This is a genomic window from Streptomyces sp. NPDC031210 (assembly GCF_055570395.1).
Genome location: NZ_JBVIHH010000004.1, coordinates 376,489 through 419,014 on the forward strand (window position 1 = coordinate 376,489; position 42,526 = coordinate 419,014).

Annotated in this window: 41 protein-coding genes, 1 pseudogene and 1 riboswitch (1 of these 43 cut by a window edge); of the genes and pseudogenes, 17 read left to right on the forward strand and 25 right to left on the reverse strand. The window is 72.6% G+C overall.

Features of this window, described 5'->3' with window-relative positions; translation table 11 throughout:
- A protein-coding gene (locus ACZ45Z_RS11195) for an acyltransferase family protein (protein WP_468359615.1) crosses the window boundary here: on the forward strand, positions 1–383 show its 3' portion. 781 nt of this gene lie to the left of the window's left edge; 383 of the gene's 1,164 nt are visible here — the last part of the coding sequence; the start codon falls outside the window, past its left edge; its stop codon occupies positions 381–383.
- On the opposite strand, the gene ACZ45Z_RS11200 is transcribed toward ACZ45Z_RS11195, so the two are convergent.
- Positions 346–1,065, reverse strand: a complete 720-nt coding sequence (locus ACZ45Z_RS11200) for a TetR/AcrR family transcriptional regulator C-terminal domain-containing protein (protein ID WP_468359618.1) — start codon at positions 1,063–1,065, stop codon at positions 346–348. The two genes, ACZ45Z_RS11195 and ACZ45Z_RS11200, sit on opposite strands and share 38 nt — an antisense overlap.
- A 62-nt stretch (positions 1,066–1,127) precedes the next feature.
- Here ACZ45Z_RS11200 and ACZ45Z_RS11205 point away from each other — a divergent pair, with 62 nt between their 5' ends.
- Entirely contained in the window at positions 1,128–2,675 is a 1,548-nt protein-coding gene (locus ACZ45Z_RS11205) for an FAD-dependent monooxygenase (protein ID WP_468359621.1), read from the forward strand.
- Between the two features lie 130 nt (positions 2,676–2,805).
- Here the strand turns inward: ACZ45Z_RS11205 and ACZ45Z_RS11210 are convergent, their stop codons facing one another.
- Entirely contained in the window at positions 2,806–4,242 is a 1,437-nt protein-coding gene (locus tag ACZ45Z_RS11210; RefSeq protein ID WP_468359624.1) for a GntT/GntP/DsdX family permease, read from the reverse strand.
- Between the two features lie 75 nt (positions 4,243–4,317).
- The gene (locus ACZ45Z_RS11215; RefSeq protein ID WP_468359627.1) at positions 4,318–4,860 is read right to left on the reverse strand and encodes a gluconokinase; all 543 of its coding nucleotides are present in this window, start codon (positions 4,858–4,860) and stop codon (positions 4,318–4,320) included.
- 131 nt (positions 4,861–4,991) lie between these two features.
- Between ACZ45Z_RS11215 and ACZ45Z_RS11220 the strand changes: the two genes are divergently transcribed.
- Positions 4,992–5,693, forward strand: a complete 702-nt coding sequence (locus ACZ45Z_RS11220) for a FadR/GntR family transcriptional regulator (protein ID WP_468359630.1) — start codon at positions 4,992–4,994, stop codon at positions 5,691–5,693.
- Between the two features lie 15 nt (positions 5,694–5,708).
- Here the strand turns inward: ACZ45Z_RS11220 and ACZ45Z_RS11225 are convergent, their stop codons facing one another.
- Both ACZ45Z_RS11225 and ACZ45Z_RS11230 read right to left on the reverse strand, forming a co-directional pair.
- A complete protein-coding gene (locus tag ACZ45Z_RS11225) occupies positions 5,709–5,921 on the reverse strand; it encodes a hypothetical protein (RefSeq protein WP_468359633.1) in 213 nt (70 codons plus the stop codon).
- 75 nt (positions 5,922–5,996) lie between these two features.
- Entirely contained in the window at positions 5,997–7,595 is a 1,599-nt protein-coding gene (locus ACZ45Z_RS11230) for an acyl-CoA mutase large subunit family protein (RefSeq protein ID WP_468359636.1), read from the reverse strand.
- 137 nt (positions 7,596–7,732) lie between these two features.
- Here ACZ45Z_RS11230 and ACZ45Z_RS11235 point away from each other — a divergent pair, with 137 nt between their 5' ends.
- A complete protein-coding gene (locus ACZ45Z_RS11235) occupies positions 7,733–8,590 on the forward strand; it encodes a L,D-transpeptidase family protein (RefSeq protein WP_468359639.1) in 858 nt (285 codons plus the stop codon).
- 174 nt (positions 8,591–8,764) lie between these two features.
- Here ACZ45Z_RS11235 and ACZ45Z_RS11240 read toward each other — a convergent pair whose 3' ends face one another.
- The 3 genes from ACZ45Z_RS11240 to ACZ45Z_RS11250 all read right to left on the reverse strand — a co-directional run bounded on the left by ACZ45Z_RS11240 (position 8,765) and on the right by ACZ45Z_RS11250 (position 12,831).
- Positions 8,765–9,781: a hypothetical protein gene (locus ACZ45Z_RS11240; protein ID WP_468359642.1), complete on the reverse strand. Its 1,017-nt coding sequence runs from the start codon at positions 9,779–9,781 to the stop codon at positions 8,765–8,767.
- Positions 9,781–10,638, reverse strand: a complete 858-nt coding sequence (locus tag ACZ45Z_RS11245; protein ID WP_468359645.1) for an RNA polymerase sigma factor — start codon at positions 10,636–10,638, stop codon at positions 9,781–9,783. The genes ACZ45Z_RS11240 and ACZ45Z_RS11245 overlap by 1 nt, the downstream gene beginning before the upstream one ends.
- A 489-nt stretch (positions 10,639–11,127) precedes the next feature.
- Complete coding sequence (locus ACZ45Z_RS11250) at positions 11,128–12,831, reverse strand: beta-N-acetylhexosaminidase (RefSeq protein WP_468359648.1); 1,704 nt, start codon at positions 12,829–12,831, stop codon at positions 11,128–11,130.
- 577 nt (positions 12,832–13,408) lie between these two features.
- Here ACZ45Z_RS11250 and sdhC point away from each other — a divergent pair.
- Genes sdhC through ACZ45Z_RS11270 form a run of 4 tightly spaced genes read left to right on the forward strand, consistent with a single transcriptional unit; the run spans position 13,409 to position 16,836 of the window.
- Positions 13,409–13,789, forward strand: a complete 381-nt coding sequence (sdhC, locus tag ACZ45Z_RS11255; protein WP_393894587.1) for a succinate dehydrogenase, cytochrome b556 subunit — start codon at positions 13,409–13,411, stop codon at positions 13,787–13,789.
- Between the two features lie 9 nt (positions 13,790–13,798).
- Positions 13,799–14,290 carry a succinate dehydrogenase hydrophobic membrane anchor subunit gene (locus ACZ45Z_RS11260; RefSeq protein WP_468359653.1) on the forward strand — a complete coding sequence of 164 codons (492 nt, stop codon included), beginning with the start codon at positions 13,799–13,801 and terminating at the stop codon, positions 14,288–14,290.
- A 24-nt stretch (positions 14,291–14,314) separates the two neighbouring features.
- Positions 14,315–16,069, forward strand: a complete 1,755-nt coding sequence (gene sdhA / locus ACZ45Z_RS11265) for a succinate dehydrogenase flavoprotein subunit (protein ID WP_468359656.1) — start codon at positions 14,315–14,317, stop codon at positions 16,067–16,069.
- Complete coding sequence (locus tag ACZ45Z_RS11270) at positions 16,069–16,836, forward strand: succinate dehydrogenase iron-sulfur subunit (RefSeq protein WP_468359659.1); 768 nt, start codon at positions 16,069–16,071, stop codon at positions 16,834–16,836. The genes sdhA and ACZ45Z_RS11270 overlap by 1 nt, the downstream gene beginning before the upstream one ends.
- Positions 16,837–16,853: 17 nt before the next feature.
- On the opposite strand, the gene ACZ45Z_RS11275 is transcribed toward ACZ45Z_RS11270, so the two are convergent.
- A complete protein-coding gene (locus ACZ45Z_RS11275; RefSeq protein ID WP_468359662.1) occupies positions 16,854–17,660 on the reverse strand; it encodes a hypothetical protein in 807 nt (268 codons plus the stop codon).
- A 237-nt stretch (positions 17,661–17,897) separates the two neighbouring features.
- On the opposite strand from ACZ45Z_RS11275, the gene ACZ45Z_RS11280 reads away from it, so the two are divergent.
- Genes ACZ45Z_RS11280 through ACZ45Z_RS11290 form a run of 3 tightly spaced genes read left to right on the forward strand, consistent with a single transcriptional unit; the run spans position 17,898 to position 19,324 of the window.
- A complete protein-coding gene (locus ACZ45Z_RS11280) occupies positions 17,898–18,311 on the forward strand; it encodes a hypothetical protein (RefSeq protein WP_468359664.1) in 414 nt (137 codons plus the stop codon).
- Positions 18,308–18,484 (forward strand): hypothetical protein, encoded by a 177-nt coding sequence (locus ACZ45Z_RS11285; protein WP_468359666.1) that lies wholly within the window; start codon positions 18,308–18,310, stop codon positions 18,482–18,484. The genes ACZ45Z_RS11280 and ACZ45Z_RS11285 overlap by 4 nt, the downstream gene beginning before the upstream one ends.
- A 9-nt stretch (positions 18,485–18,493) precedes the next feature.
- Complete coding sequence (locus ACZ45Z_RS11290) at positions 18,494–19,324, forward strand: TetR/AcrR family transcriptional regulator (RefSeq protein WP_468359669.1); 831 nt, start codon at positions 18,494–18,496, stop codon at positions 19,322–19,324.
- Between the two features lie 31 nt (positions 19,325–19,355).
- Here the strand turns inward: ACZ45Z_RS11290 and ACZ45Z_RS11295 are convergent, their stop codons facing one another.
- From ACZ45Z_RS11295 to ACZ45Z_RS11320, 6 genes are all read right to left on the reverse strand, one after another.
- Positions 19,356–19,865, reverse strand: coding sequence for an FBP domain-containing protein (locus tag ACZ45Z_RS11295; RefSeq protein ID WP_468359672.1), 510 nt, complete (start codon positions 19,863–19,865; stop codon positions 19,356–19,358).
- Positions 19,866–20,052: 187 nt separating this feature from the next.
- Positions 20,053–21,243: a S8 family peptidase gene (locus tag ACZ45Z_RS11300; RefSeq protein ID WP_468359674.1), complete on the reverse strand. Its 1,191-nt coding sequence runs from the start codon at positions 21,241–21,243 to the stop codon at positions 20,053–20,055.
- Between the two features lie 119 nt (positions 21,244–21,362).
- On the reverse strand, positions 21,363–22,826 hold the full coding sequence (locus ACZ45Z_RS11305) for a hypothetical protein (RefSeq protein WP_468359677.1): 1,464 nt from the start codon (positions 22,824–22,826) through the stop codon (positions 21,363–21,365).
- A 64-nt stretch (positions 22,827–22,890) separates the two neighbouring features.
- A complete protein-coding gene (locus tag ACZ45Z_RS11310; RefSeq protein WP_468359680.1) occupies positions 22,891–23,202 on the reverse strand; it encodes a hypothetical protein in 312 nt (103 codons plus the stop codon).
- Positions 23,203–23,416: 214 nt separating this feature from the next.
- Complete coding sequence (locus ACZ45Z_RS11315; RefSeq protein WP_468359682.1) at positions 23,417–24,685, reverse strand: metallophosphoesterase; 1,269 nt, start codon at positions 24,683–24,685, stop codon at positions 23,417–23,419.
- A gap of 25 nt (positions 24,686–24,710) precedes the next feature.
- The gene (locus ACZ45Z_RS11320) at positions 24,711–25,037 is read right to left on the reverse strand and encodes an SCO4848 family membrane protein (RefSeq protein WP_468359685.1); all 327 of its coding nucleotides are present in this window, start codon (positions 25,035–25,037) and stop codon (positions 24,711–24,713) included.
- On the opposite strand from ACZ45Z_RS11320, the gene ACZ45Z_RS11325 reads away from it, so the two are divergent.
- Complete coding sequence (locus ACZ45Z_RS11325; RefSeq protein WP_468359688.1) at positions 25,036–26,502, forward strand: D-alanyl-D-alanine carboxypeptidase family protein; 1,467 nt, start codon at positions 25,036–25,038, stop codon at positions 26,500–26,502. The genes ACZ45Z_RS11320 and ACZ45Z_RS11325 overlap by 2 nt on opposite strands.
- 24 nt (positions 26,503–26,526) lie before the next feature.
- Here ACZ45Z_RS11325 and ACZ45Z_RS11330 read toward each other — a convergent pair whose 3' ends face one another.
- The 4 genes from ACZ45Z_RS11330 to ACZ45Z_RS11345 form a co-directional block, all read right to left on the reverse strand.
- Positions 26,527–27,453: a YihY/virulence factor BrkB family protein gene (locus ACZ45Z_RS11330; protein WP_468359691.1), complete on the reverse strand. Its 927-nt coding sequence runs from the start codon at positions 27,451–27,453 to the stop codon at positions 26,527–26,529.
- A gap of 225 nt (positions 27,454–27,678) precedes the next feature.
- On the reverse strand, positions 27,679–28,263 hold the full coding sequence (locus ACZ45Z_RS11335) for a 2'-5' RNA ligase family protein (protein WP_468359694.1): 585 nt from the start codon (positions 28,261–28,263) through the stop codon (positions 27,679–27,681).
- 185 nt (positions 28,264–28,448) lie between these two features.
- Entirely contained in the window at positions 28,449–29,462 is a 1,014-nt protein-coding gene (gene trpS / locus ACZ45Z_RS11340; RefSeq protein ID WP_468359697.1) for a tryptophan--tRNA ligase, read from the reverse strand.
- A gap of 110 nt (positions 29,463–29,572) precedes the next feature.
- Positions 29,573–30,865, reverse strand: a complete 1,293-nt coding sequence (locus ACZ45Z_RS11345) for a serine hydroxymethyltransferase (protein ID WP_468359701.1) — start codon at positions 30,863–30,865, stop codon at positions 29,573–29,575.
- Between the two features lie 41 nt (positions 30,866–30,906).
- Positions 30,907–30,998: riboswitch (ZMP/ZTP riboswitch) on the reverse strand.
- Positions 30,999–31,139: 141 nt separating this feature from the next.
- Here ACZ45Z_RS11345 and rocD point away from each other — a divergent pair.
- Complete coding sequence (gene rocD / locus ACZ45Z_RS11350) at positions 31,140–32,345, forward strand: ornithine--oxo-acid transaminase (protein WP_468359703.1); 1,206 nt, start codon at positions 31,140–31,142, stop codon at positions 32,343–32,345.
- A 171-nt stretch (positions 32,346–32,516) separates the two neighbouring features.
- Here the strand turns inward: rocD and ACZ45Z_RS11355 are convergent, their stop codons facing one another.
- The 3 genes from ACZ45Z_RS11355 to ACZ45Z_RS11365 all read right to left on the reverse strand — a co-directional run bounded on the left by ACZ45Z_RS11355 (position 32,517) and on the right by ACZ45Z_RS11365 (position 35,839).
- Entirely contained in the window at positions 32,517–33,707 is a 1,191-nt protein-coding gene (locus tag ACZ45Z_RS11355; protein WP_468359706.1) for a glutathionylspermidine synthase family protein, read from the reverse strand.
- Positions 33,708–33,737: 30 nt separating this feature from the next.
- Entirely contained in the window at positions 33,738–34,139 is a 402-nt protein-coding gene (locus ACZ45Z_RS11360) for a hypothetical protein (RefSeq protein WP_468359708.1), read from the reverse strand.
- 194 nt (positions 34,140–34,333) lie between these two features.
- Positions 34,334–35,839 (reverse strand): aminotransferase-like domain-containing protein, encoded by a 1,506-nt coding sequence (locus ACZ45Z_RS11365; RefSeq protein WP_468359711.1) that lies wholly within the window; start codon positions 35,837–35,839, stop codon positions 34,334–34,336.
- 47 nt (positions 35,840–35,886) lie between these two features.
- On the opposite strand from ACZ45Z_RS11365, the gene ACZ45Z_RS11370 reads away from it, so the two are divergent.
- The 3 genes and pseudogenes from ACZ45Z_RS11370 to ACZ45Z_RS11380 all read left to right on the forward strand — a co-directional run bounded on the left by ACZ45Z_RS11370 (position 35,887) and on the right by ACZ45Z_RS11380 (position 37,399).
- Complete coding sequence (locus tag ACZ45Z_RS11370; protein ID WP_468359714.1) at positions 35,887–36,390, forward strand: carboxymuconolactone decarboxylase family protein; 504 nt, start codon at positions 35,887–35,889, stop codon at positions 36,388–36,390.
- A 5-nt stretch (positions 36,391–36,395) separates the two neighbouring features.
- A pseudogene (locus ACZ45Z_RS11375) lies at positions 36,396–36,617 on the forward strand (carboxymuconolactone decarboxylase family protein); the annotation flags it as partial.
- 44 nt (positions 36,618–36,661) lie between these two features.
- Entirely contained in the window at positions 36,662–37,399 is a 738-nt protein-coding gene (locus ACZ45Z_RS11380) for an isocitrate lyase/PEP mutase family protein (protein ID WP_468359717.1), read from the forward strand.
- A gap of 155 nt (positions 37,400–37,554) precedes the next feature.
- On the opposite strand, the gene ACZ45Z_RS11385 is transcribed toward ACZ45Z_RS11380, so the two are convergent.
- The gene (locus ACZ45Z_RS11385; protein ID WP_468359720.1) at positions 37,555–38,082 is read right to left on the reverse strand and encodes a carboxymuconolactone decarboxylase family protein; all 528 of its coding nucleotides are present in this window, start codon (positions 38,080–38,082) and stop codon (positions 37,555–37,557) included.
- 46 nt (positions 38,083–38,128) lie between these two features.
- Between ACZ45Z_RS11385 and pdxR the strand changes: the two genes are divergently transcribed.
- Complete coding sequence (gene pdxR, locus ACZ45Z_RS11390; protein ID WP_468359723.1) at positions 38,129–39,565, forward strand: MocR-like pyridoxine biosynthesis transcription factor PdxR; 1,437 nt, start codon at positions 38,129–38,131, stop codon at positions 39,563–39,565.
- Positions 39,566–39,697: 132 nt separating this feature from the next.
- Here pdxR and ACZ45Z_RS11395 read toward each other — a convergent pair whose 3' ends face one another.
- Both ACZ45Z_RS11395 and ACZ45Z_RS11400 read right to left on the reverse strand, forming a co-directional pair.
- Positions 39,698–40,885 carry a trypsin-like serine peptidase gene (locus ACZ45Z_RS11395; protein ID WP_468359726.1) on the reverse strand — a complete coding sequence of 396 codons (1,188 nt, stop codon included), beginning with the start codon at positions 40,883–40,885 and terminating at the stop codon, positions 39,698–39,700.
- A 204-nt stretch (positions 40,886–41,089) separates the two neighbouring features.
- Positions 41,090–42,379, reverse strand: coding sequence for a histidine kinase (locus ACZ45Z_RS11400; RefSeq protein ID WP_468359729.1), 1,290 nt, complete (start codon positions 42,377–42,379; stop codon positions 41,090–41,092).
- Positions 42,380–42,526 lie beyond the last annotated feature (147 nt).

The window sequence follows — 42,526 nt, forward strand, 5'->3', positions numbered from 1 at the left end:
GCCAGCATCACGCGGTCGCCGGCCTGTGGCACGCGCCGTCGGCCACGGCGTTCTCCTACCGTTCGGAAGCCGGCATCGTCGCCGTCGTCACCGTCGGCTTCGCGCTGGTCGCCGCCGTCGCGCTGGGCCGACTGCGGTGGGCCGACTGGCGCTGGCTGACCGTGGCGGGCGCCCTGACCTACCCGTTCTACCTCGTCCACGAGCACCTGGGCTGGGTCGTCATCCGCGCCCTGCACGGCGGCGCCGGCCTGCCCTCGTACGCGACGCTGCCGCTGACCGTCGGGGCGATGCTGACGCTGGCGTGGGTGCTGCACCGCTGGGTGGAGCGGCCGCTCACGCCGGTGCTCAAGCGGTCGGTCGATCCGCGGCGTCCCTCGCGCTGAGGGTCCCGGCCGCCGTCGCCTCGATCCCGGCGACGATGAAGCGCAGCCCGGCCTCGAAGGACCGGTCGAGGTCGCCGAACATCTCCCGGCCGGCCCGGGCCGCGCGCGGATACCTCTCGCCGAGCCGCTGTTCGCGGTCGGCGAGGTCGTAGGCCGGGTCGCGGGTGGCCGGATCGCGCCGCTCCGGTTCGCCCGGGTCGGGATAGACCGACTGCTCCTCGATGACCAGCCCGATGGTGAAGTTGTACGCCGTCCACCAGGCGCGCGCGGCGTCGCCGAGGGTGAAGCCCGCGTCGGTGAGGCGGCCGAGGAACATGTCGAGCGGGGCGGCGTGGCTGTCGTCGGTCAGGCGGGTGCCGCTGAAGACCTTGCCGCCGTCGCGGTAGCCGAGGAGTTCGCGGCGCAGGGCGCGGCAGCAGGCCGTCAGGGCGTCCTGCCAGGACTCGCCGAGCCCGTCGGCCGTGGGTCGGCCGGCCATCAGCGGCTCGGTCATCCGCCGGAGCATCTCCGTCGCCATCTCGTCCAGCAGCGCCTGTTTGTTCTTGAAGTGCCAGTACAGGGCGGGCGCCTGGACGTCCAGCTCCTTGGCGATGCGGCGCAGGGTGAGCCCTTCGAGACCGACGTCGTTCAACAGCCGCAGTGCGGTGTCCGCCACGAGCTTCCGGTCGAGTCGCGTTCCCATGTTGACAATTTAACACCGTTAAGGCCATCCTCGGACCCATGGAACTTAACAGCGTTAAGGAAATGGCCTTAAAGGGTGCGCCCCACGGGGACGGCACCACCGTCGACGTACTGATCGCGGGTGCAGGCCCGACCGGTCTGGCCCTCGGCGTCGACCTCGCCCGGCGCGGCGTGAGCGCCCTGATCGTCGAGCGCCAGGACCGCCTCTCCCCCGGCGCCCGCGGCACCGGCCTCCAGCCGCGCACCCAGGAGGTCTACGACGACCTCGGCGTGCTGGACGCCGTACGGGCGGTGGGCGGGTACTACCCGAAGACGGCCCTGTGGGAGGACGGCCGGATCACCCGGACCACCGAGATGATCGAAAGCGTCGATCCGACGCCCGCCGTCCCCTACGCCACTCCCCTGATGGTCCCGCAGTGGCGCAATCAGGAGGTGCTGAGCGCGCGGCTGTCGGAGCTCGGCGGCGAGGTCCTCTTCTCCACCGAGCTCACCGCCTTCGAGCAGGACGCGGACGGCGTACGGGCCCGGCTCACCCTCGCCGGCGGCGGCGAGCGGACCGTCGGCGCCCGCTATCTGGTCGCCGCCGACGGGGGACGCAGCACCGTGCGCAAGGCGCTCGGCATCGGCATGAGCGGCCCGTCGCTGACCCCCGGCGCCGCGGTCCTCGCCGACCTCGCCATCGACGGCCTGGACCGGGACCACTGGCACCGCTGGACGCTGCCCCACGGCGGGTTCATCGCGCTCCTGCCGCTGGCCGGCACCGACCTCTTCCAGGGTCTCCTCGCGGCGTTCCAGGACGAACCCGACACCTCCGCCGAGGCCGTCCGGGCCGTCATAGCGGACGCCACCCACCTCGCCCCGGAGCAGATCCGCGAGGTCGTGTGGACCTCCGTCTACCGCCCCAAGGCCGCCATGGCCGACCGCTTCCGCGCCGGTCGGGTCTTCCTGGCGGGCGACGCGGCCCACATCCACTCCCCGGCCGGCGGCCAGGGCCTGAACACCAGCGTCCAGGACGCCTACAACCTCGGCTGGAAGCTCGGCCAGGTCCTGCGGCACGGCGCCCCCGACGCCCTGCTCGACAGCTACGAGGGCGAACGCCGCCCGATCGCCGCCCACATCCTGGACACCAGCACCCGGCTGCACCGCTCCGGGAACCTGCGCCGCGGCAGGGACCTCCACCAGTTGGACCTCGGCTACCGGGACAGCCCGCTGGCCCGCGAGCTGCGCGCGCACGTCCCCGAGGGCGCGCCGCGCGCCGGTGACCGCGCGCCCGACGCCCCGTGCACCACCGCCGACGGGCGGTCCTCCCGCCTCTTCGACGCCTTCCGGGGCCCGCACTTCACGCTGCTCGCGCTGGGCATCGACCCCGACACGGCGGCGCTGCCGGCCGACGGGGCGCTGCTGCGCACCGTCCGCGTCGGCGGCCCCACCCCCGACCTGATCGACTCCGCCGGCCACGTCCGCGACGCCTACGGCGACGGCCCCGGCCTGTTCCTGATCCGCCCCGACGGCTACGTCGCCCTGGCCGCGCCCGCCGAGGACGCGGCCCTGCACATGGCCACCGCCCTGGCGCCCTACCTCGCCGCCCGCGTACCGGACCCGGCCGTGTGAGCCGCCCTCGCCGCGACGCGCACGAGGCCGTACTCCGCGACCACGCGCGGGGTACGGCCTCGTGCCGGGAAACGGGCGCCTTACGGGGGGAGGCGCCCGGAACGGCGAACCGCTCTGAGGTTCGGGGCCCCTACAGGACCAGGGACAGCAGCAGGACGCAGCCGATCCCGACGACCGAGATCAGCGTCTCCATGACCGACCAGGTCTTGAGGGTCTGGCCGACGTCCATGCCGAAGTACTCCTTGACCAGCCAGAAACCGGCGTCGTTGACGTGGCTGAAGAACAGCGAGCCGCAGCCGATCGCCAGGACCAGCAGGGCGCCGTGGGGGGTGCTCATGCCGTCGGCGAGCGGGGCGACCAGGCCGGCGGCGGAGATGGTGGCGACCGTCGCGGAGCCGGTGGCCAGGCGGATGGCGACCGCGATGAGCCAGGCCAGCAGCAGCGCGGAGAGGTGCCAGTCCGTGGACATGTCCAGGATCATCTTGCCGACGCCCGCGTCCACCAGCGTCTGCTTGAAGCCGCCGCCCGCGCCGACGATCAGCAGCACACCGGCGATCGGGGCGAGCGACTTCTCGACGGTGGCCGCGGTCCGCCCCTTGGTGAAGCCGGCCGCCCGGCCCAGCGTGACCATCGCGACCAGGACGGCGGTCAGCAGCGCGATCAGCGGCGAGCCGACCACGTCGAACACCCTCTGGACGGTGGCTTCGGGGTCGTCGACGACGATGTCGACCAGGGCCTTGGCCAGCATCATCACGACGGGCAGCAGCACGGTGGCGACGGTGACGCCGAAGCCCGGGCGCCGGTCCGGCACGGCGGAGGCCCCTTTGACCCTGGAGTCCGACGTCCGCGCGGCCCCGGAGGAGGAGTTGATCATCTTCTCCGGCGGGCGGATGTCCACCCAGCGGGCCGCGTACCGGGAGAAGACCGGGCCCGCGATGATCGCCGTCGGGATGGCGACGACCACGCCCAGGGCGAGGGTCACGCCGAGGTTCGCGCCGACCGCGTCGACGGCGACGAGCGGACCGGGGTGCGGCGGGATCAGGCCGTGCATGACGGACAGGCCGGCCAGCGCCGGGACGCCGATCCGCATCAGCGAGAAGCCGCCGCGCCGGGCGACCAGCAGCACGACCGGGATGAGCAGCACGATCCCGACCTCGAAGAAGAGCGGCAGACCGACGATGCCGGCGATCAGCACCATCGCCCACGGCATCGCCCGCCCGCTCGCCTTCGCCAGGATCGTGTCGACTATCTGGTCGGCGCCGCCGGAGTCGGCCAGCAGCCTGCCCAGTACGGCGCCCAGCGCGATCAGCACGCCGGTGCCCGCGACGGTCGTGCCCAGACCCGTCGAGAAACTGGCGATGGCCTTGTCCAGCGGGGCGCCGGCGACCGCGCCGAGCACCAGCGAGCCGATGATCAGCGACAGGAAGGCGTGCAGCTTGAACGTGGTGATCAGCAGAACGATGACGGCGATGCCGGCGAGGACGGCGATGCCGAGCTGTGCGTGACCGGCCGAGGTGAGGGGCTCGGTCGCATCCACTGCGAGCATCTCGGCGCTGAGATGAATCACGGCGATTCCCTTGGGTGGACGGCAGGGGGAAAGGGGGGTGGCTGCGGTACGTGAAGGGCGTTACGTGAAGGGGCGTCAGCCGGCCGGGCGCAGGCGGCGCAGGGCGGCGACGGCGCGGGCGGCGATCTCCTCCGGCGTGCCGGACACCTCCACGACGACACCGGCCTCGTCGGGGCCGAGCGGTTCGAGCGTGGCGAACTGGGAGTCGAGCAACGCGGCCGGCATGAAGTGACCGGTGCGCCCGGCCATCCGCTCCTCGATCAGCGCCCGGTCTCCGGTGAGGTGCAGGAACACGAGGGGGGACAGGCCGGGGGCGCCGGGCGGGCCCGGGTCGGCGGCGCGCAGGCGGTCGCGGTAGGCGCGCTTGAGCGCGGAGCTGCTGACCACGCCGCCCCGGCCGGCCCGGTCGTGGGCCCAGGCGCCGATGGCGTCCAGCCAGGGGCCGCGGTCGTCGTCGTCCAGCGGGGTGCCGGCCGACATCTTGGCGATGTTGGCCGGCGGGTGGAAGTCGTCGCCCTCGGCGTAGGCAACGCCCAGTTCGGCGGCCACGAGAGGGCCGATCGTCGTCTTACCGGTGCCGGCCACGCCCATCACCACGACGACGTGGGGGAAGCTCATCCCGTCTACCTCGCTGTCTTCTTCGACCTCGTGCGTCGCCCCACTGAAACCCATTAGGTACGACGTATCAAGAGTCCGTGACGAAAACGTCATACTTAATCGAGGAAGTGGGGGGAACGTAGGCTGGCCCCATGGAAAACGAGGGGAAGGGGCTGCACGCCCGCGTGCTGGAGTCCCTGGGACCCGCGATCACCGCGGGTGACTACCCTCCGGGCACCGTCTTGCGCACGGACGAGCTGGAGCGGCGCTTCGACGTCTCGCGCACGGTCATCCGCGAGGCGATCCGGGTCCTGGAGTCCATGCGGCTGGTCGCCTCCCGTCGCCGGGTCGGGGTGACCGTCCGCCCCACCGAGGAGTGGAACGTCTACGACCCGCGGGTGATCAGTTGGCGGCTGGCCGGCCGGGACCGGCCCCGGCAACTGCGCTCGCTGACCGTCCTGCGCTCGGCCGTCGAACCGGTCGCGGCGGGACTGGCCGCCACCCACGCCACCCCCGCGCAGTGCGCCGAACTGACCGAGCACGCCATGGGCATGGTGGCCACCTCGCGCGGCCAGCAGCTCGACGCCTATCTCGTGCACGACACCGCCTTCCACCGCCTGGTGCTCGCCGCCTCCGGCAACGAGATGTTCGCCCGGCTCGGCGAGGTGGTCGCCGCGGTCCTGACCGGCCGCACCGAGCACCGTGTGATGTTCACCGACCCCGACCCGGCCGCGGTCACCCTGCACGTGCAGGTCGCCGAGGCGGTCCGCACCGGGGACGCGGCCCGCGCCGAGTCCCTGACCCGCGAGATCACCCTCGGCGCGATGGCCGAACTCGACGTGCTGGCGCCGTAGTTCACCGCCACCGGCTCAGAACAGCGGTTGCTGTCCCGGGATCGGCGGCTCCTCCGGGTCGAAGAGCTTCTCCGCCGGCGCCATCATCGGCGCGATCCGCCGCGACCCCGGGCAGGAGATCAGCTCCAGGCCCATCCGCCGCCCGGGCGGGTCGTGACGGCAGAAGCGGCCGCCGACGACGGCGATCTCTCGGGTGCAGACGGGGCACGCGCGGCGGGGTGAGGACATGCCACCAGTCTGACCCAGGGCGGCCGCGGCCGATTCCCGCGGGTCCCCGGAGCACCGGCCGGCTCGTAGGAGATGTCAGAAGGCGTCCGTGGGCACATGAACGCCCCACACCGCGCGCAGGGCGCCGCAGACCTCGCCGAGCGTCGCCCTGGCCCGCAGCGCCTCCCGCATCGGGTAGAGGACGTTGTCCGTGCCCGCGGCGGCCTCCTTCAGGGCGTCGAGCGCCGCGGACACCGCCGCCCCGTCGCGGCCGGCCCGCAGCGCGGCCAGCCGCCCGGCCTGCTGGGCCTCGATCGCCGGGTCGACCCGCAGCGGCTCGTACGGCTCCTCCTCGTCCAGCCGGAAGCGGTTGACGCCCACCACGACCCGCTCGCCGGCGTCCGTCTCCTGGGTGATGCGGTACGCGTTCCGCTCGATCTCACCCTTTTGGAAACCCCGCTCGATGGCGGCCACCGCACCGCCCAAGTCCTCGACGCGCCCCATGAGTTCGACCACGGCCGCCTCCATCCGGTCCGTCATCGACTCCACCGCGTAGGAGCCGGCGAACGGGTCGACGGTGGCGGTGACATCGGTCTCGTGGGCGAGCACCTGCTGGGTGCGCAGCGCCAGGCGCGCCGACTTGTCGGTCGGCAACGCGAGGGCCTCGTCGAAGGAGTTGGTGTGCAGCGACTGGGTGCCGCCGAACACCGCGGCCAGCCCCTGCACGGCGACCCGGACGAGGTTCACCTCCGGCTGCTGGGCGGTGAGCTGCACCCCGGCGGTCTGGGTGTGGAAGCGCAACATCAGCGACTTGGGGTTCCTCGCGCCGAACTCCTCCCTCATCACGCGCGCCCAGACGCGGCGGGCGGCGCGGAACTTGGCGACCTCTTCCAGGAGCGTGGTGCGGGCGACGAAGAAGAAGGACAGGCGGGGCGCAAAGTCGTCCACGTCCATGCCGGCGGCGACGGCCGTACGGACGTAGGCGATGCCGTCGGCGAGGGTGAAGGCGATCTCCTGCGCGGGCGAGGCACCGGCCTCGGCCATGTGGTAGCCGGAGATCGAGATGGTGTTCCACTTCGGGATCTCGGCCCGGCAGTACCGGAAGGTGTCCGCGACCAGGCGCAGTGACGGCTTCGGCGGGAAGATGTACGTACCGCGCGCGATGTACTCCTTGAGCACGTCGTTCTGGATCGTGCCGGTGAGCCGGTCCGCCGCCACCCCCTGCTCCTCGCCCACGAGTTGGTACAGGAGCAGCAGCAGCGCGGCCGGCGCGTTGATGGTCATGGAGGTGGAGACCCGCTCCAGCGGAATGCCGTCGAACAGCACCCGCATGTCCTCGATCGAGTCGATGGCCACGCCGACCTTGCCGACCTCGCCGGCCGCGATCGGCGCGTCGGAGTCGTGGCCCATCTGCGTCGGCAGGTCGAAGGCGACGGACAGTCCGGTCGTGCCGTGTTCGATGAGCTGCCGGTAGCGGGCGTTGGACTCCCGCGCGGTGCCGAAGCCCGCGTACTGACGCATCGTCCAGGGGCGGCCGGTGTACATGGTGGGGTAGACGCCACGGGTGAAGGGGTAGTCGCCGGGCGCGCCGAGACGGCGCTCCGGGTCCCAGCCGTCGAGTGCCTCGGGTCCGTAGACGGGCTCGACGGGCAGACCGCTCTCGTTGTACCGCACACTGCCCGACTCGCGCGTCATGGGGATACGCCTTCCCAGTGGTGACCGGATGTACGTGTTCCGAGACCTGGTCACCAGGATGCCCGCAGGTTCGGCGCCGCGCAGCCCTGGGAAGCATCACGGTGGCCGGTGGGGCCGGCGAGACGCGGGGGTGGAAGATGGGGCACTCAGCGGGACGACGCACGGTGCGCGGGGTGCCGGCGGTGGCCGCGGTGCTGGTGGTGGCGGCGCTGGCGGTGGGGTGCCGGCCGGTGTCCGTCACGGGTACCGCGGCGCTCGACGGCAAGAGCGGCCGCTATCCGCCCAAGGCCGTTTCGTCCGCCGCCGGCGCGGCCCCCGCTCCCGCCCGACAGGCGCACCCGCGGCGGCCCGTGCCGCCCGAGCCGAGGCCGGTGCTGGCGGTCGGCTCGCGCGGCCCGCAGGTCCGCGAACTCCAGGCGCGCCTGGCGCAACTGGGGCTGTTCGACCGTTCCCCGACGGGCTATTACGGCACGGTGACCGCCGCCTCGGTCCGGGCGTTCCAGCAGCGGCTGGGCATGCCGCGGACCGGCGCGGTGCAGCCCGCGGCGTGGCGCGCGCTGCTCGCGCGCACCCGGCGTCCGTCGCCCGCGCAGTCCCGTCCGCCCACGGCCGAGCCGGTCGGCCGGCCGGACCGGCGCTGCGTGACGGGGCGGGTAATCTGCATCAGCAAGCGGGCCCGGACCCTGGCCTGGATGGTCGACGGCCGGGTCGTGACGGCGATGGATGTCCGTTTCGGCTCGCAGTACACCCCGACGCGCGAGGGCACGTTCGCCCTGACGTTCAAGAGCCGGCATCACGTCTCGACGCTCTATCACTCGGCGATGCCGTACGCGATGTTCTTCAGCGGCGGCCAGGCGGTGCACTATTCGTCGGACTTCGCGGCCCGCGGCTACCGCGGCGCCTCCCACGGCTGCGTCAACGTCCGCGACAAGAAGAAGATCGCCGCCCTCTTCGCCGCGGCCAAGCCGGGGACCAAGGTGGTCATCTACCGCTAGGACGGCCCGTCGGCCCTGGGGGCCGAGGTAAGAGAAGGGGCGCGGGCAGGGCCGGGGGAACGTGCCCCGCCCGCGCCGAGTGCGCGGAGCCGTGGGTACGGGGGGAACCCCGGCTCCTGCGCAGCCGATGACCAGTCGGCTTCACTCACTACTGCGTCACCGGTCCGGAAAACGTCACACCCCGCTGAGAGCCGCCGTCGAGGAGGCGCTGTCGGCGGGGTCCGGGACGGGGGTGGCGGGTGGTGCGGGGAGGGTGCGGGGAGCGGGGCTGGGTGTGGCGGGGTGTTCGTCGTCGTCTTCCTCGCCGCCGCCCTGGCCGCCACTGTTCTTGCCGCCGGTGTCGCCGCGGCCGCCGGTGCCGCCGCCGGACCCGTCGCCCGCCGAACCGCCGGTCCCGGAGCCGCCGTCGTGGTCGGTGAGGTACTTGCGGCAGAAGGTGTGGATCTTGTCGGCGCCGCCCGCCGCGCGCTCCAGGCGGCGCAGCGTATCGCGGTCCATGCTGCCGCGATTGCCGGATTCGTAGTCGCGGCACAGGGGCAGGACGAGCGCCTTGCGCGCGGCGTCCGGCCCGCTTTCACGGTCGCCGCCGTTGCCGCCCGCGCTGTCGCGGCCGCCCGGGGTGCCGGGGTCGGCGGTGCCGCCGGAGCTGCCCGGGCGGGGAGTGCCGGTGGGTTCGCGGCTGTTCCGGCCGGGGGTGGGGTCCGGGGAGTGGCCCGTACTGCCGTCGGTCTCCGCGCCCGGCGGGCGGGATTCGAGGGTGCCGGGGGTGGGGCGGGCGGAGACGGTGGAGCCCGGCTCGCCGTCGCCGCCCTGGAACGGCAGGACGCCGGAGCCGGCCGCCACGGCGACGCCGCCGATCGCGCAGACGGCCAGTGCGGCGGCGAAGCCGCGCCGGAAAGGGCGGGCGAGCCAGGTGCGGTCGGCGAGACTGCCGGGGCGCGCGGCCCGCCCGGCCGTGGCGCGCCGCCCGGCCCCGGGCTCGGCGACGCGTGCCTGGCGGAAGGCGGCGAGTGCGGCCTCTTCGCCGGGGAGCGGAACGGTTTCGGCGGGGGCCGCGCCGGCCGCCGCGGCGGCGTCGAGCAACTGCTGGAGTTCCTGGGCGCCGGCACCGTCGGGGGCTATGACCGGTTCGCCACGCAGCAGTCGCTCCGCGGCGTCCTTGTCGAGCCAGTTGTACCGGTCGTCGGCCATCACATGTCCTTCTGCGTTCGCGCGGCCGTTTCCGTCACACCTGGTACGTACGATTCCGCCACGCCGTCCCGGCGCCGTCTGCCCTGGAGGGGCACTCCGCCCATCGTTCCACCACCTTTGCGCGGACCGGGTGCGGAGGGGCGGGCGGAGGTACCTCCGCGTTGGTCGGCGCCGGATTCGGGCCCGTTTTCCGGACATCCCGGTCCGTTCTCCGGGCGTCCGGATCCGCTCCGCGGGCGTCCGGTGCCGTCGTCGCCGTCCTGGCCTGGGTCCTGCCCGAGGCCGTCGCCGTCGACGTCGCCGATCAGTTCGGCGAGCCGCCGCAGGCCCCGGTGCGCGGCGGTGCGCACCGCGCCGGACCGCTTGCCCAGGACCTGCGCCGCGCTCTTGGCGTCGAGTCCGACGACCACGCGCAGCACCACGGCTTCGGCCTGGTCCTGCGGCAGCCGGGATATGAGGCGGAGGGTGCGGCCGGTGCCGAGGGCTTCGAGCGCCTCGCCGGCGGTGTCGGCCGTGGCGGGCGTGTCGGTCAGTTCGCTCTCGTCGCCGCCGATGACGGGGCGCCGGCCGCGCATGCGGATGTGGTCCAGGGCGCGGTTGCGGGCGATGCGGGCGGCCCAGCCGCGGAAGCGGTCCGCGTCGCCGCTGAAGCGCGCGAGGTCGCGGGTGATCTGGAGCCACGCCTCGGACGCGACGTCCTCGGCGTCCGCTTCGCCCACCAAGGTCCGTACATATCCGAGAAGTCGGGGATGCACGGCGCGGTAGACGGTGCGGAACGCTGTCTCGTCGCCGTCCTGTGCCGCCTGTACGGCAACCGTCAGCCGACTGTCGTCCGGCTGAATGTCGTCCCCTCGCACGGGTCCATCCTGTCGCACGCGGAGTGTCCGCCGCCCGGTACTTGCTGCCTCTGCCTTGTCCCGCCGGCGGCTGACGCGCCGCGCGGCGCCGGGTACCTGACGGCCACCGACCGCCGCGGGTGAGCACGACACGCCGAAAACCCCCGGTAACCCGACTGTTCCTGCTGACCGTAACCCGTCGGCGCGCACGCTCCGAACCCGGGCCACCGCATGGAGCGACGGGCGCACGTGTCCGCGGGTGCCCGCGAGGGTCCCGCGAACGGGCCCGGTCAGCGCCCGACCCGCCGCGATTGGGCACGTTACGGGCCCCTCCCGGCCCGCGTCCAGGCCACCGGCCGTGCCCCCGGACGCACCCGGTGTGACATTTTCGGGCCGTCCGGCGCTGTATCGGTTAGGAGGCCGCACGCGGCCTTCCCGAGAACGACGGCCGGGGCCTCTCCTGTGGGGGGTGGCGGCCCCGGCCGTCCCTCTCCTTCTTCGGATCCCTCTTCAGACCCGGTCGGCCAGCGCCGTGAAGTCCTTCCACGACATCGCCGGCGGCCGCGGGTCCCAGGTCTTCTGTGCCAGCGCCCGCAGCGGCATCCGGATCCCCTTGGCGATCCGCTCCGGCGTCTGGGCACCGGCCCGGTCGCACCAGATGGCGAAGCGCGCGCCGGGCACCCGGTCGGGGCCGGTCCGGTCCTTGGGCACGGCCACCGGCGCGGTGCCGCGCAGCACCCGGGGCGTCCAGTCGCGGTAGATCCGCTCCCCCGTGGGGTAGACGAACTGATTGGGCTCGCCGAGGACGTAATAGAGGTACTCGTCGTTGAGGTTGAGCACCTCGCGGCCCTCACGCAGGTACTCCGCCGGGTCGCGGGCGCCGATCTCCTTGCCGGTCCAGTAGGCGACCGTGCGGCCCTTGTCGGCCTGGACGGAGCCGCCGGCGAAGAACCCGTCGTTCCACGCCTCGATCCGGTTCCGGCCCGCCGCCCGCACGACCTTCTGCCGGTCGTTGAGCCAGCCGGTGGCCAGGTCCTCGATGGTGGCGCCCGGCCCGTACTTCTCCCGCGCGGCCCGCGCGAGCCCCGGATAGGACGTCTGCGGCGAGCGCGACATCAGCGCCTGGTATTCGTCACCGCCCAGATGCCAGTACGCGTCGCCTTTCGGGCCGGCGAACAGCTTCGCGTATTCGCGCAGCAGGTCGTCGACGAGCGTGCCGGCCCGGGGTTCGGAGATGTCGATGGCGCCCGGCACCGTCCGCCCCTGGGCGTTGCGCAACTGGAGTTCGGGGTGCCGGTCGAGGACGGCGCCCAGGTGGCCGGGCGAGTCGATCTCGGGGATGACGCTGATGTGCCGGCTCGCGGCGAGCCGCAGCAGGCGGCGGACCTCGTCCTTGGTCAGGTGGTCCTTGGAGACGATCTCGGGGTGGGTGTCGCTCTGGATGCGGAAGCCCTGGTCGTCGGAGAAGTGCAGTTGGAGCTGGTTGAGCTTGAGGTCCCCCAGCTCGCGGACGCGGTCCTCGATCCAGGCGGCGCTGAAGGGCTTGCGGGCGTTGTCCAGCATCATTCCGCGCTGCGGGCGGTCCGGCCGGTCCTCGATGGTGCCTTCGGGGAGTCCGCCGGCGGCGCGTACGGCCTGCTTGACGGTGCGGGTGCCGTAGAAGACGCCGGCGTCGGTGGGGGCCGTCAGGGTGAGGCGGGTGTCGCGGGCGGTCAGGGTGTACGCCTCGTCGGCGGTGTCGCGGGCCGGGGCGTTGTCCGGCCGGTCCGCCGCGCCCTTGCCCCCGAGCTTCACCTCCACGTCCCCCGGGCGCACGCTCTGCTCCCCCCAGACCACGGGCAGCCCGCCCAGTTCGCCGGCGAGCAGGCGCGCCTCGTCGGCGACGGTGCTCTTCTGCCCGGCCGGCACGACGATCCGGGCGCCCTTCGAGGGCCGCCAGCCGCGCCCGTCGGCGGGGTGGAAGGCGCGTACGGCGGGGATGGTGCGCGGCGCTCCGGTGACCGGCGCCCAGGTGGGTGTGGGGGCGGCCGGAGAGGGGGTGCTGGTGGCCGATCGGGAGGCGCTGGCGGTGGCCGTGCCGCGGGGCGGCTCGGGGTCGGCGGCTCGGGAACAGCCGGTGAGGGCGAGGGCCGAGGCGAGCGCCGGGGCCAGCAGCGCGGGCGGCCGGAGGACCGACGGCCGGGTGGAGCGTGCCGGCCGGATCGGATTCAACATCGTGCAATCCTCACTTTCGGGGCGAAGGTATTGCCAGGTGCGCGGGGCCCGTCGTCCGCCAAGCGCGCGAAAGCTCTCTCATCCGGGTGAACCGCGCGCATCCGCCGGACAGCGGTCGACCGGCGTCGTCAGCGCGGCGTCCGACTCGGCCACCTCCTCACCTCCGCTTCCGCGGGCGGCCGGCGTCCCTCCGGCTCCCGTCCGTCGCTCCGCTTCCCGTCCAGCTTCCGTCAGCGGCCCGTTCCGCACCCGTCGGGAAGATCCGTCCGCCGCCGTCCGGGTAGCGGTGCGGCATACCTTGGCAGAACCGAGTGGCCTCTCCGCAAGAGCCTGTGGCACATGCCGACGCGTCCGGCTCATGACTCATCGTCCGGAAAGTGACTGTTCGTACTTGTGTGATAGCCCGTTGGTGCCTGTTTGATCACACCTAAGGACCCCGGCGCAAGGAACCGACAACACGTCGCTACGATGGCCAGGGCCGGTGGACCGTACCCGGCCGGGCCCGACCGACAGTGCAGATTCCACTTCGCGGAAGACTGGCGGCCAGCCCCAATCCCCGCTCCCGGAGGGTATTTCCGTGCCGGCTGGAACGCTGTACCGCGGCCGGGAAGGCATGTGGTCCTGGGTGGCTCATCGAGTCACTGGCGTCCTCATCTTCTTCTTCCTGTTCGTCCACGTCCTCGACACCGCTCTCGTCCGGGTCTCTCCCGAGGCCTACGACGACGTCGTCGCGACATACAAGACGCCCCTCGTCAACGTGATGGAGTACGGCCTCGTGGCCGCCATCCTCTTCCACGCGCTCAATGGCCTGCGGGTCATCGCCGTGGACTTCTGGTCGAAGGGTCCGAAGTACCAAAAGCAGCTTCTGTGGACCGTTGTCGGTATCTGGGTCGTTTTGATGGCCGGTGCCTTCTACCCCGTGCTGCAGCACACCCTGCGCACGCTGTTCGGGAGCTGATGAGGCGAGATGTCTGCTGAAACCCACTCCCCCGCGGCCGACGCCGCGACGGACACCACCGCCGGCGTTCCGCTCTACGACGTGGACAACCCGGCCCCCGTCATCGAGCCGCCGCGCAAGCGCACCGGGAAGACCCCGCGCGCCTCGCGCGGCAACTTCGAGATGCAGACGTGGCTCTTCATGCGTCTGTCCGGCATCGTCCTGGTCGTCCTGGTCCTGGGTCACCTGCTGATCCAGCTCGTGCTGGACGGCGGCGTCACCAAGATCGGCTTCGCGTTCGTCGCCGGCCGCTGGGCCTCACCGTTCTGGCAGGTCTGGGACCTGACGATGCTGTGGCTCGCCATGCTGCACGGCGCCAACGGCCTGCGCACCGTCATCAACGACTACGCGCAGCGGGACAACACCCGCTTCTGGCTGAAGATGCTGCTGTACACCGCCACGGTGTTCACCGTCCTTCTGGGCACGCTGGTGATCTTCACCTTCGACCCGAACATCCGCTAGGCCCGGGGCTGAGGTAATCCACCCATGAAGATTCACAAGTACGACACGGTCATCGTCGGCGCCGGTGGCGCGGGCATGCGCGCGGCCATCGAGTCGACCAAGCGCAGCCGCACCGCCGTCCTGACGAAGCTCTACCCGACCCGCTCCCACACCGGCGCGGCGCAGGGCGGCATGGCCGCCGCCCTGGCCAACGTCGAGGAGGACAACTGGGAGTGGCACACCTTCGACACGATCAAGGGCGGCGACTACCTGGTCGACCAGGACGCCGCCGAGATCCTGGCGAAGGAGGCCATCGACTCGGTCCTGGACCTGGAGAAGATGGGCCTGCCGTTCAACCGGACCCCGGACGGCACGATCGACCAGCGCCGCTTCGGCGGTCACAGCCGTAACCACGGCGAGGCCCCGGTCCGCCGGTCCTGCTACGCCTCGGACCGCACCGGCCACATGATCCTCCAGACGCTGTACCAGAACTGCGTCAAGGAAGGCGTGGAGTTCTTCAACGAGTTCTACGTCCTCGACCTCCTGCTCCAGGACGTCGACGGGGTCAAGAAGTCCGCGGGCGTCGTCGCCTACGAGCTGGCGACCGGCGAGATCCACGTCTTCCAGGCGAAGGCGGTCATCTTCGCCTCCGGCGGCACCGGCAAGTTCTTCAAGGTGACCTCCAACGCGCACACCCTGACCGGTGACGGCCAGGCGGCCGCCTACCGCCGCGGGCTGCCGCTGGAGGACATGGAGTTCTTCCAGTTCCACCCGACGGGCATCTGGCGCATGGGCATCCTCCTGACCGAGGGCGCGCGCGGCGAGGGCGGCATCCTTCGCAACAAGGACGGCGAGCGCTTCATGGAGAAGTACGCGCCCGTCATGAAGGACCTGGCCTCGCGAGACGTGGTCTCCCGCTCCATCTACACGGAGATCCGCGAGGGCCGCGGCTGCGGTCCGGACGGCGACCACGTCTACCTGGACCTGACCCACCTGCCGCCGGAGCAGCTCGACGCCAAGCTGCCCGACATCACCGAGTTCGCGCGGACCTACCTCGGTATCGAGCCCTACACGGACCCGATCCCGATCCAGCCGACCGCGCACTACGCCATGGGCGGCATCCCGACCAACGTCGAGGGCGAGGTGCTGGCCGACAACACCACCGTCGTCCCGGGCCTGTACGCCGCCGGCGAGGTGGCCTGTGTCTCCGTGCACGGCGCCAACCGCCTGGGCACCAACTCGCTGCTGGACATCAACGTCTTCGGCAAGCGGGCCGGCATCGCCGCGGCCCAGTACTCCGCCGGGCACGACTACGTCGAGCTGCCCGAGGACCCGGCGCGCCAGGTCATCGACCAGGTGGAGCGGCTGCGCAACTCCGACGGGAGCGAGCGGGTCACGGAGATCCGCAAGGAGCTCCAGGAGTGCATGGACGCCAACGTGATGGTGTTCCGCACCGAGCAGACGATCAAGACCGCGGTCGAGAAGATCGGCGAGCTGCGCGAGCGGTACCTGAACGTGTCCATCCAGGACAAGGGCAAGCGGTTCAACACCGACCTGCTGGAGGCCATCGAGCTGGGCAACCTGCTCGACCTGGCCGAGGTCATGGCCGTCTCCGCGCTCGCCCGCAAGGAGTCCCGCGGCGGTCACTACCGCGAGGACTACCCCAACCGCGACGACGTCAACTTCATGCGGCACACCATGGCGTACCGCGAGGTGGGCGCAGACGGCGCCGAGTCGATCCGTCTCGACTACAAGCCGGTCGTGCAGACCCGCTACCAGCCGATGGAGCGTAAGTACTGATGAGCACCTCCACGCTCGAAAAGAGCGCGGCCTCCGCCGAGACCGAGGCCGCCGCACACACGATCAAGGTCACCTTCCGGATCCGCCGGTTCAACCCGGAGATCTCCGAGGACGCGAGTTGGGAAGACTTCCAGCTCGACATCGACCCGAAGGAGCGCGTCCTGGACGCCCTCCACAAGATCAAGTGGGACCTGGACGGTTCGCTGACCTTCCGTCGGTCCTGCGCCCACGGCATCTGCGGCTCCGATGCGATGCGCATCAACGGCAAGAACCGCCTGGCCTGCAAGACGCTGATCAAGGACATCAACCCGGAGAAGCCGATCACGGTCGAGGCCATCAAGGGCCTGACGGTCCTGAAGGACCTGGTCGTGGACATGGAGCCGTTCTTCCAGGCTTACCGCGACGTGATGCCCTTCCTGATCACCAAGGGCAACGAGCCGACGCGTGAGCGCCTGCAGACCGCCGAGGACCGCGAGCGCTTCGACGACACCACCAAGTGCATCCTGTGCGCCGCGTGCACGTCGTCCTGCCCGGTGTTCTGGAACGACGGCCAGTACTTCGGCCCGGCGGCCATCGTCAACGCCCACCGCTTCATCTTCGACTCGCGCGACGAGGGCGGCGAGCAGCGCCTGGAGATCCTGAACGACAAGGACGGCGTCTGGCGCTGCCGTACGACCTTCAACTGCACGGACGCCTGCCCGCGCGGCATCGAGGTCACGAAGGCGATCCAGGAGGTCAAGCGGGCGCTGATCACTCGGCGCTTCTGAGCGGTCCGCCTCGCCGGTCACCTCGCACCGATCAGGCACCGCTTCCCGCCCCCGAGGCGGGTCCGTACGTCCCTGAGGGCCTCGCTTCCGTACTCACGGAGGCGGGGCCCTTCGGCGTCCGCCGTCGCGCTCGCCGGATAGACCAGGACCGGCGGCAGCGCGTCGTCCGCGAGCGCCACCGGCACCCCACGGCAGAAATACGACGGGACGAGGACCAGCCCGCGCCCCTCCAGGCGCAGTTCCCGCTCGACGGGATAGCCCACCTCCAGCACCGGCGGCCGCCACCGCATCAGCGGCCCGAACGTCCGCAGCATCGCCTCGGCCCCGGCCTGCCCCAGCGCGTGCAGCCGCAACGCCCGGTCGCCCGCCACCCGCTCCGCGATCCGCGCCCAGCCCGGCGCGACGGCGAGGTGGTGGTACGTCCGCAGCCCCCGGGCGAGCCGCCGCAGCGCCGCCGGCTCGCCCGCCGCCAGCGCGCCCGCCCACCCCGGGAGCGGCCGGCGTCCGGCCAGTACGCCCAGCTCCGCGCGCAGCCGCGCCCGGGGCGTACTCATCACGGCCTCCAGCCCCGGCTCGACGCCGTGCGCGGCGGCGGGCGGGGTGAGGAAGTCCGGGAAATAGCCCCGCCGGGGCACCAGTGGCAGCAGGGTCCGCAACGGTCCGGGACCGTGCCACCGCGCGTGCCGCCGCCAGACCGCCAGCGCCGGCTCCGCCCGGTCCTCCCGCAGGATGTGCAGGCTCAGCACGGTCTCCCACAGCGGATCGGCCCCGTCGGCCACTCGTGTACGCGCCAGATCCCGCGCGGTGAAGTGCACTCGTAACACACCGGCCCCCCTGCTCCCGTGCCCACCGCTCCCCCGAACGGCGTGCACACGAGGATCAGCCCCACCGGCCACTTCCGCAAGCACCCGGAACAGACGGATCATCAGGCGCTCTGATCTTCTGCGCCTCTCCCGCCCCCTCCCCACCCCCTCCTCACCCCCCCCCACTTGAACACGTTCAAAAACAGGTCTACAGTTCCTCACGGACCGCTTTTTGAACACGTTCAAGGAGGGTGGGGCATGGACCTCACAGTCGCCGCGTATATCGCCTACCTGCTCACCAGCGTGAGCCTGACCGTCTGGGTGGCCCGCACGCTCAGCCGGAACGGGCGCGTCTTCCTGGCCGACGTCCTGCGCGGCGACGAGAAGCTCGCCGAGGCCGTCAACCACCTGCTGGTCGTCGGCTTCTACCTCGTCAACCTCGGGTTCGTCGCCCTCTACCTGAAGGCCGCCGAGACGGTCGCGAACGCCCGCGGGCTTCTGGAGGCGCTCTCGCTCAAGCTCGGCGTCGTCCTCCTCGTCCTCGGGGTCCTGCACCTCGCCAACGTCTACGTCCTCAACAAGATCCGCCGGCGCGGGGCGATGGAGCGCGAAGACGCCCCGCCGGTGGCGCCGCGGGGCTGGACCGAGCCCTCGCCCGCCACGGGGGTGTGAGCGAGGTGACCGGCCACCTGGCGGACCGGGGCGGCATCGCCGTCCCGGTCCGCCGGCTGACGGTGCGGTGGGACCCGGGCTGTGCGCGGGCGGCCGCACGCCCGCGGACCGGGCGGGCAGCCCCGGCCGCGTGCCCCGAGGGCCGCGCCACCTGCGACGCCCGCTCCGGCTAGGGTCGGAGCGTGGACGAAGCGACAAGGGGTGCGGCGGGAGCGGCCGGTGGGCCGGGCGGGGACGGCGGGGGGACGCCGGGTCCGGAGACAACGGGCCCGGAGGCATCCGGGCCGCGGCGGCGTACGGCGCCACGCGCCAAGAGCGAGCAGACCCGCACACTGATCCTGGAGACGGCCTTGCGCCTCTTCCAGGAGCGCGGCTACGACAAGACCACCATGCGCGCCATCGCCCAGGAGGCCGGCGTCTCCGTAGGCAACGCCTACTACTACTTCGCCTCCAAGGAACACCTGGTCCAGGGGTTCTACGACCGCATCGCCGAACAGCACACCGCGGCCGTCCAGGAGGTCCTGGCCCGCGAGAAGGACCTGGCGGGACGGATCCGGGGCGTGCTGCTCGCCTGGCTCGACGTGGCCGAGCCGTACCACCGGTTCGCGACCCAGTTCTTCAAGAACGCCGCCGACCCCGAGAGCCCGCTCAGCCCGTTCTCCACCGAGTCCCGGGGCCCCCGGGAAACCGCCATCGCCGTCCACCGCCAGGTGCTGGCCGGCGCGGACGTCAAGGCCGCCCCCGAACTCGCCGAGCAACTACCGCGGTTGCTGTGGCTCCAGCAGATGGGCCTGGTCCTGTACTGGGTCTACGACCGCTCACCGCACTGCGCCCGCAGCCGCGCCCTGGTGGAGCGGACGTCCCCCCTGATCGCCCGCGCCGTGGCCGCCTCCCGCTTCCGCGTACTGCGCCCGCTCGTCCGCGAGATAACGAACGTCCTGAGCGACTTCCTGCTCCCGGCCCCCGCCTCCACTTCCCGCCAAAAGCCGGCCACCCCCAACCACGACTCTTAACGCTCTTTCCCTGCTTTTCCCTGCTCTCCTTCTACTTCCCCCCACCCGCGAGGACCTTGTCCAAAAAGGCGTCCAGATTCCGCACGGTGCGAGCGATCCGCTCCTCCAGCGGGAGGGTCTCCTCATGCCGCCCGGCGAGCTGGGACCGCTTACGTCCCCGGACGTAGAGAGAACACGCGAGGTCGGCGCAGAAGTATTCCCCGACGGTGTTCCCCTGCCGCCCCGAAGCCCCGGCACGACGCGCGGCCAGCAGGCTGACACCCGAGCCGGGGTGTCCGGTCACGCACACCGAACACACCGTCGTCTTGGTAAAACTCCGCCGCACCCCATGCGGAACCCGCAGCGTGACCCCGATCAGCCCGTCCCCACGAGGCGCCACCAGATAACTCCGGTCCGGCGCCCCCGGATCCCGCCATCCCAGGAAGTCCAGTGCCCCCCAGGGCAGTTCGGCCATTCCGACGGGCAAATTGATCCGGCTCGCCTCGCCCTTGGAACAGTTCACAAAAGAGGCACGTATCGCTTTTTCGCCTACGGGGTCCATGGGGCCTGAAACTAACAGCGGGGGCGGCGACCCGTCGCCCGATTTTCCCTCAGCGGGCGCTGCGCACGACGGCCCGCACACACGAGAGCTGCCGACCGCGTACACACGGTCGGCAGCTCTCGTCGAGGAGGGACGGCTCGCTCAGCGGCTCACAGCGGCCGGGCGCGCGGGCCTCGGGCGGGCGTGCTCAGCCCCATGCCTGGCTGCCGGCGTTCTTCCGGCGGCGCGAGGCGACCACGATCGCGATGACGATTCCGATGACAACCAGCAGGCCGAGGGCGCCGCCGCCGAAGAGCATGAGCTTCTGCTTGCCGCCCATGGGCGGGTCGGGGTCCTGGCCCTTGTCGGCGCCGGGCTTGACGGCCGTCTGGGGGGCCTTGCCGTGGGGCATCGGCAGCGGTCCCTGTGCGGGGCCGGCCGGGATGTTGCGCCGCAGGGCGGGGCCGGGCTGGATGAAGCCGTAGCCGTAGTGGGTGTCCGGGAGCTTGAGGTGCTTGTCCTTTTCCGCCTGGGCCAGGCCGGCCGTCTTCACCAGACGGTTGGCGATCTGGCCCGGGGTGAGGTCCGGGAACTTCTCCTTGATCAGGGCAGCCGCCGCGGAGACGTAGGCCGTGGCGGCCGAGCTGCCGTCCGCGGTTCGGTAGGCCGAGTCGCTCTTGCCCATCGCGACGGGAATCTTCACGCCGGGGGCGAGGAGGTCGAGCGTGGAGTTGGCGTTGTTGGCGTCGTCAGCCTCGCCGGACTCGTCCACCGATCCGACACCGATCGCGCCGGGGCAGGCCGCCGGGTAGTTCTTCTTGGGGCGGCCGTCGTTGCCGACGCCGGCCACCACGACGACCCCCTTCTCCAGCGCGTAATGGATCGACGCGCAGGTATCCGCGGACGGGTCCTCGATGAACGACATATTGATGACGTCGGCACCGTGGTCGACCGCGTATCGGGTCGCCGCCGCACCGTTCTTGTACGTGGGCAGGGGCATGATCTTCGCCCCTGGGGCCAGTCCCTTGATGCCTGCGGAGCCACCCGGGCCGTGCCCGTGGGCCGCGATGATGCCGGCCATGGCTGTCCCGTGGTCACGGATGTCCTCGCCCGGAGCGAGCTCGTCGGATCCGTCCCCTTGGGACGTGTTCGCGAAGTTCTCGCCCGGGACGAACTGTCCCTTCAGGTCCTGATGGGTCTCGCGAAAACCGCCGTCGAGCACGGCCACCGTGACGCCCTTGCCGGTAGCTTCCGTCCAGAGCTGCTGGGCGCCGAACGCCTCCAGCGGCCACAGGTCCTTGCGTACCTGATCCGCGGATGCGGTCCCGCTCGCGGCCAGCAGCAGCGCTCCCGTCAGCGCGGCACCCGCCGTCGCGCGCAGTGTTCGGGTGACCCTCATTGCTTCGCTCCTTCTTGCCGTGCCGTCCGGGCTGCGGTCGGTGCTCCGTCTGACGAGAGGCCCCGCACGCTGGGTGCGGGGCCACGCCTCACTGGTCGCCGGGCGACGATATCGCCGGTCTACTCGATGACGCGAGGCGCCACATTACGTTGCGACGTCCACGTCTCTTCGTCCTCCACCAGGTAGTCGGGGCGCTGGTTGGTGCCGCGCTCCTTCTCCCCCTTGCCCTTGCCCTGGGCTCCGGCCGCGCCGGCCATGCCCTTGCCGCCCTGGCCCGTTCCGGCCTTCGCGCCGCCGCGGCTGCGGTGCAGACCGGAACCGCCCTGCTTGGCGCCGCCGGCGGGGCCGCCCGGCTTACCGACCACGCCGCCGCGGGTACGCGCCTGCGCACCGGTGCGTCCGGCCGCGCCGCCGCGACCCGCCTTGGCGCCACCGGCTCCGGCCGCGCCACCGCCACCGGGACGTCCCGCACCGGCCGCGCCACCGCGCATGCCGCCGGCGCCCCGGCCACCAGGACCCGTGCCACCGCCCGGCATACCGATGACGCCCGGCGGGAACGCCCCGCCGAAGGGACCGCCCGTTCCACCGACCACGCCGTGTCCGCCGGCCGGCATTCCGCCGCCGAACGTTCCGCCGGTCGACGGCGGGGTGAGGGTGCCACCCTGCACGCTGTCGAGGCCGGTGGTCACCGGCAGCTCCGGTCGGCTGATCTTGGGGCCGTCGAAACCCGGCGGGACGGCGTGCCCGCCCGCGCCGTTGGGCATCTTCGGCGTGACCGACGACGGCTTGGGCCGGGTAACACCTGTCGCGGGCATGTTCACCGGCGGAGGCGGGGCACTTGAGGAGGGGTGCTTCGGCCAGTCCCCCTTGGCTCCGCCTGGGTCGGTGCCTTCCTCAAGGATCTTCGCGTGGGCGTCGTAGTTCGCCGCCAGCTCATCCATCACGACGACGGCCTCGACCTGACGCTCCTTGCTCAGGGACAGGCTGTCCCGGTTGAGCTCGAGCGCCATGCGGGCGTCCATCTTCGGATTGGCCATGTCCTTGTGGAACTGGGTGTCGTCGCCGCTGTCGTCCAGCGCGCTGTCCACCTTGCCCGGGTCCTTGATCTTCGACATGGCCTTCTTGGCCTCACGAAGACTGTGGGCGACACCGAGCTCGGGACCACTCTCCCGGGTGCCGATCAAGGTCCGTTCGACGACCCTGGCGTGGCGGTAGGTCCGGTCGACCTTCTCCAGCACCTTCACGGCTTCCTTGCGGAACGCCTCGGAGGCCGAGCCCTCCCAGTGCGCGGTGGCGTGGTCGACGGCGTCCAAGAACGCCTTGCGGATACCGCCTTGCCCGTCGTTACCCGCGAGCCGGTCGGCGGAAGCGCGCCAGTGCGTTCCGGACGTCTCGATCGCGTCGGGATTGGCGTGCTCGACCATCGCCCGGAGCGCGTCGATGCCGTGGTGATGGAAGTCGGAGGGGGACGACGGCGTGAGGCGCTGACCCTTGAACGCCTTGAGTCGGTCTTCCCTCTCTTCCGCCTCCCGCTGCCGCTCCATCGTCTTGGCGCTTTCGTACTCCTGCCGGGCGTCAACCATGCAGGCCCCCCTCTGTCTTCTTCGCCGTCATCCGTCCGTGCACCGTCGCGAGCCGTTCAGCCGTTCAGCCGTTCATCGAGGTCTTGGCGTTGTGCTCTTGGTCCTCATAGGCGCCACGGCTGGCTTCCGTCTTCTCGCCGAACCTGCGGATGAGGTCCTGGAGCGCCTGGACGACCTCCGTCATGTAGTCCTGCATGGCGTCGTGGGCATCGGCGAGCCTGCCCCTCTCGATGAAGTCACCACCGAACGCGGACTTCGGGATGTTGGTGCTGTACTTCACCTTCTGGCTCGGCTCGTCCATGTCGCTCTGAAGATGCTTGAGCTGACGCACCACGCTGTCCAGCTCGTTGAGATCGACCTTGAACCGCTCACTCACGACCGTTCTCCCCCGGTTCCCCGCATGCCCTGCTCGCCCTCCCCGCACAGCCCTGAAGCCGCCACGGTAAGGACCACGTAAAGTCAATAAATAGTACGGAGTCGCAAGCCTGTGCTGCAAGATCGATTGTCGTGATGTGTCTGATTTAGCGCGGCATGCGACCGCGCTTTGTAGACGGGTTGTTACCTCCGTGGCGCAACCGGGCGGGCGGGGATCACGTGTGGGGCGAGGCGAGTTGGACCACGGTGATGTCGGGGGGTGCTCCGACGCGTACGGGTGGGCCCCAGGTGCCGGCGCCGCGGGTGACGTAGAGCTGGGTGTCGCCATAGCGTTCCAGGCCGGCGACGGTGGGGTTGGTGGCTTCGGCCAGGTAGGTGACGGGCCACATCTGGCCGCCGTGGGTGTGGCCGGAGAGCTGGAGGTCGACGCCGTGGCGGACGGTGTCGTGGATGGTGACCGGCTGGTGGGCCATGAGGACGACGGCGCGGGCGGGGTCCCGGCCGTCGAGGGCGCGGGCGTAGTCGGGGCCCGCGTGTTCCGTCGCGCCGGCCAGGTCGTTGATGCCGGCGAGGTCGAAGCCGGGGAGTTCGGTGCGCGCGTTCTCCAGCGGGTGGATGCCCAGTTCCCTTACGTGGTCGACCCATTGGGCGGCGCCCGAGTAGTACTCGTGGTTGCCAGTGACGAAGTACGCGCCGTGCCGGGCGCGGAGGTCGCGTAGGGGTGCGGCGGCCGGGCCGAGGTCGGCGACGTCGCCGTCCACCAAGTCGCCGACGATGGCCACCAGGTCGGGGCCGGTGCGGTTGATCGTGTCGACGATGCGACGGGTGTGGGCGCGGCCGAGGAGCGGGCCGAGGTGGATGTCGCTGACGACGGCGATACGGAAGCCGTGGGCGGCTCGCGGGAGTTTGGTCAGGGGGATGGTGACGCGCTTGACGCGTGGGCCGTTGAGGGTCGTCGCGGTGCCGTATCCGACGGTGGCCGCGGCGGCCAGGGAGGCGCCCGCGGCGACCGCGCGGGCGAGGAAGAGGCGGCGGGGCGGCGCGGCGGGCGGCGGCAGGGCGTGCGCGTGGGGCGGGAGGAGGGTGGGAGTCGGTGCGGGGGTGGGAGTGGGTGGGGGTGGGGATGGGGAATCAGGGGTTGGCGGTGGTTCCTTGGCGGGCGGGGGTGCCGGGGGGTTCATGAGGCGCGCGGCGACCCACCGCACCACCTCGCCCGCCAGCAGCGCCAGAGTGAGGTAGAGCACCAGGGCCGGCCACAGGTAGCCGGGCCAGGCGAGGGCCTGTTGGAGGGGGAAGGGGGCGTTCGCGGGGGCGGAGAAGAGGGCCGCGAGGGAGGTCAGGGGGAGGACGAAGGCGGCGGCGGTGCCGATGCGGCGGAGGAGGGTGCCGGGGCTGGTGGTGTCGCGGATGAGGCGGCACCACAGGTAGCGGTGTACGCCGAAGAAGAGCCCGAGGACCGGGACCACGATCAGGGCGAAGATCACGGGGATTCCTCGGGTCGTCCGTGGGTCACGAGCCGGAGGAAGGCGCGGAGGGGGGCGTGGAGGAAGGCGTGGAGGGAGGGGTGGAAGGGGTGTGGGTGGGCTCGGGCGGCGCGGGGCGGTTGCGAAGGGCGCGCAGGCCGCGGAACCCGATCACGCCGATCGCCGTCCCCAAGAGAAAGGACGTCACCGCGAGCAGCAGATGCACCCAGAAGTAGGCGGTCGGGTCACCCGCGTCGTCAAAGGCGAGTCCGCTCCCGTCGTTCACGAGGTTTTTGACGAAAGTGATCCAGATGAACCAGCTCCATACCCCGAAGGCGAGCAGGAACCAGGACACGGGGCGAGAGAGCTTCATGAGTTCCAGTATGGGCAGGACCTCCATCCGGCGGTCGGCAGGGGCACTCTTCCGTGGGGTGCTGTCGGCGGATACGCCGCGGGCGGGTACGTTCACCGACGTGCCGATGACCTTCTCCGCTTCCCCGGCTTCCGTCCCTTCCGCCACCGGTTCCGCCCCTTCCACCACGACTTCCGTCCCTTCCACCACCGGCGCGACACCGGCGCGTACGGGATACCCCCTGCGCGCGGTCGCCGCGCTGGCCTCCTCCGCGTTGCTGGTCTCCCCGCTCCTCATGGCGGGCACCGCGTACGCCGACCCCAGGGACGGCAAGACTCCGCCGGAGGCCGCGCCGCCGGCGAAGATGTCCAAGGTCGGCGGGGACCGGCTGGGCATGCCCGGCGTCCAGGTGGGGCTGAAGGCGGGCGCGCCGAAGCTGCCGGAGCCGGACCAGCTCACGGCCCGTTCGTGGATCGTGTCCGACGCCGAGTCGGGCAAGGTGCTGGCGGCGAAGAATCCGCACTGGCGGCTCGCGCCGGCCAGCACGCTGAAGATGCTGTTCGCGGACACGCTGCTGCCGAAGTTCCCCAAGGACCAGAGGTACACGGTCAAGCCGGCCGACCTGGCGGGGATGGGCGAGGGCAGCAGCCTCGTCGGCATAAAGGAGAACCTGACGTATTCGGTCCACGATCTGTGGCTCGGGGTGTTCCTCCGCTCGGGCAATGACGCGGTGCACACCCTGGCGGCGATGAACGGCGGCACGCAGGCCACCGTCGCGCAGATGCGGAAGCAGGCCGCGGAGCTGAACGCGACCGACACGCATGTGGTCACCCCGGACGGCTATGACGCGCCGGGGCAGGTCTCCAGCGCGTACGACCTGAGCCTGTTCGCCCGCGCGGGGCTGCAGAACGCCGACTTCCGCGAATACTGCTCGACGGCGAGCGCGCAGTTCCCCGGGGAGCCGGAGAAGGGCGGCAAGCGGAAGACGTTCGGCATCCAGAACACCAACCGGCTGCTCAGCGGCGATTACGACATCAAGCCGTACCCGGGCATCGCGGGGGTGAAGAACGGCTCCACGACGAACGCCGGGTCGACGTTCACCGGTGTCGCCCAACGCGGTGACCGCAAGCTCCTGGTGACGATCATGAACCCGGCGAAGAAGGAGCACAACGAGGCCTACAAGGAGGCCGCCAAGCTCCTGGACTGGGGTTTCGCGGCGGCCGACAAGGTGGAGCCGGTCGGGCGGCTCGTCGGGCCCCGGAGCGAGGAGGGCGACGCGACGGCGGTCGGCAGCGGCCGGAACCGCGACGGAAGGCCGGGGCAGGACCACGCGCAGGCGGCGCTGGACACCTCCGACGGGTCCGGTGGGGCCTGGACGGCGGTGGGGATCGCCGGGCTCGCGCTGGCACTGCTGGGTGTGGTGGCGCTCGGCGTCCACCGCCGCTGGCCCCTGCCCGCACTGGTACGCGGCCGCCGCAAGAAGTAAGGGAGGGAGGAGCCGGGCCGGGGGTTACGGGGTGGCTGTCTCGGAGCCGTCGCCCCGCGTCTCCGACGGCTCCGTCCGCTCCGGCGGCTCCGGTTCCTCGTCGCCCGTCTCCTGCGTCGCCGTCCAGGACGCGCAGAAGACCAGCAGCTTCGCGGTGAAGTTGATCCACAGGAGCAGGGCGATCGGGGTGCCGAAGGCGCCGTACATGCTCTTCGAGGCGACGCCCTGGAGATAGCCGCTGAGCAGCAGCTTGAGCAGTTCGAAGCCGATCGCGCCGATGAGGCTCGCGACGACGACGGCGCGGCGCGGCGGGTCGGCGCCGGGCAGCTTGGTCAGGACGTAGGCGAGCAGCAGGAAGTCGGCGAGGACGGCGATGCAGAAGCCGGCCACGGTGAGCAGGACGCTGCCGGCGCCGCCCTCCGGCAGGCCGATCGCGTCGGCGGCCTTGCCGACGGCCGAGGCGGCGAACACCGAACAGGCGACCGAGAGCAGGGCGACGCCGCCGAGGCCGAGCAGGAGGGCGCCGTCGCGGAGCTTGCTGAGGAAGAAGTTGGTGTCGTCGTCGCCCTCCTCCCACACGGCGCGCAGGCAGTCGCGCAGGGCCTCGACCCAGCCGAGGCCGGTGAACAGCAGCGCGGCACCGGCGATCAGTCCGACAGTGCCGGCGTTGTCGACGAGTGCGGCGAGGTCGAGCTGGCCGGAGATGCCGGGGATCTGCTCGGCGAGCTTGCCTTCGAGGGTGTGCAGCCGGCTGTCGCTGAGTACGGCGGCGCCGACGGCGGCGGCGACGGTGAGGAGGGGGAAGAGCGCGATGAAGCTGGTGAAGGTGATGGCGGCGGCGAGCCTGGTCCAGTGCACCCGCAGCATGCGTTCGTAGGCGCGCCAGAGGTGGGTGGTCATCAGCCAGGTGACGGCCGGGCCGATCACCGGCAGTTTGCTCAGCCACTCCATGGCGTGCGTTCCCCTCTCGCCGCGGTGCCACCGCCTGCCCGGCGGCCGCCTACCCGACGGATACCCCCGGTGATCCGGAACACTAGCCTCCGGCCGCGTGAGGGAGCCCGTCCGGCGGCTTCCCGCCGCGTCGTCCAGCGGAAACGCGCCGTCGGGCAGGAAGGCGCCGTCCAGCAGGAACGCCGTTCTGGCGGGAAGGCGCCGTCCAGCGGCCGCCGGCGCCCTCTAGCAGGAAGGCGCCGGCGGCCGGGACAGGTCGGCCTGGCGGGGGACGACGCCGGCCGGGTGGAGGCCGAAGGGGTATTCGCGCTCCAGGCGCCACACCGCGTCCGCGCCCTGTTCGTAGAGGGCGAAGCCGCCGATCGTCCAGGTGGCGGAGAAGTCCTTGAGCTCGGCGTGGGCGCGGTCCATCGCCTCCTCGGCGATGCCGTGGGCGACCGTGACGTGCGGGTGGTAGGGGAACTGAAGTTCGCGGGCGCACGGGCCGGACGCGGCGCGGACGCGGGCCTGGAGCGCGGTGCAGCCGGCCTCGCCCTCGGCGAGCTTCACGAAGACGACCGGCGACAGGGGCCGGAAGGTGTCGGTGCCTTCCAGGCGGAGCGGGAAGGGCCGGAAGGACGCCGCGACCTCGGCGAGGTGCCGCTCGATGTCGGGCAGGGCCTCGGCTCTGACCTCCGTCGGGGGCAGCAGGGTGATGTGCGTGGGGATGCCGTGTGCGGCAGGGTCCCCGAAGCCCTCGCGCTTCCGCTGAAGGAAGCTTCCGTAAGGCTCCGGGACCGCGATCGAAACGCCCAGCGTTACGGTCCCCACTGCGTTCTCCCTCCTGCGTTCTTCCGTGGTGCTCTCGCGTGCCGTTCTCAGTGTGCCGGGTGCGCGGCCCGCGCGGGGGGCGACCTCGGTCCTGACAGCGGCGGGACCATCGGCCCCGGGGCGGGGGCGGTCGGTCCGGTGGGTCCCCGGAGGCCGGCGGGGAGCCGGCCCCGGGGAGGGTCCCGTCAGTGCTTCGCCGGCAGCAATCCGAGCCGGTCATAGGTGGTGGCGAGGGTTTCGGCGGCGACCGCGCGGGCCTTCTCCGCTCCCTTGGCCAGGATCGAGTCCAGCGTCTCGGGGTCGTCCAGATATTCCTGCGTACGGTCCCGGAACGGTGTGACGAAATCGACCATCACGCCGGCGAGGTCGGTCTTGAGAGCGCCGTACATCTTGCCCTCGTACGAGCGCTCCAGGTCCGGGACGGACGTGCCGGTGAGCGTGGAGAGGATCGTGAGGAGGTTGCTGACGCCCGGCTTCGCCTCGCGGTCGAAACGGATCACCGTGTCGGTGTCCGTCACGGCGCTCTTGATCTTCTTGGCGGTGACCTTGGGGTCGTCGAGCAGGTCGATGATGCCCTTGGGCGAGGACGCCGACTTGCTCATCTTGATCGCCGGGTCCTGAAGATCGAAGATCTTCGCGGTCTCCTTGACGATGTACGGGTTGGGGACGGTGAAGGTCTCCCCGAAGCGGGTGTTGAAGCGGTCCGCGAGATCGCGGGTCAGCTCCAGGTGCTGGCGCTGGTCCTCGCCGACGGGGACCTGCTGGGCCTGGTAGAGCAGGATGTCGGCGACCATCAGCACCGGGTAGGTGAACAGGCCGACGGTCGTACGGTCCGCGCCCTGCTTGGCCGACTTGTCCTTGAACTGGGTCATCCGCGACGCCTCGCCGAAGCCGGTGACGCAGTTCATGACCCATGCGAGCTGGGCGTGCTCGGGCACATGGCTCTGGACGAAGAGCGTGCAGCGCTCCGGGTCGAGGCCGGCGGCCAGGAGCTGGGCCACCGCGACGCGGGTGTTGCGCCGCAGTTCCGCGGGGTCCTGGGGGACGGTGATCGCATGCAGGTCGACGACCATGTAGAAGGCGTCGTGGGACTCCTGCAGGGCCACCCACTGGCGGACCGCGCCGAGGTAATTGCCGAGGTGGAAGGAGCCGGCGGTGGGCTGGATGCCGGAGAGCACACGTGGGCGATGGAGAGCCATGGCACCGATTGTCTCAGGTCCGCCGGCGGCCGCGGGCGCGTGGTACGCGCGGACGGCGGGCGGGGCCGGCCGGGCGCGGGGCCCGGCCGGCCGGTGGTCCGCGCCCGGCCTCAGCCGGTCGGCAGTCCCGGCGCCGGGTAGGCGGCCATCAGCTCGGCGACCTCGCCGCGGATCACGCCGAGCGCGTCCTCGTCACCGGTCCGGGCGGCCGTGACCGCACGGTCGATCCACTCCGCGACCCCCGCCATCCGGTCCGTCCCCAGCCCCCGGGAGGTGAGGGAGGGGGTGCCGATCCGGATACCCGACGGGTCGAAGGGCTTGCGCGGGTCGAAGGGCACGGTGTTGTAGTTGACGACGATTCCGGCCCGGTCCAGAGCCTTGGCCGCGACCTTGCCCGGCACGTCCTTCGACGTGAGGTCGATCAGCACCAGGTGGTTGTCCGTACCCCCGGAGACCAGGTCGAAGCCGCGGGCCAGCAGCGCTTCGGCGAGGGCCTTGGCGTTGGCGACGACGGCGTGCGCGTAGTCGCGGAAGGCGGGCGCGGCCGCCTCGCGCAGGGCGACCGCGATGGCGGCGGTGGTGTGGTTGTGCGGGCCGCCCTGGAGGCCGGGGAAGACGGCCTTGTCGAGGGCCTTGGCGTGGCTGGCGCGGGACATCAGCATGGCGCCGCGCGGGCCGCGCAGCGTCTTGTGGGTGGTGGTGGACAGGACGTCGGCGTGCGGGACGGGTGAGGGGTGCGCACCGCCCGCGATCAGTCCGGCGATGTGCGCGATGTCGGCGACGAGTACGGCGTCGACCTCGCGGGCGATCTCGCCGAAGGCGGCGAAGTCGACGGTGCGGGGCACGGCCGTACCGCCACAGAAGATGATCTTCGGGCGTTCCTTGCGGGCCAGGTCGCGCACCTCGTCGAAGTCGATCCGGGCGGTGTCGGCGCGTACGCCGTAGCGCACGCCGCGGAACCACGTGCCGGTCGCCGAGACGCCCCAGCCGTGCGTGAGGTGGCCGCCCATTGGCAGCGCCATGCCCATCACCGTGTCGCCGGGTTCGGCGAAGGCGAGATAGGCGGCGAGGTTGGCGGGTGAGCCGGAGTAGGGCTGGACGTTGGCGTGTTCGACGCCGAAGAGGGCCTTGGCGCGTTCGGCGGCCAGCGTCTCGACGCGGTCGATGTTCTGCTGGCCTTCGTAGTAGCGACGGCCCGGGTATCCCTCGCTGTACTTGTTCTGCAGGACGGTGCCGGTGGCCTCCAGCACGGCGGCCGAGACGTAGTTCTCGCTGGGGATCAGCCGCAGGGTGTCGGCCTGGAGCCGTTCCTCGGCGCCGACCAGCGCGGCGAGTTCGGGGTCGGCGGCGCTCAGCGCGGGGTGCGGGGCGGCGGTGGGACGGGCGGAAAGGGGAAGCGTCATGGCGTCCTCCGGGGCGATCGATCGGTGGTCCGGTCTCGGTCCCGGGGTGCCCAGGCGGGGCGACACCTCGTGAGGGTGGCCGCACGCCGCTCCCTCGGGGTCGATTCCCCGTACGCCAGTCGCGGTGCGCACCGCCGAGTCTAGACAGCTCCCCGCCGCGCCGGCCCGGGGGGCCGCGACCGCGCCGGGGGGTATCCCCGCGAACCGCCCGCGTGACAATGGAAGGGAGCGCGCACAACCCGCTCCCCGTACGACCTACGGAACGGAGTCCCCGGTGACGTCCACGGACCGGGCCATCGCCGCCGCCGAGGCCCACAGCGCCCACAACTACCACCCGCTGCCCGTCGTCGTGGCCACCGCGGAGGGCGCGTGGATGACCGATGTGGAGGGCCGGCGCTATCTCGACATGCTCGCCGGGTACTCCGCGCTGAACTTCGGGCACGGCAACCGGCGGCTGCTCGACGCCGCCAGGGCGCAACTGGAGCGGGTCACCCTGACCTCGCGCGCCTTCCACCACGACCGGTTCGCCGACTTCTGCACGCAACTGGCCGAGCTGTGCGCGATGGAGATGGTGCTGCCGATGAACACCGGCGCGGAGGCCGTGGAGACGGCGGTGAAGACGGCCCGCAAGTGGGGCTACAAGGTCAAGGGCGTCCCGGACGGCCGGGCCAAGATCATCGTCGCGGACAACAACTTCCACGGCCGGACCACGACGATCGTGTCGTTCTCCACGGACATCGAGGCGCGCGCCGACTTCGGCCCGTACACCCCCGGCTTCGAGATCGTCCCCTACGGCGATCTCGCCGCGCTCCGGGCCGCGGTGGACGAGCACACCGTCGCGGTGCTGCTGGAGCCCATCCAGGGCGAGGCGGGGGTGCTCGTGCCGCCGCCGGGCTATCTGGCGGGCGTGCGGGAGCTGACCCGCGACCGGAACGTGCTGTTCATCGCCGACGAGATCCAGTCCGGGCTGGGCCGCACCGGCCGGACCTTCGCCTGCGAGCACGAGGGCGTCGTCCCCGACATGTACGTGCTCGGCAAGGCGCTGGGCGGCGGGGTGGTGCCGGTGTCGGCGGTGGTGTCCTCCCGGGAGGTGCTGGGCGTGTACGCGCCCGGTGAGCACGGCTCGACGTTCGGCGGGAACCCGCTCGCCTGCGCGGTGGCCCTGGAGGTGCTGGCGATGCTGCGGACGGGCGAGTTCCAGCAGCGGGCGGCGGAGCTGGGCGAGCATCTGCACGCCGAGCTGGGGCTGCTGGTGGGCGGCGGCACGGTCGACGCGGTGCGCGGGCGGGGCCTGTGGGCCGGGGTGGACGTCAATCCGTCGTGCGGCACCGGCCGGGCCGTCTCGGAGCGGCTGATGGAGCGCGGGGTGCTGGTGAAGGACACCCATGGCGCCACGATCCGTATCGCGCCGCCGCTGGTGATCGGCAAGGAGGATCTGGACTGGGGACTCGATCAGTTGCGGGACGTGCTGGGGGCGTGAGTCCCCCAGCGAAACGCGGGAGCGCGCCTTCGCTTCCCCACGCCGGGCACGGCAGCCCTCGGGAGCGGAGGTGGTTCGGGGGCCGCATGCGCAGCGGGCGGTCGGCGGGCCGGAGCCCCGGCCGCTCGTTGCACCGTGCCGCGCGGCCGCCGGCCGGGCCGCGCCGGCGGCTCAGAGGATCACATGCGGCAGGAAGCGGGCGTACTCGTCGGTGACCGGCCCGGCCGACTCGCGGATGCCCAGTCCGGCGGCCTCGTCCTCGACCACCCACGCGCCGAGCACCACGCGGTTGCCGTCGAAGTCCGGCAGAGGCGCCAACTCCTGGTAGCAGCACGGGTCTTGAGGTCCGCGCACCGCCGGCTCACCGCCCGGCTCGTGCAGGGTGACGCCGGCTCCCTCGCGGCCCAGCAGCGGTTTGACGACGTAGCCGCGGGTGCGGGCCAGCTCGCGCGGCCCGTCGAGGTAGGCGGGCAGCAGGTTCGGGTGGCCGGGGTAGAGCTCCCACAAGATGGCGAGCAGCGCCTTGTTGGAGAGCAGCATCTTCCAGGCCGGCTCGATCCAGAGGGTGGTGCCCGTACCGCCGCCGTTGTCGAGGGTGTCCAGGACGTGCGGGCCGAACGCGTCAGTGGTCAGCCACTCCCACGGGTAGAGCTTGAAGCAGGCGCGGATGAAGCGCAGCCGCTGGTCGACGAAGCGGCCCGACAGGCGGTCGAAGCCGATGTCCTCCATGGAGATCGCGACCGTCTCCAGGCCGGCCTGCTGCGCCGTCTCCTCCAGGTAGGCGACGGTCATCAGGTCCTCGCCCAGTTCGTCGCCGGCCGAGTGCGCGAAGTGCAGGGGCGCGCCCGGCGGCAGCAGCGACGCCTGGCGTCGCCAGGCCGCAACCAGCCGCTCGTGCAGCGAGTTCCACTGGTCGGCGCCGGGGAAGCGGTCCTCCAGCCAGAACCACTGGGGGCTGGCGGCCTCGACCAGCGAGGTGGGCGTGTCGGCGTTGTACTCCAGCATCTTCGCCGGGCCGCGGCCGTCGTAGCGCAGGTCGAACCGCCCGTAGACGGAGGGCAGTTCGGCGCGTCGGCGCCATGCCTCGGCGATCAGACAGGCCAGCCGGGGGTCGTGGATGCCGAGGTCGGCGAAGCGTTCACGCTCCACGATGTGCGCGGCGGCGGCCAGGCACATGCCGTGCAGTTCCTCGACGACGTCCTCCAGCGCCTCGACCTCGGGCAGCGAGAAGGAGTAGTAGGCGCTCTCGTCCCAGTACGGGCGCAGCGAGTCGTCGGGGAAGCGGGTGAGCGGGTAGATCAGGCCCTGCGCCTCGACGGTCTGCTGCCAGTCGGGGCGGGGGGTGAGGGTGTGGCGTTCCATGTGCGGAAGGTCCGGATCCGGCCGGGCCGCTCAGCCGCCGCCGGAGCGGTAGCCGGAGTGGCTGGAGCCGGAACAGCCGAAACCACCGCGGTTGACGGCCGAGCTCTTGCTGAACGTGCCGCTGTCGGCGTACCGGCCGCCGGCGCTCTCCGGGCCGTAGTACCACTGGCCGTCGACGGACCGCTTCCCGCCCCGGCCGCCCTTGCCGTACGCGCCGCCGCTCGTGCCGCTGCCGGAACTGGCGGAACTGCCGCCGGACGCGCAGTTCTTGGCGTCCACGATGCGGTAGCCCTTGACGGTGTCGTAGCTGTTGCGGTCCACGCAGCGTTTGTCGGGCTCGGAGCCGCAGGACGTCAGCGCGGCGGCCAGTGCGCCCATACCGCCCAGGATCACCGTGCTCGACCGCAGCCGCCGGCGTGCCTTCTCCGCCATCTCTCGCCTTTCCCCCGTGTTCTCCGCGGTCTTCCCGTACGTGCCCCTGGGAACTCCCCGCGTGTGTGCGTACGCCAGGCAGCCTAGGGGTGGCCCCAGCGCGCGTGGCAGGCACCCCGGGGACGATTCCGACTCCGCCGCCTACCGCCGCGTACAGCCGTTTCGTGGCCCTTGGGCCGGTGTGCGCCCGCGCCTCAGGCCGCCGGCAGCGCCCGGAGCAGCGCGTCCAGGACGCCGGTGAAGGAGTGGTCGGGCGGGGTGCCGTAGGCGACGACCAGGGCGTCGCGGGGGACGGCGGTGGCGGCCGGGTCGGTGTAGCCGGTCAGGCCGTGGACGGACAGACCGTGCCAGCGGGCGGCCTGGACGATGGACTGCTCGGTGCCGGGCGGGAGTTCGAGGACGGCGTGCAGGCCGGCCGCGATGCCGGACACCCGCACGTGCGGCGCGTGCTCGGCCAGCGCCGCCACGAGCTGGTCGCGGCGGCGCCGGTAGCGCAGCCGCATACCGCGCAGGTGCCGGTCGTAGGCGCCCGAGGTCAGGAACTCGGCGAGGGTGAGCTGGTCCAGCGTGCCGGACTGCCATTCGCCGGTGCTCTTGACGGCGAGCACCGCGTCGACCAGGCGGTCCGGCAGCACCATCCAGGCCAGCCGCAGGGCGGGGGCCAGGCTCTTGCTGGCGGTGCCCAGGTAGACGACGTGGTCGGGATCCAGGCCCTGGAGCGCGCCGACCGGCTGGCGGTCGTAGCGGAACTCGCCGTCGTAGTCGTCCTCCAGGATGTAACCGCCGGTGGAGCGCGCCCAGTTGACGGCCGCGGCCCGCCGGTCGGGGTGCAGGGGGACGCCGGTGGGGAACTGGTGGGCGGGGGTCAGCAGCGCCGCCCGTACGTCGTCCAGGGCGGCCAGTTCGCCGGTGTGCGCGCCGTGTGCGTCGACGGGGAGGGGGACGGTGCGCAGGCCGGCGCGGGTGATGACGTCGCGGTGGAAGCGCAGGCCGTAGGACTCGACGGCTAGTTGGCCGTCGCCCTGGCGCCAGCCCTCGCCGGGAGGCGCCGGGGCCCGGTCCGGCCGGACCCCGCTCCGGCCTCCCGTGCCGGACCGCCCCGGTGGTCCGCTCTCGCGCAGCGCCCTGCCGAGCAGCCCCAGCCCCTGCATGAAGCCGGCGCAGACCACGATGTGGTCCGGGTCGGTGCGCACGCCGCGGGCGCGGGCGAGGTAGTCGGCCAGGGCGCGGCGCAGTTCGGGGCGGCCGGCGGCGGTGCCGTAGCCGAACACCTCGTGCGGGGCGGCGGTCAGGGCGCGGCGGGCGGCGGCGAGCCAGGCGGTGCGGGGGAAGGAGGAGACGTCGGGGGTGCCGGGGGTCAGGTCGAAGCGGGGCGGGCCGGGGTGGTGGACGGGGCCGGGGGCGCGCCGCGGCGGGCGGGGGACGCGGGGCAGGGTGCGCTCGGCGACGCGGGTGCCGGAGCCCTGGCGGGCGCTGAGCCAGCCCTCGGCGACGAGTTCGGCGTAGGCGTCGGCGACGGTGTTGCGGGCGATGCCGAGGTCGGCGGCGAGGGAACGGGAGGACGGCAGGCGGGTGCCGGTGGCCAGCCGGCCGGTGCGTACGGCCTCGCGCAGGGCGCGCATCAAGGAGGCGCGCAGCCCGCCGGGGCCGGTGAGGTCCAGGTGCAGGTCACGCCCGAAAATGGCCCGGGATTCGTCCATGGAAATGGACCATACCGCTGCGCCACCGACGCCGTAGCGTCCTTGTCATGACGACGACACAGACGACGACACAGGCGCCGCGCACCGCTTCCGCGCCGGCTCACCGCCACGGTCCCCGGATGCACTGGGCGAAGCTGGCCCCCGAGGTCTTCAAGGCCATGGTCGCGCTGGACGCGGCGGCGAAGAAGGGCCTGGACCCGGCGCTGGTCGAACTGGTCAAGATCCGGGCCTCGCAGCTCAACCACTGCGCGTTCTGCCTCGACATGCACGTCAAGGACGCCCGCAAGGCCGGCGAGAGCGAGGAGCGGATCTACCTCCTCAGCGCCTGGGAGGAAGCCCCGGACCACTACACCGAGAAGGAACGGGCCGCCCTCGCCCTCACCGAAGCGATCACCCTGCTTACCGAGGGCTTCGTCCCCGACACGGTCTACGACCGGGCCGCCACCCACTTCGACGACACCGAACTCGCCCACCTCATCGCCCTGATCACCACCATCAACGCCTGGAACCGCTTCGGCGTGGCCACGCGCATGACGCCGGGACGGGGATGAGCACGATGACGCCGCGACTGGCCCTGGGCAAGCTCGCCCCCGGCATCCAGGCGCCGATGATGGCGCTCAGCGCGGCCGCCAAGAAGGGCCTGGACCCGGCGCTCGCCGAGCTGGTCCTGATCCGGGCCTCGCAGCTCAACCACTGCGCGTTCTGCCTCGACATGCACGTCAAGGACGCCCGCAAGGCCGGCGAGAGCGAGGAGCGGATCCACCTCCTCAACGCCTGGAACCGGCTCAATGTCGCGGTCCGTACGCCGGTGGGCGGTGCGGCGTGACGGCCGCGGCGCTGCGGGCCCTGCATCACGGCCCGCGCCTGCCGCTCGTCCTGCCCGGGCCGTGGGACGCGGGCAGTGCCAGGGCCTTCGCGGACGCCGGTTTCCCGGCGCTCGCCACGCCCAGCGCGGGGATCGCCGCCTCGCTCGGCTACGAGGACGGGCAGACGCCGGCGGCGGAGATGTTCGCGGCCGTCGCGCGGATCGTCCGGGCGGTGGACGTCCCCGTCACCGCGGATGTGGAGGCCGGATACGGGCTGTCCGCCGCGGAGTTGGTGGGCAAGCTGCTCGACGCCGGTGCGGTGGGCTGCAACCTGGAGGACGGCGATCACGCCGCCGGCACGCTCCGGGACGCGCACGAGCAGGCGGAGTGGCTGGCGGCGGTACGGGCCGAGGCGGGCGAGGCACTGGTGATCAACGCCCGTATCGACACCTTCCTGCTCGGCGCGCGGGACGCGGCGGAGGCGCTGCGGCGCGGCCGGTTGTACGCGGAGGCGGGCGCCGACTGCCTGTATCCGATCCTCGCGCCGCCGCGGCTGCTGCCGGAACTGGCCGCCGGGACGGGCCTTCCCGTCAACGCCCTGGCGGTGCCGGACGGCCCGTCCCCGCGTGAACTGGGCGCGCTGGGCGCCGCGCGGATCACCTTCGGCGGCGGGCTGCACCGCCAGACGATGGCGACGGTGACCGCGCTGGCGGAGCGGCTGAGGGACGGGATGGCGGCGGGGCGGGAAGGCTGAGGGGCGGGAAGGCTGAGCGGTGAGGCTGAGCGGGGCCGGAGCCGCGTGAGGCCCCGAGAGCGGCCGGGGGTGCGCAGGGGACGCCCCCGGCCCCACCTCCCGGCCCGCCTTCCCAGCCCACCTCCCCTCCCGCCTTCCCGGATCGCCTTGCCTGCTCACCGCTCGTCGGTGCCCGGGACCTTCGCCGTGCTGATCGCGATCCGGTTCCAGGTGTTGATGGTGAAGATCAGGGCCAGCAGCCGGGCCAGTTCCGCGTCGTCGACGTGGCGGGCGGCCCGCTCGTAGACCGCGTCCGGGACGCCGCCGTGCGCGACCAGCGTCACCGCTTCGGTGAGGGCGAGCGCCGCCCGCTCCTTGTCGGTGAAGAAGTGCGCCGCGTCCTCCCAGACGGCGACCAGGTGCAGCCGCTCCTCGCTCTCGCCTGCCTTGCGGGCGTCGGTGGTGTGCATGTGCAGGCAGTACGCGCAGCCGTTGAGCTGCGAGGAACGGATCTGCACCAGCTCGACCAGCGCCGGGTCCAGGCCCTCGCGGGCCGCGGCGTCGAACCCGATCAGCGCCTTGAACGCCTTGGGCGCCGCCTTGGCGAAGTCCACCCGGCGGCCGCCCCTCGCCTCGGCGGCGTGCGGGGCCGAGGAGGTGTGCGGGGCCGAGGGGGTCTGCGTGAGCTGCTCTTGGTTCGTCATGTCTCGAATCTAGAGGCGCGGGCGACCGGCTATAGGGTGCATTCCCATGCGGGATTCATGGGTCAATCTTGCGGAGAGTCTGGGCGCCGACCTGCACCTGGAGCTGACCGGCCCCGGCAGCCGCCGCGCCGTCCTCCTCCGCGCGCTGCGGGACGCCGTACGGGACGGCCGCCTGGCTCCGGGCACCCGCCTGCCGCCCTACCGTTCCCTCGCCGCCGACCTCGGCATCGCCCGCAACACCGTCGCCGACGCCTACGCCGAACTCGTCGCCGAGGGCTGGCTCAGCGCCCGCCAGGGCTCCGGGACCCGCGTCGCGCACCGCGCCGAGCCGCTCGCGCCGGCCCGTGCCCCCGCCCAGCGCGTACCGGCGGGCCGCCCCGCGCACAACCTGCTCCAGGGGCAGCCGGACGCCACGGCCTTCCCCCGTACCGCCTGGCTCGCCGCCGCCCGGCGGGCGCTGGCCGCCGCGCCGCACGACGCGTTCGGCCCCGGCGATCCGCGCGGACGCCCCGAACTGCGCCGCGCCCTCGCCGACTACCTGGCCCGCACCCGAGGCGTCCGCACCGACCCCGAACGGCTCGTCATCTGTTCGGGTTTCGCCCACGCGCTGCGGCTGCTGCTGCCCGGCGTGCTGCCGGGGCCCCTGGCCGTCGAGTCCTACGGCCTGCCGTTCCACCGCTCCCTGCTCACCACGGCGGGCGTGCGCACCCACCCGCTCCCCGTCGACGAAAACGGCGCCGTCACCGGCCGGTTGGCCGCCCTCCCCAGCCTCCGTACGGCGTTGCTCACCCCCGCCCATCAGTTCCCCACCGGCGTCCCCCTGCACCCCGACCGGCGCGCCGACGCCCTCAACTGGGCGCGTTCCACCGGCGGTTACCTACTGGAGGACGACTACGACGGCGAGTTCCGCTACGACCGGCGCCCGGTCGGCGCCCTCCAGGGCCTGGACCCCGACCACGTCGTCCTCGTCGGCTCGGTCAGCAAGAGCCTGTCGCCCGCGCTGCGGCTGGGCTGGATGGCGCTCCCGGACCGCCTGGTGGACGCGGTGCTGGCGGCGAAGGGAGAGCGGGAGGCGTGGGCGGGCGTCACCGATCAGCTCACCCTCGCCGACTTCCTCGTCTCCGGCTCCTACGACCGGCACATCCGCCGGATGCGGCAGCGCTACCGCAGGCGCCGCGACCGGCTCGCCGAGGCGGTCGCGGCACACGCCCCGCACCTGCGCGTCACCGGCATCGCCGCCGGACTGCACGCCGTCCTCCAACTGCCCGACGGCGCCACGGAGGCCGACGAGCGGACCGCCCTGCACGCCGCCCGCCGGCAGGGCCTCGCACTAGACGGCCTCTCCGCCTACCGCCACCCGGACGCCACCATGCCACCCCGCCACGGCCTGGTCATCGGCTACGCCACCCCGTCCGAGCACGCTTTCCCGGCCGCCCTGGACGCCCTGCGCCGGGCCCTGTCGGACGCGGGGCCGGGGGCGTAGCCGGGCATCTCCGCTGCCACGACTCGGACCTGGCACGCCCTTGGGTTTTGCTTTACTTCAGCGCGGATGCCCGGGCGGGGCGTGTCTTTCGGGGCGATGGACGTACGAGGTCGGTTTCCCGCCCGCGCGCGCCTACCGACCGGCGAACTTCCGGCTGATGCCGGCGAAGACGCGCTGCGCCTCGGGGCCCAGGTGCGGGCCGGCCAGCCAGGTGTGGGCGGCGGAGCTGATCGAGGTGTTGGAGATCAGGGTGAGTTGGCCGCCGCGGTTGACGAACCAGCCGCCGCCGGACGTACCGCCGGTCATCGTGCAGCCGATGCGGTGCATGGCGGGCGTGCCCTGCGCCATGGTCAGCCGGCCGGGGCGCGCCGGGCAGTTCATCATCCGCGCGCCGTCGTACGGCGGCGCCGCCGGGTAGCCGAAGGCGTCGAGCGTGTTGATCCGGTCGGCGGACGGCGCCCCGAACCAGACCCGCGCGGCCGCGCCCACCGTTTCCTGGAGCGACGTGCCGCCGCCGTTCTCCGGCTTCACGTGCAGCACCGCGAAGTCGTACGCGGAGCCGTCGTTGCCGGTCTCGGTGCTGCCCCTGTCGATCCACTCACCGGAGGTGGTGATCCAGTCGGCCCAGAACCGGCCGTAGGGCGTGACCTGCCGCGCGGGGGTGCCGCCGACCTGGTTCATCGGCACGCCGTTGTCGTTGTAGGACGGTACGAAAACGATGTTGCGCATCCAGCCGCCGCGCTTGCCGGAGTGCACGCAGTGGCCCGCGGTCCACACGAGGTTGGACTTTCCCGGGTGCGCCGGGTCCTCGACGATCGTGCCGGAGCAGACCATCGGGCCCTTCGGGCTGTCGAAGAAGATCTTCCCGACCGGCGCCATGTGCTGGTGGTAGGGCCGTGCGACCTGCTGGGCGGCGATCGGCCGCGGCTCGGGGTCGGTGGCGTCGAACTCGACTCCGGCGCCGGTGGCCTTCACCCCGACGTCCGGGGCGGCCTTGGCCTTCGCCAGCCGGTCCGTCTTCCAGTGGTCCTTGATGATCGGGTTGGCGAAGTCGGACGCCTCGCGCGCCCACTTGTCCCAGTTCCGCCAGCCGCCGTTCTGCCACTTCTTCAGGTCGTCCAGGCTGGTCGGCAGCCCTTCGGGAAGCTTGATGCCGGCGTCGTCCTTGCCGCCCCCGCCGCCGCCCGACCGATCGGCGGCGGCCGAACTGCCGGGTTTGGCACCCGCGTTGTCGTCGCTGGGGCCGCAGGCGGTCGCGGTGACCGCGAGCAGGGCGGTCAGCGCCGCCGCGGCGGCGGTGGTTCGGCGTATGGAAGGCATGGAGCGAACGTCCCCTTGATGCGTGTCGGCGTGCGGCGGCGGGCCGGTAGGTGTCATGGCCCCGTCGGGGCCGCGCCCTACTATGCCGTCAGACGGCGTACGGGGGGCGGCCAGGGCCCGGCGGGGACGTGACCGGACAGGCGCCGCCGGGACGGGTAGCGGGACGGGACGGGACGGGTCCCGGTGTCGCGCGGGCGGCGTCCGTCAGGGGCCGGTCGGTGCCACGGGGACCGTGAACGTGGTGATGTCGACAAGGACGTCGTCGCGGAAGCAGTAGCGGCTGACCGGCAGGCGGCCGTTGCCGCCGTCGTCCGGCGGATAGGGGAACAGGCAGGTCGTGCCGGGTGGGCGGGGTGGTTCACGGCCCGCGGCGGCGGCGCCGGCCAGGTCGTTCTGCGGGCCGACGGCCGCGTGGACCTCGTCCTTGGTCATGCCGGGGCGCACCGTCCGGTCGGGTACGTCGTCGGCGATCGGGCGCGAGGAGTGCACCAGGGAGAGACCGAAGAGCAGCATCGCGCCCGCCCCGCCGACCCCGAGCAACCCGGCGGCCACCCCCGGCAGACGGCGCGGGAGGGCGGAGAGGGATGGGAGGGCGGACGAGGGCGGCGGGGGTCCCGTATCGTCACTCGGCGCCTCGGACCGCCTGTCCTCGCTCGGCGCCTTCGGCCCCGCCCCCTCCCCCGGCCCCCCGGCGCCCGTGCCGCCCCGGCCCGCCGGGCCCAGCGCGCCCAGCGCATGGCGTACGTCGCGCAGCGCGTCCCGGGCCGCCAGGCGGATCCGGGTGGCGTCGTCGGCCAGCTCGGGGGCCCTGGCCGCCAGGGCCCGCTCCAGACCGCCGGTGTGACGGGAGATCAGGCTGAGCCGATGCCCGATCCGGTGGTGGGTCTCGGTGGCGAGGCGGGTGCGTTCCTCGGCGCGGGAGGCGCTGTCGGCGAGGCGGCGGGCCTCCTCGGTGGCCGTCGCGCGGTCCCGCAGGGCCAGGACGAGCCGCTCGTGCTGGCCGACCGAGCCGCCGGCCAGGCCGGGGAGCAGCACGCCGGCGCCGGCGACGACCAGGCCCGGGGCGCAGCCGGCCAGCCAGCCTCCATAGCCGGCGAGGTGGGTGCCGATCGCGCTGACGACGACGGGCAGGACGGCCGCGGCGAGGAGCACCCCGCCGCGGCGGCGCGGGTCCTCGGTCCGGCGGGCGGCGGTGAAGGCGGCCACGGCGGTCAGCGGGCCGGCGGTGGGCAGCGCGCCGGCGAGGGCGGCGAGGCCGAGCAGCGCGACGGTGGGCCGGGTGCGGCGGAGCAGCAGCAGGAGCACCGCGCCGCAGCCGAAGAGCGCCTTGCCCGCGGAGGGCAGCGTCTCGAAGAAGCCGAAGGTGTCCGTGGCGGCGGCCGCGAGGTAGAAGACGGCGACGCACGCCTCCGCGGTGAGCACCAGCCAGCGCGCTCCCCCGGCGGCGGGCGCGCCGGGAGCGTGGGGGGCGGCGGGCGGCGGCGTGGAGGACATGCCCCTGATTATCGGCACGGGGGCGGCGTGCGCCGTGTACCTCGGGAACGCGCCGGGGGGGGGGGGGGGGGGGGGGGGGGGGGGGGGGGGGGGGGGGGGGGGGGGGGGGGGGGGGGGGGGGGGGGGGGGGGGGGGGGGGGGGGGGGG

Coding starts and splice junctions, on each gene's coding strand:
- ACZ45Z_RS11200 (WP_468359618.1), bottom strand. CDS start 1,065: ATGGGAACGCGACTCGACCGGAAGCTCGTGGCGGACACCGCACTGCGG.
- ACZ45Z_RS11205 (WP_468359621.1), top strand. CDS start 1,128: ATGGCCTTAAAGGGTGCGCCCCACGGGGACGGCACCACCGTCGACGTA.
- ACZ45Z_RS11215 (WP_468359627.1), bottom strand. CDS start 4,860: ATGAGCTTCCCCCACGTCGTCGTGGTGATGGGCGTGGCCGGCACCGGT.
- ACZ45Z_RS11220 (WP_468359630.1), top strand. CDS start 4,992: ATGGAAAACGAGGGGAAGGGGCTGCACGCCCGCGTGCTGGAGTCCCTG.
- ACZ45Z_RS11225 (WP_468359633.1), bottom strand. CDS start 5,921: ATGTCCTCACCCCGCCGCGCGTGCCCCGTCTGCACCCGAGAGATCGCC.
- ACZ45Z_RS11230 (WP_468359636.1), bottom strand. CDS start 7,595: ATGACGCGCGAGTCGGGCAGTGTGCGGTACAACGAGAGCGGTCTGCCC.
- ACZ45Z_RS11235 (WP_468359639.1), top strand. CDS start 7,733: ATGGGGCACTCAGCGGGACGACGCACGGTGCGCGGGGTGCCGGCGGTG.
- ACZ45Z_RS11240 (WP_468359642.1), bottom strand. CDS start 9,781: ATGGCCGACGACCGGTACAACTGGCTCGACAAGGACGCCGCGGAGCGA.
- ACZ45Z_RS11250 (WP_468359648.1), bottom strand. CDS start 12,831: ATGTTGAATCCGATCCGGCCGGCACGCTCCACCCGGCCGTCGGTCCTC.
- ACZ45Z_RS11260 (WP_468359653.1), top strand. CDS start 13,799: ATGTCTGCTGAAACCCACTCCCCCGCGGCCGACGCCGCGACGGACACC.
- sdhA (WP_468359656.1), top strand. CDS start 14,315: ATGAAGATTCACAAGTACGACACGGTCATCGTCGGCGCCGGTGGCGCG.
- ACZ45Z_RS11270 (WP_468359659.1), top strand. CDS start 16,069: ATGAGCACCTCCACGCTCGAAAAGAGCGCGGCCTCCGCCGAGACCGAG.
- ACZ45Z_RS11280 (WP_468359664.1), top strand. CDS start 17,898: ATGGACCTCACAGTCGCCGCGTATATCGCCTACCTGCTCACCAGCGTG.
- ACZ45Z_RS11295 (WP_468359672.1), bottom strand. CDS start 19,865: ATGGACCCCGTAGGCGAAAAAGCGATACGTGCCTCTTTTGTGAACTGT.
- ACZ45Z_RS11300 (WP_468359674.1), bottom strand. CDS start 21,243: ATGAGGGTCACCCGAACACTGCGCGCGACGGCGGGTGCCGCGCTGACG.
- ACZ45Z_RS11305 (WP_468359677.1), bottom strand. CDS start 22,826: ATGGTTGACGCCCGGCAGGAGTACGAAAGCGCCAAGACGATGGAGCGG.
- ACZ45Z_RS11325 (WP_468359688.1), top strand. CDS start 25,036: ATGAGTTCCAGTATGGGCAGGACCTCCATCCGGCGGTCGGCAGGGGCA.
- ACZ45Z_RS11320 (WP_468359685.1), bottom strand. CDS start 25,037: ATGAAGCTCTCTCGCCCCGTGTCCTGGTTCCTGCTCGCCTTCGGGGTA.
- ACZ45Z_RS11330 (WP_468359691.1), bottom strand. CDS start 27,453: ATGGAGTGGCTGAGCAAACTGCCGGTGATCGGCCCGGCCGTCACCTGG.
- trpS (WP_468359697.1), bottom strand. CDS start 29,462: ATGGCTCTCCATCGCCCACGTGTGCTCTCCGGCATCCAGCCCACCGCC.
- ACZ45Z_RS11345 (WP_468359701.1), bottom strand. CDS start 30,865: ATGACGCTTCCCCTTTCCGCCCGTCCCACCGCCGCCCCGCACCCCGCG.
- ACZ45Z_RS11355 (WP_468359706.1), bottom strand. CDS start 33,707: ATGGAACGCCACACCCTCACCCCCCGCCCCGACTGGCAGCAGACCGTC.
- ACZ45Z_RS11360 (WP_468359708.1), bottom strand. CDS start 34,139: ATGGCGGAGAAGGCACGCCGGCGGCTGCGGTCGAGCACGGTGATCCTG.
- ACZ45Z_RS11365 (WP_468359711.1), bottom strand. CDS start 35,839: ATGGACGAATCCCGGGCCATTTTCGGGCGTGACCTGCACCTGGACCTC.
- ACZ45Z_RS11370 (WP_468359714.1), top strand. CDS start 35,887: ATGACGACGACACAGACGACGACACAGGCGCCGCGCACCGCTTCCGCG.
- ACZ45Z_RS11385 (WP_468359720.1), bottom strand. CDS start 38,082: ATGACGAACCAAGAGCAGCTCACGCAGACCCCCTCGGCCCCGCACACC.
- pdxR (WP_468359723.1), top strand. CDS start 38,129: ATGCGGGATTCATGGGTCAATCTTGCGGAGAGTCTGGGCGCCGACCTG.
- ACZ45Z_RS11395 (WP_468359726.1), bottom strand. CDS start 40,885: ATGCCTTCCATACGCCGAACCACCGCCGCCGCGGCGGCGCTGACCGCC.
- ACZ45Z_RS11400 (WP_468359729.1), bottom strand. CDS start 42,379: ATGTCCTCCACGCCGCCGCCCGCCGCCCCCCACGCTCCCGGCGCGCCC.